This window comes from Nitrospirillum iridis, from assembly GCF_014205765.1.
GTDB classification, from domain to species: domain Bacteria; phylum Pseudomonadota; class Alphaproteobacteria; order Azospirillales; family Azospirillaceae; genus Nitrospirillum; species Nitrospirillum iridis.
In genome coordinates this window covers 1-56,761 of the sequence record NZ_JACIIZ010000011.1, presented here as the reverse complement: position 1 = coordinate 56,761, position 56,761 = coordinate 1, and the positions used below count along the sequence as shown (strand labels likewise).

Genomic DNA, 56,761 nt, shown 5'->3' with positions numbered 1-56,761 from the left:
CCGCCCCGTCATCCTGGGCTCCGTCCCCAATTCAGAGACCACCGCCCCCCTGGGCCTCCCCGCCCAGCAGACCCAGACCACCTTCCGCACCGCCAGCAGCCCCGGCGGCGGTGGCTTCAACCTCTTCACCCTGGAGGACAAGGCAGGCTCAGAGGAGATCGCCTTCCACTCCCAGAAAGACCTCTCCATGGTCGTCCAGAACAACATGTTCGAAAGCGTGGGCAAGAACCTGGTGATCACCGCCGGGGAACTGCTGGTGCTGCAGGTGGGCGGCAGCCACCTGCAACTGACCAAGGACAACATCATCCTGTCCACCAACGGCAGCACCGTGGTGCTGGACAAGGATGGCATCAGCCAGGATGGCCAGAAGATCTGGCTGAACTGTTCCGGCTGACCCCGCCCAGCACCCATCGCAACCGCCATCGTCCTTAATCACGGGAGGGTTCCCGATGACCGTTCTTTCCAGCCTGATCCAGCCCGGCGCCATCGGCAGCAGCCTCGGCATCCAGCCCTATACGCCCCTGTCGCTGTCGTCGGCCCCCGCCGGGCTCGGGTCCGCCGAATTGGGATCCGCCAGCATGGGATCCGCCGGCAATCTGGGCGCGTTAGCCAACGCCGCCGCACCCGCCCTGCCCTCCTCCATCGCCTCTCCCCTGGGCACGGCGGCGCAGGCGTCCCAGCTGCTGGGCGGCAATGGCGGTGGCACAACAAGCGGTGCGCTGGGTCAGTCTCTGGGCTCACCGTCCCTCGGGACATCCGCCTTGGGCAACCCGTCCTTGACGAGCCCCGCCCTTCCCGATGCGTCCAGCCTGCCCACGGCGGCCGGTCTGCAGGGCGCGTCTCTACAGGGCGCGTCCGGCGTGCCCGGCGTCTCAACCGCGCCGGGCCTGTCCAGCGTCGCTTCCGCCGCCGGGATGAACACAGGCCTGCCCTCCGCCGCGTCCATCAGCACACCGTCCGTCGGCGCGCCCTCCTTCTCGTCATCGGCCCTCTCGTCACAGTCCTTGAGCGCCCCTGCCGTAACCGCGCCCTCGGTCGGCACGGCCTCCTGGTCCACCCCGTCCTACTCCGGTGCGCCGCAAACCACCGCCTTGGCCCAGACCGCCGGGCTGGGCCAGACGTCCCCCCTGGGCCAGACCGGCCTGGGCCAACAAACCGCCGCCGGCCTGCCCAGCACCGGCGGCACGGACGCCGACAGCGCCGTGGCCGTCGCCCGCATCCTGGGCCAGATCTGAAGGAACCCGCCATGCCGCAAACCTGCCGCACCGCCGACTTCTCCATCCTGCTACCCGACAGCTGGATCGACCGCTCCATGATCGCCTGGTCGGCGCCGCCGAGCGGCAGCCCGGTGGTGCCCAACATCATGGTGGCCTATGACCGGCCGCAGGCGGAAGAGACGTTGGGCGGCTACGTCAACCGGCAGCTGAAGGACCTGATCGCCCGGGCGCGCAGCTTCCAGCTGATCACCCGGCAGGACGTCATGCTGGCCGGCCGGGCGGCGGTGGAACTGGTGTTCCAGTGGGACGCCGGCGCCGGCCCCATCAAACAGCGGCAGATCTACAGCCTGCTGCCCGATGGCCGCTGCATCACCATCGTCAACACCGCCCGACTGACGGAGTTCGCGGACGCCGACGCGCAGTTCATGCAGATCCTGAACAGCTTCGCCTGGCCGGCCCCCGCCGGCGCCGGCGCCGCCGGGGCCTGACGATGGACGGTGGCGCGCCGCAATACGGGGCTGCCCGGCTGGAGGACCCCATTCAGCACACCAGCGCCCTGGGCGGCTTCCTGGTGGGGGCGGCCATCGGCCTGGGGGCCGCCCTGGCGGTCATCGCCGTGGTGGGCACGGGCGGGGCCGCCCTCGGCGTCATCGCGGCGGTGGGCGGGGCCATGGCCGCCACCGGCGGCGGCGCCCTGCTGGGCGAGGCGCTGGGCAGCACCTTCGCCAGCAAGGCGGGGGAGATCGCGCCCGACTGCTCCGACAACGTGCTGATCAACGACAAGCCCGCCGCCCGCGCCATCCAGGACGCGGCCGCCTGCTCACGCGACGGGCCGCCGCCCCAGCACATCGCCCAGGGCAGCAAGACCGTCTTCATCAACGGCAAGCCCGCCGCCCGCATCGGCGACAAGCTGGAATGCGATGGATCCATCATGGACGGCTCGCACGATGTCTTCATCGGGCGGGACCCCGGCACCTACATGACCATCCATGGCGAGGTGCCGGACTGGGCCAACACCATGGCCGAATACCTGATGATCGGGGGAACGGTGCTGGCGCTGGGCGCCGGCGCCGCCGGCGCCTTCCTGGCGGAGGGCTTGTGCGGCCTGATGGCCTTCGGCGAAAGCACCGTCGCCAGCATGGCGCTGGGGGCCGCCGGCGCCAAGGTGGGCGGCGCCGTCGGGCAGGCCGTGGGCGGGGAGCGCGGCCGCATCATCGGCGAAGCCGTCGGCGGCGCGGTCGGCGGTTATGGTGGCGGAAAGCTGGCCGGCCGCTATACCGCTGGCCACCCGGTGGACGTGGCCACGGGCGAGCTGTTCACCGAGGCCCGGGATTTCGACGTGGCCGGCCCCCTGCCGTTCACCTGGTCGCGCATCTGGATGTCCAGTTCCACCCACAAGGGCGAACTGGGCTCGGGCTGGCATCATCCCCACGACATGGCGCTGTACCGCTGGATCGACGGCGGCGGCTGGGCCGCCCGCCTGGCCGACGGGCGCCTGGCCTTCTTCACCGACCCCGCCCCCGGCCGCCCCAGCCTGAACGTGGTGGAGCGGCTGATCCTGCACACCGACGGCCGGCGCTACTGGCTGGCGACATACACCGGCATCGCCTACGTCTTCGGCGACCGGGACGGTCAGACCGGCCTGCGCCATCTGGTCCAGGTCGTCGACCCCAACGACAACGCCATCGTCCTGCATCGCGGCCCCGGCGGCCGCCTGACCGGCATTCAGGACAGCGCCGGCCGCGCCTTCGCCGTCACCACGGATGAGGTGGGCCGCATCATCGCCGTGGACGGCCCCGACCCCGCCGGCGCCGACCGGCCCCTGCGCCTGGTCAGCTATGTCTATGACGCCGCCGGCGACCTGGTGGAGGCGCGCGACGCGCGCGGCAACGCCTGGCACTACCGCTACGATAACCACCTGCTGGTGGAGGAGACGCGGCGCGGTGGCCTGCGCTTCCAGTTCGTCTGGGACGACGTGGCCAGGGGGCGTGACGCCCGCTGCGTCGACACCTGGGGCGTGCATCTTTCCGGCGAGGCCGGCCTGTACCGCGCCCAGATGGTCTACGACATCCAGGCCCACACCACCGTGGTGACCAACGGCCTGGGCGCCGTTACCCGCTATCGCTGGAACAAGCTGGGCCTGGTGGAGGAGGAGGTGAACCCCCTGGGGGGCGTCACCCGCCATCGCTATGACCCCGCCGGCAACCTGCTGGCCCTGATCGGGCCGGACGGCGGCACCCTGCAACTGACCTATGACGATCTGGGCCGCCTGGTGGAACGGGTGGCGGCGGACGGCGCCATCACCCGCCTGGCCTACGGCGACGACGCCACCCGGCCCGACCTGACACGACCCGGCCTGGGACGTCCCCTCCAGGTGACGCGGCCCGACGGCACGGTGGAGCGCTTCGCCTATGACGCGCGCGGCAACCTGACCACCTATACCGACCCGCTGGGTTGCGCCACGCGATACACCCGTGACAGCCGGGGCATGCCGCTGGCCATCCAGGACCCCCTGGGCCTGGCGGCGCGGTACACCTGGTCGCCCCAGGGCGATTTGCTGGCGGAGGGAACCGCCAAGGCCGACCGTCGCCGCTATGTCCACGACGCGCTGGGCCGGGTGGTGGAGATGCGCCGGGGCGGGGACGCGCCCTTGCGGGTGGACCGCGACGCCAACGGCAACATCACCACCGTCCACCGGCCCGACGGCGGCACGGTCACGCTGGAGTTCGATGCCGAGGACCACGTCACCCTGCACCGTGACCCGCTGGGCCGAGTGACCCGCTGGCGCTATGACGGCCTGCCCTATCCCCTGGAGCGCATCGCCGCCGACGGTAGCGGCTTCCACTACCGTTACGATAGCGAACTGAACTTGGTGAGCCTGTTCAACCAGAAGGGGGAACAGTATCGGCTGGATTACGACCTGGCCGGACGCCTGGTGGGGGAGACGGGCTTCGACGGCCGGCGGCTGGACTATCACCGCGACCCCGGCGGCTTCGTGGCCGCCACGGTGGACCAGGGCCGCATGACGCGCTTCAGCCGCGACCCGGCCGGCCGGCCGTTGGAAACCCTCTATGCCGATGGGCGGAGCCATCGCTTCAGCTATGACATCGCGGGACGGTTGCTGTCGGCGGAGACGCCGGACACGCGGGTCGCCTTCGCCTATGACGCCGCCGGGCGGCCGACGCTGGAGCGGCAGGGCGACCGGGAAATCCGCTTCCAGCGCGACGCGCGCGGCCGGCGGGTGGCCACCGTCCTGCCCGATGGCCGGCGGCTGGAAATCGCCTGGGGCCCGGACAACCTGCCAGTAGCGGTGGGGCTGGACGGCAAGGCCCTGGCGCGCTTCGCCCACGACGCCTCGGGCCGTGAGGTGGAACGCCTGGCCGGCGGCGTCCACCAGATCCAGGCCTTCGATCCCCAGGGCCGCCTGGTGCGCCAGGAAGGCCGGCGGCGGGCCAATGGTGGGGCGGCAGGCGGCGAGGCGATCTACGCCCGCGGCTACGGCTACGACGGCGCCGACACCCTGACGGTCCTTGAGGACGCGCGGCGCGGCGTCAAGCGCTACCGCTACGACGCCTGTGACCGCCTGCTGGCGGTGGAGGGCACCACCCCTGAAAGCTTCGTCACCGACCCCGCCGGCAACATCCTCGCCTCCGGCCCCGACGCCGCCTTCTGGGGCGGCGAGGCGCGCGGCGACCGCCTGCTGGTGCACGGCGACGCCAAGTTCGAGTACGACGCCTGGGGCAACCGGGTGAAGGAATGGCGCGCCGCCGGCGGCGCCGTGACCGTGGATTACCGCTACGACGCCGGCAACCGCCTGCTGGCGGTGGAGGAGACCGGCCGCCGGGGAGCCACCCTCACCCGCTTCGGCTATGATGCTTTCGGCCGCCGGGTGTGGAAGGAAAGCGCCCATACGGCCCCCGTCCCGGCCAACGATGCCGGCACCCCCGCATCCGCTGCCACCCAGCGCACCGCCTTCCTGTGGGATGGCAACGTCCTGCTGGCCGAGAGCCTACCGGTCGAGGTCAAGGCGGATGAGGCCGCACCGGCGCCCGCCGATCCCCTGGCCACCGTCTATGTCTATGAGCCCGGCACCTTCCGCCCCCTGGCCCAGTTGCGCCGGGCGGAGCCGGAACAGCCCGCCCAAGCCTACCACTACCATCTGGACCATCTGGGCACCCCCCAGGAGCTGACCAACGATAATGGCCAGGTGGTGTGGGCCGCCGATTACAAGGCCTGGGGCGCCCTAGCCCGCCAGACCGTCGTCACCATCCCCAACCCCCTGCGTTTCCAGGGCCAGTACCACGACCCCGAAACCGGCCTCCACTACAACCGCCACCGCTACTATGCCCCGGCGGAAGGCTGCTTCATCTCCCAGGATCCCATCCGGCTGAGAGGCGGCAGCAACATCGCCGCCTATGCCCCCAACCCGGTGCAGTGGGTGGACCCGATGGGGTTGGCGTGCAACACCTGGAACGAATTCCAGAAGGCGCAGAGGGGAAATTTCGCCAATTCCACCGAGGCGGCGGCATCCTACAAGAACTTAGTCGCCAACCAGTCGCCATGGCCGGAAGGATACGTGCCGACGGATGCCACGCTGACGCCGGGCACGCGCTTCAACATGGCCATGAGTCCCGGCCAGACCAGCAGCCGGCCTGGCGCCTTCGGCACCTACGACGACATCCCAGACGTGAATTATGTACGCAATGATCTGGCGGTGAAACAGGCGTGGAAGCCGGATGTGGACCGCGTGGTGACGTACGAAGTAACCAAGCCCCTGCCCGTCAAGGTCGGCCCCGTCGGCCCTCAGATCGACGAGGCAACCAGCAGCTATCTACCGGGCGGTGGCTCACAGCTGCAAATGAATGTGCCGCCGGGGGATAGGATGGATTATCTGAGGGTCGTCGGCGAAAATCCAATATTTTGAGGAACACCGGTACTTTAAGGAATCCCTATGAGTGTGACAGCACAAAGCGGCAACGTATCAGTTGTGACCGGACAAGAGGTCACCTGGACGCCCGATGACGGCAAGACGCTTTCCCTCAAAGTGCCTGGCGTGGACAGCGCCATGGCCGCAAAAGGCGTCCTCTATGTTTTGGTGAAAGACGACGGCGCCAAGCTGCCAACGCGGTTGATGCTTATCGCCCGGAATGGATCAATACTGGGGGTTTTAAGCCCAGATCCGGGATTTTCCTTCTACTACCTGACCCCCCATCCAGACGCGGGCGTATCCATCGTCTGCGTTACCGATACCCCCATCAACGGCTGGCAGGACTGGCACTTCGCTTACAGCGGCGGAAAGAAGGCACTGGTCCGCCTGGGACCGGCGTATTGACAGCGACAATAAGAAAATGGGCTCAAGCAGATTGCGCAAAACGATTGCTCCCATTTTAACAAAAGGAAAGCCAATATAACATCGAAGGTGGTGTTGATTGGTGTCGCCATCCTGGCCGGCGGCGTGATCTGTTTTGGATACACCTTCATCAAAAGCAGTCATCCCGATGTCGCCACCTTGCGCAAGAACATGGCTGGCGGGATGACGGAACAGTGCGTCAAGGCGGCACGCGCCGCACCGGGGATCAGCGAGCCCCAGGTCCAGGCCTATTGCGGTTGCACAACCGCCAAGCTGGGCGCCGCCCTGAGCGATGACGAAGTCAAGCATCTGGTGGACCTGGAGGCTCAGGGCCAGACGGGAGTGCCGCCCGAACTCGCCCCCAAGCTCGACCTCATCTCCAACGCCTGTCGCAAAGAGGCGCAGCTCCCAGGCTGACGCCGATAAGCGGCCCCTCCCGGCCAAATGTCCCACCAGCGGCGGTGGGGCTGGACGGCAGGGCCATGGCGCGCTTCGCCCACGACGCCTCGGGCCGCAAGGTGGAACGTCTGGCCAGCGGCGTCCATCAGATCCAGGCCTTCGCCCCCCAGGGCCACCTGGTGCGCGGGAAGGCCGCGCCGGGGCGGCGGCGAAGCGATCTTCGCCCGCACTTATGGATATGACGGCGCTGAAACCCTAACCGTCTGTCCACAGCGTATTCCAAGGTTGACCATGAAATCACGTCATGGTAGTTTCCTAGTCAACAATATGGAGCGCCGATGTCCACCGTCTCTGATCTAACCGCCCATACAGGCTACCTTCTTCGAATGGTGTCGAACGCCGTGTCGCACGAGTTCGCGCGGAATGTGGCTGGGGAGGGCGTTACGGTGGCCGAATGGGTTATGCTGCGCTCGCTTTACGGCGGTGGCGCGATCGCGCCTTCGGCTCTGGCGCGGAAGATGGGCATGACCAAGGGGGCGATTAGCAAGCTCGCCGAGCGCTTGCTCGAAAAGGGTCTGGTCGAACGCACGGAAAATCACGATGACAGGCGTGGCCACAGCCTGTCGCTTTCGGCGGCGGGTTCGCAAAAGGTCCCGATCCTGGCGACCCTTGCTGACGGCAATGACATGGCGTTCTTTTCGGTCCTACCCCCTGAAAAGCATGCGCAACTGCGGGCGCTGCTACAGGCGCTTATCGAAAAGCACGGACTGACGGCCACGCCCGTCGATTGACCTCGACTCTCCCGAAGGTGATCGTTGAAGAAAGGAACTGCGCATGAACGCGGAACGGACCGCCATTGCCGAAAACTGTCTGAAGGCCGCGCATGATGGCAGCCTCAGTTTCCCCGAAATCATTGGACGGCTTCTCGAAGCAGGCTTCGAGGGCTATTCGGTCGATTATCGCCGCAACAGCCAAATCTACTATCATCCGGATGGCGACAATATCGAACTTGCCTTGCCCCATTCCGACGGGCCGGTCGCTGCGGCGTTCGATGGACCGGGAATGGAGACACTGGTTGGCTGGGCGCAAGCCAATGATTCCAGCTACAGTTATGCCGCCTTTTGTGAAAAGGCGAAGGCCGTGGGCTGTGCCGGCTATCTCGTTTCGTTCCCAGGGCGCCGAGTGGTCTATTATGGGCGTACCGCCGAAACCCATGTCGAGTGGTTCCCGCGGTGAACGGGGCGGGCGCCGCGGTGGACACGGATGGCCATGCTGCGAAAGCCATCGGAGCATAGCGGCGCCGGTTGGTACCTTCGGCGTTCAATCTTACGCCCACGCGATCATCGATCGACGGCCGCCTGGCCAGGCCGGCCGGGAACCAGAACTCGCCCCCGGCCGCGCCCATCATTAAAAATGGCCCCTCACGCAGGGTTCCTGCCCACGAAGAAGTCGCGCAGCGGATCCATGCTGGGCGTCAGCCCGGCATCGATCAGGCCCTTGCGCAGCGCGATCATCTGCGGATCGTGGATGCGCTGGGTCGGCATGCGGAGCGGCCCGCCGTTATAGCCCTGCAACCAGCCCTGGAACTTCCAGGCCTGGCGGTTGATGAAGTTGCCACCGTGCATCTGCGCCGCCAACGCGCTCTTGATCTTGCGGGCGGGGTGCATCTGCCAATAGATAGCCGTCGCCTCATCGAACTTGCCCTGCCGCAGCAGGTTGAACACGCGGGGGATCAAGGGGCCGTAGTATTCGTGATCGCTGGTGGCCGACAGCTGGATGGGCATGATCTGGCTGAGCGGGATCAGTTCGCCCTCGATGGGCATGGAAATCACCACCTCCTTGCCGAACAGGCGGTCGCACTCGATCACGCTCTGGATGGAGGGGAAGCCGCCCTCGGCCTTGATGGCGGCGATGTTGGGACAGTCGTCGATCAGGCGCCGGATCAGGCTGGCCGGAATGTCGGACGGGTGGATACGGCTGGAGAAGCCCCAGAGGAACATGGGAAACAGCATGACCGCCAGGTTGGTCGCGTCACACATCGCCTTGGTATAGTCGTAGATGTCCTGCTCGCTCTGCGGATAGAAGTTGGGCGGATAGGACAGCAGCACGAACTCGGCGCCCGCCGCCTCCGCCCCCCGGACGGCCTCGATGTTCTGTTCCAGGTTGTTCCAACTGGCGTGGTGGGTCACCACCAGGCGGTCGCCGGCCTCATCCTTGATGACGCGCAGGAACTCCAGGTACTCCGGCAGGGTGATCGACACCTCCGACACGCCCAGCGTGCCCATGAACCCATGCTCGATGGCCAGGCGGGTGTCGTGGCGGATGGCCGCCTCGTTGAGACGGGTCAGGTCCGAGGTGAAGGAGGGGATGGTGCAGTTGATCACGCCCACCAGGGCTTCACGCGCCCAGTCGCGCGCCTCGTCACGGCGATAGCCGGCCATAGCTTGATTCCTTCTTCTGCGTTGCTGCTCAGACGGCGCCGCGCGCGCCGTCCCAGGCGAGGTATTTCAGTTCAAGGTATTCATCGATGCCGTAGATGGAGCCCTCGCGGCCCAGGCCGGACTGCTTGACCCCGCCGAAGGGGGCGACTTCGTTGGAGATCAAGCCGGTGTTGATGCCGACCATGCCGCTCTCCAGCGCCGCCGCCACCCGCCAGATGCGCTCGGCATCCGAGGCGAACAGATAGGCGGCCAGGCCGAACTCCGTATCATTGGCCAGGTGGATGGCCTCCGCCTCGTCGGTGAAGCGGATCAGGGGGGCCACCGGCCCGAACGTCTCCTCCCGGCAGATGCGCATGTCGGCGGTGACACCGGTCAGCACGGTGGGCTGGAAGAAACGGCCGCCCCGCGCATGGCGCCCGCCGCCCTGCGCCACGGCGGCCCCCCGGGCCACCGCGTCGGCGATATGCGCCTCAACCTTGGCCACGGCGTCATCGTCGATCAGGGGGCCTTGCTGCACCCCCTCCTCAAAGCCGTCGCCCACGCGCAGGCCACCGACGGCTTGGGCCAGCTTGGCGGCGAAGGCGTCATGGATGCCGTCCTGCACGTAGACGCGATTGGCGCTGATGCAGGCCTGGCCGGTGTTGCGGTACTTGGTGGCGATCAATCCCGCCACCGCCTTGTCCTCATCGGCATCGTCGAACACCAGGAAAGGCGCGTTGCCGCCCAATTCCATGGACATCTTCTTGATGGTCGCCGCCGACTGGGCGATCAGGACGCGGCCGACTTCGGTGGAGCCGGTGAAGGTGATCTTGCGCACCAGGGGGTTGCCGGTCAGTTCCGCCCCCACGACACGCGCCGCACCGGTAACGATGTTCAGGACCCCCGCCGGAACCCCCGCCGAGGCGGCCAGCGCCGCCAGGGCGAAAGCGGTCAGCGGCGTCTGTTCCGCCGGTTTGACCACCATGGTGCAGCCGGCCGCCAACGCCGGCGCCGCCTTGCGGGTGATCATGGCCGCCGGGAAGTTCCATGGCGTGATGGCGGCGCAGACGCCCACCGGCTCCTTCAGGGTGACAATGCGGCGGCCTGCCTCGGGGGCGGCCATGACGTCACCCTTAACCCGCTTGGCCTCTTCCGCGAACCACTCGACAAAGGAGGCGGCATAGGCGACTTCACCCTTGGCTTCGGCGAATGGCTTGCCCTCCTCCAGCACGATCAGGCGGGCCAAATCGTCGGCGTGGGTGACCATCAGGTCGAACCAACGCCGCAGGATGACGGAGCGCGCCTTGCCCGACAGTGCCCGCCAGGCCGGCAGGGCGCGGTGGGCGGCATTGATGGCGCCCGCCACCTCCTCCCGGCTGAACTGCGGGATCAGGGCCAGTTGCTCACCGGTCGAGGGGTTGATCAGCGGCCGGACCTGGCCCGACTTGGCCATGACCCAGGCGCCATCGACATAGGCGGCGGATTTCAGAAGAGTGGGGTCATTCAAACGAGCCGAGGTCATTTCTTGCCTTTCCGCACCGGCGTGATGCTGACGGGCAGCACGGCGCCGATGCCCAATCGCCGTGCCCGGCCGGCGCACAAGGCCGCCACGGTCAGATCCTGGATGGCCGCGCCGACCGACTTGTAGAGTAGGATTTGATCGGGAGAGGTCCGCGCCGGATGCCGCCCGCCGACCACGTCGGACAAGGCCACCAACCGGCCGTCCCAGCGGACGCCGGCCTGGGCGGCGGCGATCAGGTCGCCGGTGTCGTGCGCCACCTCCTCCACCATGTCGGCGACGATCAGGTCGGCCCGGCGGATGGCCTCCGGATCCAGCTCACGCTGTTCCGGCAGGGTCGAGCCGATGGAGATGACGGTCATGCCGGGTTCCAGCCACTCGCCCAGGAGGGTCGGGCTTTCATCGCGGGAGCGGGCGGCGCAGATCACCACGTCGGCGCCGTCCAGCGTGACCCGCGCGCTGTCCGCATCGCGCATCGGGATACCCAGGTCGGCCAGTTCCGCGATGAAGCGGGCCCGGCTTTCCGGGTTGGGGCTATAGACCGTCACCTGCTCCAGGGGGCGCAGGGCCGCGAGGGCGCGGACATGGTTCTTGGCCTCGAAGCCCGAGCCGATCACCGCCACCCGCAGGGCCCCGGCCGGGGCCAGCGCGTCCGCCGCCACGGCGGAGGTGGCGGCGGTGCGAAAGCCGGTGATGGAATTGCCGTCCAGCAAGGCCACCAGTTCGGCCGTCTCCTGGTCCAGCAGGGGAATGAGGTAGGAGGCCACGCCCGAGCGGATATTGGCCGAGATGAGCTTGGCACCCATCAGCCCGCCATCCGGGGCGATGCCGGTCAGCGTGCGCAACCACAATCCCTGGCGCCGCGCCATGGTGCGCGGCGGGAACAGCTCGGGCGCCGCCGGCGCCGCGTAAGCCGTCTTCAGCGCGTCCGCCGCCGCCCGCCAATCAAACACCGACCGGACGTCCGCGTCGGTCAGGAAAAGCGGGGGTGCGTGCTGTTGGTCGTTTTGAGACATGAGGTCCCTTTGATCTGAAGGCCGGATGGCGTCCGGGCACCAGGCGGATTAATTCGCCATGTGGGTGACTGGTTAGCTACGCGGCAAAAATCATTCTGTCAATCGATTTGCATCAATGTCGAAATTGATCCGGTTGAGCCCAGCCGAAAAGTCGTTAAGATGCCGCCAGTGGACGAGCGATTGGTGGCGGCCGTGGACGATCTGACGCGCTTGCGGGAATTGATTGAGGCCACGGGCCGGGCGGGCGAACAGCGCCTCCCCCCCGAGCCCAAGCTCGGCGAAGTGCTGGGCGTGTCCCGCGGCAAGCTGCGCACGCTGCTGAAACGGGTTGAAGATGAAGGGCTTATCTGGCGCCACGTTGGCAAAGGCACCTTCATCGGCCCGCGCGACCTTTCGGCGGAGACCTCATCCCCCCTGCCCATCAGCCTGAACGACATCATGGACGCCCGGCTGGTCCTCGAACCCCAATTGGCCGCCCAGGCGGCCCTTCATTCCACCATCGCCGATATACAGGCGATGGAGTCCTGCCTGGCGGAGATGGCCGGCGCCTCATCGCTGGCGATGTGGCGCCGGCTGGACGAACGGCTGCACCGGACCATCGCCGAGTCCAGCCATAACACACTGTTATTGCTGCTCTATGATACGCTGCGCACCCAAAGTCAGGGGGGCCTGGGCATCCGGATAGAGGCGGTGTTCGGCGCGCCCACGGCCGCCCCCACGGAAGCGTCGAATGGCGAGCACCGCCAGTTGGTCGAGGCCATCCGGAACCACGATCCTGAACGCGCCGAACAGTGCATGCGCGACCATATCCGGTCCGTCAGGACCAAGCTGTTCGGCCTGCGCTAAAGCGCTGAAGAACCCAACAAAACTGTCTTTTTGACCGCGATCGCCACCGGGCGCCTATCGCGTGCCGGGGCGCGCGATAAGCGCCCGTCGATCGGTTCAACCGATTTCATCCCAGCCCCCGCGCCCCTCCCCCTCGCGGGCAGCCTCCGGGCCACCCGCACCGACATTATATCGATCAATATCCATTATTGACACGACTCAATGCCACGATTAGAACGGACAAAATTTCAAAACGGGAGGGAGTGATGCGGGCTTGGTTCTTGGTGGTGGCGTCCGCGCTGCCGTTCTTCGCACATGCCGCCAACGCGCAAACAACAGACGGGCAGCGCCCGCCCGCCCAGGAAGGCGGCACGCATACCGGCGCCGCGCCCCAAGGCGCCGTCGAGGCGCTGGACGAAATCATCGTCACGGCGACCAAGCGGTCGGAATCGCTGCAGCGCGTGCCCATGGCCATCAGCGCCCTCGGCGGCGCCGACCTCAGGACGGCTGGCGTCACCGAGGCGCGCGCCCTGCCCCAGATCGCGCCATCGCTGTTCATTTCCACTTCCACATCGGAAAGCACCGGCACCCAGGTGCGCCTGCGCGGCGTCGGCACCTCCAGCCAGAATGTCGGCTTCGAGCCGTCGGTCGGCATCTTCGAGGACGGCGTTTATCTGAACCGTCCGGGCGAGGCGCTGTCCGACCTGATGGATGTGAAGCGGGTGGAGGTGCTGCGCGGCCCTCAAGGCACGCTCTACGGCAAGAACACCACCACCGGCGTCATCAATGTCATCACCAACGAGCCGAGCTTCGAGTGGTCGGGCGATGGGTCCATCACCTACGGCAACTACAACACCGTGCGCCTGGGCAGCGACGTGTCGGGCCCTATCGTCGCCGACAAACTGGCCTTCCGCCTGTCGGGACTGTACAGCCGCCGGGACGGCTACATCCACGACGTCACCGATGGTCGCGACCTGAACGACCGCGACCGTTACCAGTTCCGGGCCCAACTGCTGCTGAAAGCCAGCGAGACCTTCAGCCTGCGGCTTATCGGGGAGATTCAGCACAAGGACGAGGCCTGCTGCGCGGCGCCCTACCTGTCGCTGGGCTCCGGTGCCGCCACCATGGCGGCGGCCGGCGGCACCGTCCTTAATCCCGCGGACGAGGACAACCGCTACAAGGTCGCCCTGAACGGGCCCATGGAATCCAAGGTCAACGCCCACGCGCTCACGGCCATCGCCAATTGGGATCTGGAGGACTTCCAGACCAAGGTGACCTATGGCCACCGCTATTTCGGATCCTCCGACAGCTACGACAGCGACAACAGCTCAGCCAATGTCCTGAACGTCTATGACCAGCAGCTGCGCGACCGCATGGACACGCTGGAGGCGCAGCTGACCACCACCCAAGGCCCGGCCGACCTGCTGTTCGGCGTGTTCGGCTATGACAACACCATAGGCGCCAGCCAAGGCAGCGTCTTCGGCACCGGCGCCGGCCGGTACTACAACCTGCTGTCCGGCGGCGTCGCCCCGGCGTCCTACTATCCGGCCGGGGGCGGCGACACGCTGCAGACCTTCTCCCAGTCCGGGCGCGGGCTGTCGCTGTTCACCCACGACGTGATCGAGATCGCCCCCAAGCTGAAGGCCACGGTGGGCCTGCGCTGGCTGACGGAGGAGAAGACCGGCAGCGGCGAGGTCTACACCGACGGCGTCGCCGACTATTACGGCATGCCCCTGCCGGCCCGCTGCAAGGCGCCGGTGCCCAGCGCCGCGCGCGCCTTCTGCCCCGACAATCCCATCGGCGGCAAGTATTCCGCCAGCCACTGGACCTATGCGCTGGGCCTGTCCTACGAGTTGAACCCGGACAGCCTGGTCTTCGCCAACTACAGCACCGGCTACAAGGGGGGCGGCATCAACGCGGCCAAGGACGCGCGCGGCCCCACCACCGTGAACCCGGCGACGGTCAGCGGCACCTTCGCGGCCGAAACGGTGAAGTCCTACGAACTCGGCCTGAAGACCCATGCCTTCGACCGCATGCTGACCTTCAACGCCACCGCCTTCCTGATGGACTTCGACAACTTCCAGTTCCAGACCCGCGACCAGACCACGCTGTCGACCCAGGTGCAAACGGCGGCCAGCGTGCGGTCCCAGGGCGTGGAGCTGGAGCTGTCGATCAATCCCACCAAGGGGCTGACCCTGGGGGGCAACGCGGCCTTCATCATCGCCCAGTACGGCAAGGACACGGCCGATGCCACCCTGGCCGGCAACCGCCTGGGCAATTCGCCCAAATGGACGCTGCAGCCCTTCGTCACCTATTCGGTGCCGCTGACGTCGGACTGGACGCTGAACAGCACCGTCAACGCGCGCTATGTGACCGAGTACATCGCCAACACCACGCTGCTGGCGGGGAGCCGCCAGCCCGGTTACGCCATCGTGAACACCTCCGTCACCGTCGAGAACGGCGACGATCTGTCGATCTCCGTCTACGCCAACAACCTGTTCGACCGCTATTACGCGACCTTGCGCACGCAGGCGCCGCTGCAGGCCAACACCTTCATCATCTTCCCTGGCGAGCCGCGCACCTTCGGCGTCACGGTGCGGAGGTCCTTCTGATGACCGCTGATCCGCGTTCGGAAAGCCGGTCCGTCCAGGCCGCGCCTGCCGGGGAGTATCCGGCCCCCGGCTACGCCTGGTATGTGGTGCTGGTCCTGTTGATCGTCGGGGTCACCTCATACCTCGACCGCTACCTGATCTCCTTGCTGGTGGAACCCATCAAGGCCGAACTGGCGATCACCGACACGCAGATCAGCCTTCTTCAGGGGACGGCCTTCGCCCTGTTCTATGTCGCGTTCGGCCTGCCCTTCGGCGCGGTGGTCGATCGCGCGAACAGACGCGCCATCCTGGCGGTGGGCATCGCGCTGTGGAGCGTGATGACCTTCGCCTGCGGGCTGGCGACCAGCTACTGGCAGCTGTTCGTCGCCCGCGCCGGCGTGGGCATCGGCGAAGCCTGCCTGGCCCCCGCCGCCTATTCCCTGATCGCCGACTATTTCCCGCCCCAGCGGCGCGGCCGGGCGATGAGCACCTACAACATGTCCAACTACCTGGGTGTCGGCGCCTCGCTGCTGCTGGGCGGTATGGTGCTGCGGTTCCTGGGGGACGCGCCACAGGTGGCCATGCCGGGGCTGGGGCCGACCAGCACCTGGAAGGCCGTCTTTTTCCTGGTCGGCCTGCCGGGCCTGCTGCTGGCCCTGCTGATGGCCACGGTGCGGGAGGAAAGCCGCAAGGGCGCGCAGGGCGAGGCCAAGCCGACCTTCCAGCAGTTCTTCACCCACCTGCGCTCATTCAAGGGCGCCTATACCGCCGTCTACTTCGTCTCCGCGCTGACCGCGTTCGTCGGGCTGACCTTCGCCGCCTGGGGGGCCAGCTTCTTCATCCGCACCTATGGCATGAAGCCGGCCCAGGTGGGGCTGACCCTGGGCCCGGTCAACGCGGTCGCCGGTGTGCTGGGCTGCCTGGCCAGCGGCTATCTCAGCGACCGGCTGGTGGCATCGGGGCGGCCTGGCGGCCGCTTCCTCATCCCGCTGATCTGGTGGCCCATCGCGCTGGTCGGCCTGTTGGCCTTGGCGGTGGCGCCCGGGAAGGAGGCGGCGCTGATGGCGGTGGCCCTCTTGACCTTCGGCAGTGGCCTGGGCCTGGCCAGCGTGCCACCGACCATCCAGGATATCACCCCCAACCGCCTGCGCGGGCGGGCCACCGCCCTGCACTTCATCTTCTCGGGCCTGTTGGGCATGGGCGTGGCCCCGACCCTGATCGCGCTGGTGACTGACCATGTCCTGCGCGACCCCCACGCCCTCAGTGGATCGCTGCTGATCGTCCTGTGTCCGGTGATCGTCGCCGGCTTCATCGCCTGCCTGGCCGGCCAGCGCGTCTATGAGCGCGCCCGTCACCCGCAATAATACCGGGCGGCGGAGGCCCTTGGGGGCCCCACCGCCCTGACACCCGTGGGGCCCCCATGCGCTTCCGCCGTCTGGACCTGAACCTGTTGGTCGCTCTCGATGTGCTGCTGGAGGAACGCAGCGTCTCCCGCGCCGCCCATCGCCTGCACTTGAGCCAATCGGCCACAAGCGGGGCATTGGCCCGCCTACGGGCGTATTTCAATGATGAGATCATGGTGATGGTCGGCCGCACCATGACGCCAACACCCCTGGCCCAGGGCATGATGGAACCCGTGCGGGAGATCCTTGTCCGGGTGCGGAACGCCATCGAGGCGCGGCCGGCTTTCGATCCCGCCACCGCCCAGCGCCCGTTCCGCATCGCCGCGTCCGATTATGTGACCGAGGTGGTGCTGTCCCACGCCATCCGACGCTTGCGACACGACGCGCCAGACATCCGGTTCGACATCAGCGCCACCAGCGACGACATGGGCAACCGGCTGAATTGCGGCGATCTTGATTTGATCATTTCCCCGGAGGCCTACCTCGCCCCGGAGCAGCCAAGGGAAATTCTGTTCAAGGAAACCCATAGCTGTGTCGTCTGGATGGGCAACGGCGACATTCCCGAGCCCCTGACCTTTGAGCGATACCTGGAAATGACCCATGTGACGGTGATGATGGGTGGCAGACGTTCCGGCGCGTTTGAGCAGTGGTTCCTGAACCGCTTCGGGGCGGTCCGGAAAATCGCCGCCGTCGCGCCCGACTTCTCATCCGTCGCCTCCATCATCGTCGGCACGGATCTCATCACCACCATGCACACCCGCCTGGCTCGCCTTTATGCGCAATACATGCCGCTCCGCATCCTCCCCGTCCCCATCGAATTTCCTCCCCTCGTTGAGACGATGCAGTGGCATTCACAGTTGGAGCACGATGCCGGCATCCTGTGGCTCAGGAACTTCCTGAAAGAATGTGTGTCGGCGGAGGAACTCTGAACGGCTGACCGATCCGCGTGATCACCGGCCCCCACGCGCCTGTTGTTGCCAGTCTTGGCGATCTCGCAGTCACGAACCTCTTATCGACGGTTCTTCTTGACGATGGCCGCCGTGGTCGTCTCGACGTTGCGGGGCTTGGGCGTCGGCATCTGCTGGATACGGCGGACGTTGCGGCCGTGGCCCTTGGCCTCCGTGACGAGGGCGCCATCCCGCATGACGAAGCGGCCGCGAACCAGGGTATGCACCGGCGCGCCCTTGGCCGCATGGCCGTGGAAGGGGGTGCTGGAGCCCTTGGACTTCAACTTGGCCGAATCCACCTGGGTTTCCCGCTCCATGTCGATGACCACCAGGTCGGCGTCCGATCCGGGCAGCAGCGCGCCCTTGCGCGGGTAGAGGCCAAAGGCCTTGGCCGGTGCCAGCGAGGTCATGCGCACATAGTCGGTCAGCGCCAGGCGGCCGGCACCCACCTGGGTCAGCATCAGCGGCATCTGCGTCTGCACCCCGGTGAAGCCGCAATCCGTCGTCCAGATGTCGTCCTTGTGCTTTTCCTCATGCGAATGCGGGGCGTGGTCGGTGGCGATCATGTCGATGGTGCCGTCCTGCACGGCGGCCCACAGCTGGTCCTGGTGCGTCTTCTCGCGTACCGGCGGGTTCACGCGGATCAGCGACTTCTTTTCCGTGTAGGCCCGCTCATCCAACAGCAGGTAATGCGGACAGGTCTCCGCCGTGATGTCCACGCCCCGCGCCTTAGCCTCCCGCAGGGGGCGCAGTTCGTCACCGGAGGAGACGTGCAGGATGTGGATGCGGGCCCCGGTCCACTCCGCCAGGATGGCGGCGCGGGACACCGCCTCCGTCGCCACCACCGGCGGACGGGCGTCCAGGTGGGCCAGCGGGTCGCAGCGGCCGGCCTCCTTCAGCTTCTTGGAGCGCCGCGCCATGATGGAGGCGTTCTCGGCATGCAGGGCGATGCGGTAGCCGTGCTTGGCGACGATCTCGAAGCCTTCCAGGATGGCGCCGGTGGGCGGCGACGGCAGGTTGCCGAAAGTGTTGCCCATGAAGCACTTGAACCCGGCGACGCCGCCTTCGATCAGGGCCTCCAGCTCGGTCAGGTTCTCCTCACCCAGCAGGCCGTAGATGCCGAAGTCGACATAGGCTTGCTCGGCGGATTTCAGCTTGAGGTTCAGTGCCTCCACCGTGCCGGTGGGCGGATTGGTGTTGGGCATCTCGAACACGGTGGTGACACCCCCCATGGCGGCGCTGGCCGTCCCCGTCTCCCACGTTTCCTTGTGGGTGTAGCCGGGGTCACGGAAATGCACATGGGCGTCAATGGCACCGGGCAGGATGTACTTGCCCGAGGCGTCCACCACCTCAGTCGCCTCCGGCATTGCGTCGGCCGCGCCGATGGATAGGATCATGCCATCCTTGATGGCGATAGAGGCCTGGAACTGCGCGCTGTCGGTGACCAGCGTGGCGCCGTTGATGACGATGTCTGCCTTCATGATGCTTTTCCCAGGAATGATGCCGTTTGCTCTTACCGCCCTAGGACGCGACCGCGTCCGCCGGATGCCGAGCACCGCAGGGCGGAGCGAGGAAGCCAAGCGGCCGGATGGCCGCGCCCGGCGATTGAGGGGATTTTTAAAAGCTAAAGCGCAGCCCAGCCGCCGTCGACCGGCAGGTCGACACCCGTGATCTGCTTGGAAACGTCTGAGGCCAGGAACAGGCAGGCGGCGGCCACGTCCCGGGCGGTGCTGATGCGGCGCAGCGCGTATTCGGCCGCGTGCTCCGCGATCACCTCCTCCTCCGTCAGGCCGCGCGCCTTGGCCATGGCCGGCATGACCTTGGTGCGGAAGCGCGGGCCGTCCACCATGCCGGGGGCGACGATGTTGACGTTGATGTTGTGGGGCCCGGCCTCGATCGCCGTGGACTTGGTGATGCCGCGCAGGCCCCACTTGGACGCGGAATAGGCCATGCGCCCGGCGCGGCCGCGCAGGCCAAAGGTGCCGCCGACATTGACGATCTTGCCATAGCGGCGCGCGATCATGCCTGGCAGCACGGCGCGCATGGTGTTGAAGCAGCCGGTCATGTTGAGGCGGATGATCTCATCGAAGGCCTCCGGCGTGGTCTCCCAGGCGGTGGTGCCCACCGGGCCGGTACCGCCGGCCACGTTGACCAGAACGTCCACCTGGCCGAACGCCGCCACCGTTGCCGAAACGGCGGCGTCGCATTGCGCGGCGTCCAGCACATCGCACGACAGCACCAGCGCGCGTACGCCCTGCCCTTCTATTTTCGCCGCCAATTCGGTCAGCGGCGCCATGTCCCTGCCCAAAATCGCAATATCCGCCCCCTCTTCCGCAAAAGAAAGACAGATTTCCGGCCCCATGCCTTTGCCGGCCCCCGTGACAAGAATCTTCTTTCCTTTAAGGAACAGATCCATTTCATTCCTCTATATTGCTTCAGGCGGCTATGGATATTTGATCAATTTTAGGTCAATCTGGGAACACAAGATCGGAAGGTCAGTGCCCCACCCCGTTGACATTAAAGATATGCCGTTGCCGCAGTTGTGCTAAAGCTGGGGTGCGGCGTAGCCCAAAAACGAACAGGGACCCGTCATGGCTCTGCGTAATCAGCGAATTTGGCTCTACATCAACGAAGTCGCCCGCATCGGATCGGTGCGCCAGGCGGCGGAACGCCTGAACGTCACGCCGTCCGCCCTGCTGCGGCGCATCCAGGACGTGGAACACGACCTGGGCGCCCCGATCTTCGAGCGGCATTCCTCCGGTGTCCGCCTGACGGCGGCGGGTGAGGTGCTGATCCGCTGGATCCGGTCGCAGTCGGCGGAGCTGCGCCGCGTCTATTCGGAAATCGAGGAGCTGGCCGGGCTGCAGCGCGGCGAAATCCGGCTGGCCTGCAGCCAGGCCGTCGCGCGCGGCTTCGTGCTGCGCCAGGTCGCCGCCTTCCGCAAGAAGCACCCCAACGTGCGCTTCAAGATCACGGTCACGGATCATTCCACGGCCATGCGCCAGCTGACCGCGTTCGAGATCGACCTGGTGCTGATCTTCCGGCCGCTGCGGCATCCGGAACTGCACCCGATCATGTCGATCGGCCAGGGCCTGGTCGCCATCATGAACGCCAACCACCCGCTGGCCGCCAAGGAGGTGGTCCGCCTGCGCGAATGCGCCGAATATGAAACCGCCATGCCGGAATCATCCTTCGGCGGGCGGGAGATCATTGAAAGCCGGCTGGCCGCCAGTTCCGCCAAGCTGTCGATCGGGGTGGAATCCAACAGCTTCGACCTGCTGGGCGACCTTGTCGCGGTGTCCGACCTGATCGCCTTCCAGATCGACATCGGCGCGGATCTGTGGCGCAACGATCCGCGCTACGCGGTGCGCCGGATCAGCGACCTGGACCGCACCTACGGGCCGATGGTGCTGGGCCAGTTGAAGGGGCGGCCCCTGCCCCTGGCCGCCGCGAAGTTCGCCGAGCAGATGGCCCGGGAACTCCACGACTGCCGCTCGCTGCCCACCCTGGGGGACTTTTATCCGGACGACGAGGATAAGGTGTCGTACGACGATCAGGTGGCGCCGCCCCCGTAATCACGGGCGGCGGCTTCGGCCGACACGAAGCCCTCTTCCACATCATGGGCCACCAGGGCGGCCGCGCGCCTGGCCGGCGCGCCCAGGCCGGCACCCCCGGGGATGTCCAGCACCAGCCGGTCCCCGGCGGGGATGGACTGCAGCCCCTTGGCCTGTATCGCCGTGCCGGAGCCCAGACGCACAACCCCGCGCGAGCCGTCGCCGCCGCCATCACGCCCCTGGGCGGGATGGTCCACACGCTCGAACATGGCCAGCACCTCGAAGGCGCTGTCGTCGCGCATGGCGACCTCCACCCGCTGACCCAGGCCGCCCCGCCGTTCACCGACGCCACCGCTGTCGGTCAGCAGTTCCTTGCGCCAGATGACGATGGGGGCGCTGTTCTCCGTGATCTCCACCGGCATGGCGCGCACGCCGCTGGGAAAGGCGGTGCCGGACAGGCCGTCCTGCCGGGGGCGGGCGCCGGAACCGCCGCTGTTGAAGAAGATGGCGTCGAAGCTCTCGCCGGCGCCCGGAGCATCAGCCGGCTGGCGCCCGCGCAGCTGCACGCTCCACAGGCAGGAGCTGCCCTCGGCCGGCACCCGCTCCGGGATGGCCTGGGACAGGCAGCCGAAGACCACGTCGGGCAGCATCTGGCCGATGACATGCCGCGCGGCGACGGGCCAGGGACGCTGGACGTTGAGGATGGACCCCTCCGGCGCCACCACCTCGAACGGCAGCAGCGCGCCATAGTTGTTCGGCACCTCCGGTGAAACCACACAGCGCAGGCCGAAGATGGTGTAGGCGCGGCAGTAGTTGAGCACGACGTTGATGCCGCGCGGCACGCAGGCGTCGGTCCCGTCATAGTCGACCAGGATGCGGTCGCCGGCGATGGTCAGGCGGGCGCGCAGGGTGATGGGGTGGTCATAGCCGTCGATGACCAGGCTGCTGCTCCAGCTGCCTTGCGGCAGCTTGGCGATCTCCGCCCGCGTGGCCGCCAGCGACCGGGCGACGATGTAGTCCGCCACGCCCGCCAAATCCTCCAGGCGGAACTCGGCCAGCATGGCGCTGAGCCGGCGGGAGGCAGCCTCGTTGCTGGAGATGTAGGACAGCACGTCGCCCCGCACCTGCAACGGCGTGCGCACGTTCAGGCAGAGGATGTCCAGCAAATCCTGGTTCAGCACACCCCGGCTGGCCAGTTTCAGCAGGGGGATCTGCAAGCCCTCCTCGAAGACCGAACGGCCGTCCGGCCCCTGCCCCAGACCGCCGATGTCGACCTGGTGGCAGCAGACGCCGAACAGGCCAACAATCCGCCCCCGGTGGAAGGCCGGGGACAGCACGGTCACGTCATGCAGATGGCCGGCGGTCAGCCAGGGATCGTTGGTGATGAAGTGGTCCCCCTCCGCCATCGTCGTCACGGGGAACTTGGCCAGGAAATGCCGCACACCGGCGGCCATGGAGTTGACGTGGCCCGGCGTGCCGGTCACGGCCTCCGCGATCAGCCGCCCGTCCAGATCGAACAAGGCGGCCGACAGGTCGCCGGCGTCGCGCACCGTGGTGGAAAAGGCGGTGCGCATCAGGGTCTGGGCCTGTTCCTCGACGATGGAGATCAGCCGGGTCCAGATCACCTGGGTGCGCAGTTCGTTCAGCGCTGCCGTCATAGCGATACACTTTCCTCACGCCGGGTCAGGACGAGGTAGCCGTTGGCGTCCATCCAGGCATCGAAACGGGGCGAAACCACCGTCGTGGTCTCGCGCTCAGTGATCAGGGCCGGGCCCTTGACCCGGTCGCCCGGCCGCATGGCCTCACGCCGCACCAGGGCGAACGGCAACGCCATCCCGCTATCGGGGTCGACGACGTTCCGCCGCTCCGTGACCTCCAGGTCACGGATGGCCATCACCGCCGGCGTGTCCTTGGGCTTCCACGCGGGCGAGCCGATGGTGACCCGCCAGGTCAGCATCTCGATGGGCAGGTCCAGGGTGACACCGCCGTACTGCGTGCGGTAGGCCGTCTCGAACGCGGCGCGTAGCAAGGTGGCATCATCAGCGCCCAGGCGCCGGGCCGGAATCTCGAACGGGATCTCATAGCCCTGGCCCTTGTAACGGGCGAGGCAGGTGCGCCGCTCCGCCTGGGGGGCGCCGGGCGCGCCGGCCTCCACCAACGCGCGGGCCTCCGCCGCCATGCCATCCAGCAGGGCATTCAGGCGGTCGAAATCCACCTGGTCCAGCAGCATGGTCAGGCTGCGCGCCATCTCATAGGACACAGGCGCCCGCAGGAAACCGATGGCGGAGCCCACGCCGGCGCCGGACGGGATGATGACCTCGCGGATGCCCAGCTTCTCGGCGAAGCGCGCGGCATGCAGGGGTGCTGCGCCACCAAAGGCGATCAGGCTGCGGTCGTCCAGGGTCATGCCCTGTTCCACCGCGTGGACGCGGGCCGCACTGGCCATGGTCTCATCCACGATCTCGCTGACGCCGATGGCCAGCGTCTCCGCCTTGCCGTCCCAGATGCTCAAGGACGCCAGAGCCGTGGCGGACGCGCCCGCGTCCAGCGTGACCTTGCCGCCGGCGAAGCGCGAGGGATCGATGCGTCCCAACGCGATGTCCGCGTCCGTCACCGTGGGCCGGATGCCGCCCCGGCCATAGGCCGCCGGCCCCGGTTCCGAACCGGCGCTGTGCGGGCCCACGGCCAGGCGGCCGGCATTGTCGACCGCGGCGATGGAGCCGCCGCCGGCCCCGATCTCCACCATCTCCACCACCGGGATGCGCAGGGGCAGGCCGCTGCCCTTGCGGAAGCGATGGGCGCGGCCGACCTCGAACACCTGCGACGTCTGCGGCGTGCCGTCATTGATCAGGCAGATCTTGGCGGTGGTGCCGCCCACGTCCAGGGCCACCACCTGGGCCACGCCCCGCTCCGCCGCCACCGAGGCTGCGAAGATGGCGCCGCCAGCGGGACCGCTTTCCACCAGCCGCACGGGATAGCGCGCGGCGGCGTCGACGGTGGTGAGGCCGCCGGACGACAGCATCAGGTACAGCGGGCAGGCGATGCCCATGGCCTTCAGCTTGTCGTCCAACCGGCGCAGATAGGCATCGACCAGGGGCTGGACATAGGCGTTCGCGACCGTGGTCGAGAACCGCTCATACTCCCGCATCTCGGGCGAGACCTCGGAGGACAGCGACAGGCTGACACCCGGCATTTCCGCCGCCAGGATCTCCGCCGCCCGCCGCTCGTGCGCGTCGTTCACATAGCTGTGCAGGAAGGCGACGGCGACGCTGCGGATGCCCTGCGACCGCCACTGGGCGGCGGCGGCGCGCACGGCCCCCTCGTCCAGCGGCACCAGCACCTCGCCCCGCGCGTCCACGCGTTCCGGCACGCCGACACGGCGAGCGCGGGCCACCAGCGGCGCCGGCCGTTCCATGCCGATGTCGTACTGGTCGAAGCGGCTTTCGCTGCCCAGCGCCAGAACGTCGCGGAAACCTTCGGTGGTCAGCAGGGCGGTGGGCACGCCGCGCCGCTCGATCAGGGCGTTGGTCGCCAGGGTGGTGCCGTGCACCACCAGCGACACGTCCTGTGGCGCCACGCCGGCCTCCTCCAGCAACAGCCGCACGCCGTCCAGCAGGGCGCGTTCCGGCGCGTCGTAGGTGGTCAGCAGCTTGGTGGAATGCCGGCGGTCCCCCACCTCCAGCACGATGTCGGTGAAGGTGCCGCCGATGTCGGCGCCAATGCGCGCCTCCTTGGGCACGGACAGGCTGCGCTCAGTTGTAGATGTCATGGGGATTCTTGGACAGCGTGGAATAGAAGCGGGCCAGATGGTCGGCGACACGCACAGGCTTGTACTTCGGCGCGTCGTCGGCCAGCAGCTCAGGCAGTGGCGCCACCACCACGTCGCGGTCGGGATTGGCGAAATACGGCACGGAGAAGCGCCGCGCGCCGCCCCGGTTGCGCACGCGGTGGTAGTTGGACAGGAAGCGTCCGTTGGACCACCACATCATCATGTCACCGACATTGATGGTGAAGGCGCCCGGCACCGGCGGGGCCTGGATCCACACGCCGTCGCGGCGCTTCACTTCCAGTCCGCCAACATCCTGCTGCGCCAGGACGGTGAAGGGCCCCTCATCCGTGTGGGCCACCATGTTGGACACCTCGTCCCGCGCGTCCATGGGCAGCTGGGGGTAATAGTTCAGGCTGAGCTGCGACGCCGGGTGCTGGAAGCAATCATCGAACCGATCCTCCGCCACCCCCAGGCCCAGCGCGAAGGCGCGCAGCAGTTCGCGGGAGAAGGACAGCATGGCGGCGAGATAGGCCTCGGCCGCGTCCTTGAAGGCCGGCAGGTGCTCGGGCCAGCGGTTCAGCTTGTCGAAGATGTCGGCATGCTGCATGTCGCGTGGGTCAGCCGGCCATTCGTGTTGCAGGCGGTACTGCTCGAACATGCGGGTGTTGCGCGACAGGGGCTGGGCCTCCGGGGCCGGGATCCAGCCCCGGTACCATTCCGGCGTGGCCATCGCGGTGCGGCGGCCCGCCTTGTCCAGGGAGAAGAAGGCATCGGCCTGGCTGAAGATGGCGTCAACGGTGGCCTGCGGCACGCCGTGGCCGGACAGGTAGAAGAAGCCGATCTCCTCGCAGGCGTGGGCGATGCGGGCGGCGACCTCGCGGCGCGCCTGGGCATCTCCCGTCAGGAAGGGCGCGAAATCGATCAAGGGTACTTCATCCAGGGAAATGGCGCTGGCGGCGGCGATGTCGTCCGCGCTGCGTTCGCTTCTGCTCATTCCAATCTCCGTGACTCTTATTCCATGTGGCATTTGATCGGGATCGATCAAATGCCCCCTCAATCGTCGGGCGCCCGCGTCCGCGGCCTTGGGCTTCCTCAGTTTCCAGTAGACTGCGTTCTTCCGGAAACTTCCGGTGGACGCGGTCGCGTCCCACAGCGGCAAAAGTCCCATGCCGCTGGTGCGGGCCGGTTCCCTATGATGATTACGGCAACGCCCAGGGCCTAAGCGGTGCTTTTTCCTGATGGCGCCGTGGCCGAATGTTCAGTGTCGCCACATAGGAGCCCGCATGGGTTGTCCTGGCCGGGGCAGCCTTCGCGCCGTTCAATCCTCTGGTGCGATCTCCACCCGCAAACCGTCATGATCGGCCGTCAGGGTGATCTGGCAGGACAGCCGGGAATTGTCCCGCCGGTGCGCGGTGCCCGACAATAAATCGTCCTCCTCCTCCGTGGGCGGGGAGGCCGGCTCGACATAGACATGGCAGGTGGCGCAGGAGCAACAGCCGCCACACATGGCCAGCAGTTCGTCGAAGCCCTGGTCGCGCAGCCCCTCCATCAGGGTCACGCCCGTTTCCATGTCGACGGCGCGGCCCGTGCCGTCCCGGGTGACTACGGTGATGATCGGCATGCTGTCCTTGATCCTTGACGTAGATTACGTGTTCCCTGGGCGCCGGGCGCCAGCATCCGCTGGCTTGGCCTCATCCGGCGGACAACAGCGCCGCGACCTCTTTTAACGGAATGTTGGCATCGGCGAGCAGGGTGGGCTCGCAGCGCACGGCCCCCTCCACCAGGGCGCGACCCTGGGTGTAGTCGCGGGCGGCGTTGACGCAGTCCAGCGCCACCACCCGGCCGGCACGGCAATAGACGACGGAGAAGGACCGCGCCGCCGGATCGCCCCGCAGCACCGCCGCGTCATGGCCGGCCGACAGGCCCACCGTCTGCAGCTTCAGATCATACTGGTTGGACCAGAACCATGGCACGGCCCGGTAGGGCTCCGCCGTGCCGGTCAACCCCTTGGCCACGATGATGGCCATGTCGGTGGCGTTCTGCACGGACTCCAGGCGGATATACCGGCCCTGGGCGTAGGTGCTGGGGTGCAGGGCGCAATCGCCGATGGCGTGGATGTCGGGTAGGGAGGTGTGGCCGTAGGCGTCGACCTTGACGCCGTCGCCCCCCTCCGCCCCCGCCGCCAGCAGCGGGCCGGCCGCCGGCACCAGGCCGATCCCCGCCACCACCATCTGCGCCGGGATCATTTCGCCATCGAAAAGACGTACCGCCGCCACCCGCCGGCCATCGCCGACAATGCCGTCCAGCCGCGCGCCCAGGCGCACGTCAACACCCTGTGCCCTGTGTTCGGCCTCATAGAAGCGGGACAGCGCCTCCCCCGCCACGCGGGCCAGCAGGCGGGTCTGCTGCTCCAGCAAGACGACGCGTTTGCCGGCGGCACGCAGCACGGCGGCGGCCTCCAACCCGACATAGCCGCCGCCGACCACCACGACCTGCTCCACCGCCGGCAGCTCCGCCCGCATGCGGTCGACGTCCGCCCTGGTGCGCACGGTGTGGACACCGGCGAGGTGGGCCCCGACGCAGTCCAGCCGGCGGGCATGGCCGCCCGCCGCCCAGATCAACTGGCCATAGCCGAAGATGGCACCGTCGTCCGTGGTCACGGTATGGGCCGCCGGGTCCACCGCCACCACCCGCCGCCTGGGCAGCAGGGTGATCCCCCGCGCCTCCCAGAAGGCCGGCGGGCGGATGAGCAGGCGCTCGAACGGCTTGGCACCGGACAAATAGTCCTTGGACAAGGGCGGGCGCTCATAGGGCAACTCCGGCTCCTCCCCCATCAGGGCGATGCTTCCGGTGTGGCCGCGCTGGCGCAGGGTGATGGCCGCCTGGGCGCCGCCATGGCCGGCGCCAACGATCAGGACGTCGTGGTGCCTTTCGCCCGCAGGCGGGCGAACGCCTGTGTCGCTCATTCCCAATCTCTCCCGTGATACCCTGTGCGCCGGTCTCAAGTCCCTCAGGCGCTGGGTCCCGTTGATGATTACGGCAACGCAAGAGGCCCAAGCGGTGCTTTTTTCTACCGCCGCCGTGGACAAATGATCACTTTCGGACGGGCCCCGCGCGCATTAGTCATCCAAGGGATAACTGAGCTTTCAGGTCAGGCGCATGGAACAGGCTTTATCAGGCAAGACAGCTTTGGTGACCGGCGGAACCCGGGGCCTGGGCCTGACCCTGGCCCGCACCCTGGCGCAGGCCGGCTGCGCCGTCGCCGTCATCGGGCGCGATGCCCAGGCGGGGGCCGCGGCCGTGGCCAGCCTGACGGCCGGTGGCGACACGGCCCTGGCCATCAGCGCCGATGTGACGGATGAGGCGGCCATGCGCGCCGCCGTGATAGAAGTGGAGATGGCGCTGGGTCCCCTGGACATCGCCGTCTGCGCCGCCGGCGTCAGTTCACCCAAGGCACCGATCTGGCAGATGGGTGCCGCCACGTATCGTCATTGCTTCGACACCAACGTGCTGGGCGTGCTGAACGGCATGACGGCCGCCCTGCCCGGCATGGTCGCGCGCGGCACCGGCCGGGTGGTGGTCATCGGCGGCACCTATGGCCACAAGGGGGTGGCGGGCTTTTCCGTCTACGCCTCGTCCAAATGGGCACTGCGCGGCCTGGTGCGATCCGCCGCCCTGGACGTCGCCCCGCATGGCGTCACCATCAACATGATCTCCCCCGGCGGGGTGGATGGCGAGCGCCTGCGCCGCCTGTTCCGCCAGTCGGCCGAGGCCAATGGCGAGGCGCCCGACGCGCCGCTGAAGCGCTTCACGGCCGGCACCGCCCTGCGCCGGTTGGTGAGCGAAGACGACATCGCCGCCGCCATGCTGCATTTGCTAGGGCCTGGCGGGCGGATGATGACCGGCCAGGACATCGTGGTCGATGCCGGCATGGTGGTTTAAGGAGACTTCTTACATGACCGATTTGACCGGCTTCCGGCGCGAGACGCAGATCCTGCACGCGGGGCGCGACCCCAAGGCCAACCACGGCGTGGTGAACCCGCCCGTCTATCATTGCTCCACCGTGCTGTTCGACAGCGTCGAGGCGTTGCTGGAAACCCGGCGGGACCGCGCGTCCGGCGCGTATGTCGGCTTCACCTACGGCCGTGAGGGGACGGAGACCACGCGCGCCTTCGAGGACGCGGTGACCCTGCTGGAAGGCGGCTACCGCGCCGTCACCACCTCCTGCGGCCTGGGCGCCATCTGCGCGGCGCTGACCGCCTTCCTCTCGGCCGGCGACCATCTGCTGATCGTCGACAGCCTGTACGGGCCGGCCCGCGCCTTCTGCGAGGATTTCCTGCGCAAGTTCGGGGTGGAGATCACCTACTACCGCCCCACCGTGAGTGCGGGCATCGAGGCGTTGTTCCAGCCCAACACCAAGGTGGTCTACCTGGAATCCCCCGGTTCCCTGACGTTCGAGATGACGGACGTGCCGGCCATCACCACGCTGTGCCGGGCGCGGGGCATCAAGACCATCATGGACAACACCTGGGCCTCGCCCGTGTGCTTCCGCCCACTGGAACATGGCGTGGACGTTTCCATCAACGCCGCCACCAAGTACATCTCCGGCCATTCCGACCTGATGCTGGGCATCGCCGTCTGCACGGAAGAAGCCTTCATCCCCGTGAAGAAGACGGCGTCGGGCTCCGGCTATTGCGGCGGGCCGGACGATGTCTACATGGCCTTGCGCGGCCTGCGTACCCTGGGCCTGCGCATGAAGCGGCACCAGGAGTCAGCGCTGCGCGTCGCCCAGTGGCTGCAACAGCGGCCCGAGGTGGCGCGGGTGATGTACCCGGCCTTGCCCGACGATCCCGGCCACGCCATCTGGAAGCGCGACTACGATGGCGCCTCCGGCCTGTTCGGCGTGGTGCTGAACGCCTGCACCGACACGCAGTTCGCCGCCATGCTGGACCATATGGACCTGTTCAAGCTGGGCTACAGCTGGGGCGGCTATGAAAGCCTGGTGGTGCCGACATATCCGTCGGACCTACGCTCCGCCGTGACGTGGGAGGCGCCGGGCCCCTCCCTGCGCCTGCATGTCGGACTGGAAGATCCCGACGACCTGATCGCCGACCTGGAACGCGGCTTCAATCGCCTGGCCGCCGCGACCTGATACGAGGAAGAATCCCATGAGCCTTATCGACATCAGCGCCGGCGAGTTCCGCTTCGTCGCCAAACTTGAGGAACAACTGGCGCCCGTCACCTGCGCCCGGTTCCGCACCATGCTGCCCTATGCGGAAAAGCTGATCCACGTGCGCTGGAGTGGCGAGGGCTGCTGGATTCCCATGGGCGACAACCCCTATGACCTGCCGTGGGAGAACGCGACCCGCCACCCCGCGCCCGGGCAGTTCATCTTCTATCCCGGCGGCTACAGCGAGACGGAAATCCTGCTAGCCTATGGCGGCGTCGCCTTCGCCAGCAAGCTGGGCCCCCTGGCCGGCAACCACTTCCTGACCGTTGTCGAGGGTACCGAGCAGCTGCCCCTGCTGGGCCGCAAGGTCCTGTGGGAGGGCGCCCAACCCATCACCTTCACGGCCCGCTGATGACGACCCATCCCTTCCTGGACGGTAAGTCCAAGGCCCTGTTCATCGGCGGCCGCTGGCAAGATGCCGTCGCTGGCGCCACGTTCGAGACGCGCAACCCCGCCAACGGCCAGTTGCTGACCACCATCGCACGCGGTGGTGCGACCGACGTGGACGCCGCCGTGACAGCGGCACGCGCGGCGTTCGAGACCGGGGCATGGCCGCGTTTCTCCCCATCCGAGCGGCAAGGCCTGCTGCTGCGCCTGGCCGGCCTGCTGGAACGGGACGCGGAGGATTTCGCCCGCATCGATACGCTGGAGATGGGATCGCCCATCCGCCACACCCGTGGCAGCGTGGCCCTGCTGGTCGACCTGTTGCGCTACTACGCCGGCATGGCGCGGGGGATAGAGGGGGTGACGGCCCAGACCGCCGACCCCGCCATGTTCGCCTGCACGCTGAGGGAACCGGTGGGCGTCTGCGGCGCCATCATCCCGTGGAACGGCCCGCTGTGGGCATCCGTCCTGAAGCTGGGCCCCGTACTGGCCACCGGCTGCACCCTGGTGCTGAAGCCGGCGGAGGACGCCTCCCTGGCGCCGCTGATGCTGGCGCGTCTGGCGGAGGAGGCCGGCGTGCCGCCGGGCGTGTTCAACGTCGTCACCGGCTTTGGAACGGAAGCGGGGGCTGCGCTGGCGGCCCATCCTGGCCTCGACAAGCTGGCCTTCACCGGGTCCGACGCCACCGGGCGGGCCATCGCCGCCATCGCGGGCGCCAACCTGACCCGGCTGTCGCTGGAGCTGGGCGGCAAGTCGCCCAACATCGTCTTCGCCGACGCCGACCTTGAGGCGGCCGCCCGCACCGCCGTCATCGCCGCCTTCGCCAATTCCGGCCAGGTGTGCAGCGCCGGCACCCGCCTGTTCGTGGAACAGTCCGTCCACCGCGAATTCGCGGAACAGGTGGCACGCGTCGCGGCCACCTTGCGCATCGGCGACGGCATGGACCCCGCGACCGACCTGGGCCCCCTGGTCAGCGCCCGGCAGTTGGATCGCGTCGACCGGCACATGGACGATGCCCGCGCGGCCGGCGCCACCGCCATCAGCGGCGGCGCCCGCCTGACCGGCGCGGGCTATGACCAGGGCTTCTTCTTCCCGCCCACCGTCCTGGTGGACGCCCAAGACGACATGCGCGCGGTGCGGGAGGAGATATTCGGCCCCATCCTGGCCACCCTGCCCTTCACCAGCGAGGACGAGGTGATCACCCGCGCCAACGCCACGCCCTTCGGCCTGGGTGCCGGCATCTGGACCCGCGACGTGGGCCGTGCCCACCGCCTGGGCCGGCGGCTGCGGGCAGGGTCCGTCTGGGTCAATTGCTACAACGCCATCGACCCGGCCATGCCCTCGGGCGGCATGAAGGCCAGCGGTTACGGCCGTGAATACGGCCGAGCGCATCTGGACGAGCATCTGGAGAATAAATCTCTTTGGATATCCACGCGCTGAGCGCGTGGATATCTCGGGTTCCCTCAAACGCCGGGCGCGACCATCCGGTCGCTTGGCTTGTCCTCGATTTCCAGTCCGCTTTCGGCTCCCCAGAAATCTCCGGCGCCCGCAGTCGCGGGCTACAGCGGCATGAGGTTTCTCATGCCGCTGGTTTGAGGTAACCGGCTTACAGCCACTTGGCGACGGTGGGCTTCTGGAAGACTAGCAGCTGGTCGATCAGGCCGTCGGCGTCGGGCGCCAAAGCAATACCGGCGCGGTGTTCGGCCGGCAGAAAGCGTTGGGCGATCATGGTGTCGACGAAGGCCATGAAGGCGTCGAAATAGCCGCCGACATTCAGCAGGCCCACCGGCTTGTCCACGTCGCCCAGCTGGTTCAGGGTCCAGGCCTCCATGAACTCCTCGGTCGTGCCGATGCCGCCCGGCAGGGCGATGCAGGCGTCGGCCAAGGTCAGCATCCGCTCCTTGCGCGCCCGCATGCCGTCCACAATCTCATGCAGGCTGAGCGTCGGGTGCAAATGGTCCTTTTCAAACAGGCGGCGGGTGATGACGCCATGCACATGCCCGCCCTTCGCCAGCGCGGCGTCGGCCAGGATGCCCATCAGCCCCTTGTGGGTGCCGCCATAGACGATGCCGATGCCCCGGCGCGCCAACGTGGCCCCCAAATGGGCGGCGGCATCCTTGAACGCGTCCCCCAGCCCAGTGTTCGAGCCGCAGAAAATCGCGATCTTCTTGACCATGCGCGGTGCCGCGGCTGAAGTGTCTGAAATCATGACAGAAAATGTCCCATTTAGGCCCAATCCGCTGAAGAATAGTCCATGGCCGCGGGGATGTACAACGTGGCGGCTTGTTTGTTTTGGCACCGCCGTGGCGCCGTTTAGGCAACGGCCCCGCCGGGGGCTGCGGTGCATACTTATAGAAAATCACGCGGGCGCTTGACGCCACGCGGTTATTGGCACGGGTCCCGCTAAGTCCACATTCCCCCAACAAGCCGCCGCGCGCGATGACGACCGCGCGGCGGTCAAGGCCGCCTTGCGCACAAGGAAGAACAGGAGCAACCGCATGACTCCCGAACAGAACGCGCTGATCACCCGGTCAGGCCCCGACACGCCGCTGGGCAAACTGCTGCGCCGTTATTGGCAGCCGGTGGCCCTGATCGAAGAGCTGCAAAGCCCCCGCCCCGCCAAGGCGGTGCGCGCGCTGGGGCAAGACCTGGTGCTGTTCCGGGATGAGGCCGGGCGCCTGGGCCTGCTGGACCGCGACTGCCCCCACCGCAACGCCGACCTGGCCTTCGGCCGGCTGGAGGGCGGCGGCCTGCGCTGCCTGTTCCATGGCTGGCTGTTCGACGTCAACGGCAACTGCCTTGAAACACCGGGGGAGCCCACGGGCAGCAAGCTGTGCACCCGCATCCATCAGCGGGCCTACCCGGTGGTGGAGAAGAGCGGCATGATCTTCGGCTATCTGGGCGAGGGCGAGGCGCCGGCCTTCCCGGACCTGGACTGCTTCATCGCCCCGGACAGCCATGTCTTCGCCTTCAAGGGCTTCCTGGACTGTAACTGGCTGCAGGCGCTGGAGGTGGGCATCGACCCCGCCCACGCCAGCTTCCTGCACCGCTTCTTTGAGGATGAGGACGCGGCCACCAGCTACGGCCGGCAATTCCGCGCCCAGTCCGCCGATAGCGACATGACCATGACGCAGGTCCTGCGGGAATATGAGAACCCGGACATCAGCGTGGAGAAGACCGACATCGGCCTGCGCCTGACCTCCTTGCGCACGCTGAACACCGGCGACACCCATGTCCGCGTCACCAACCTGATGTTCCCCCAGGCCTTCGTCATCCCCCTGTCCGAGACGATGACCATCACCCAGTGGCATGTGCCTATCGACGATGTCAGCTGCTATTGGTACGCCGCCTTCACCGGCTTCGCCGAGGCGGTGGACAAGGAGGAGATGCGCCGGCAGCGGCTGCAACTCTACACCTTGCCCGACTACAAGCCGCGTCTGGGCCGCCACAACGACTATGGCTATGACGTGGTGGAGCAGTGCCGCCGCACCTACACCGGCATGGGCGAGGACATCAACGTCCATGACCAGTGGGCGGTGGAAAGCCAAGGCCGCATCCAGGACCGCACGCGGGAACATCTGGGCACCACAGACAAGGCCATCGTCGCCTACCGCATGCTGCTGATGAGCCAAATCCGCAAGGTGGAACAGGGCGAGGCCCCGCTGCTGGCGCTGGATGCCGCCGCTGCGGCCGGTGTCACCGGGCCCGCCACCGTCGACGGTGTGGCCAAGGCGGGTGAGGACATCCAGGCCTATTGGCACCGCACAGACGCCCGCCGCCGGGCATCGGCGCCCTGGGCGGCGATGAAGGCGACGGCGTGATGCCCGCCTTCATCGAACGCCACGGCCTATGGAATGACGACCAGCGGCGACAGGCGGCGGAGGTGCTGGCGCGTATCACGGCCGAGAACGTGCACCAGCTGCGCCTGTCCTTCCCGGACCTGCACGGCCTGCTGCGCGGCAAGACGCTGCTGCCCGGCGCCGTGCCGGGCGCGATGCGCGACGGCTGCGCCATCACCTCCACCCTGCTGCTGAAGGACACGGCCCACCGCACGGTGGTGCCGGTGTTCACGGCTGGGGCCGGCATCGGCAACGCCGACCTGCAGGGCGGCGGCGACGTGGTCATGGTGCCCGACCCCGCCACCTTTCGCCACCTGCCCTGGGCGCCCGGCACCGCCTGGATGATGTGCGACCTCTACCACGCCGATGGCCGGCCGGTGGCCCTGTCCACCCGGCGGATCGCGCAGGCGGCGGCGGCGCGGCTGGCCGACCGCGGCTTCGACTATGTCAGCGGGCTGGAGGTGGAATTCCACCTGACCCGGCTGGTCGACCCCAAGCTGGCACCCGCCGATTCCGGCCAGCCTGGCACACCGCCGGAGGTCACCCTGCTGCACCAGGGCTACGCCTATCTGACCGAACAGCGCTTCGACCAGATCGAGCCGGTGCTGGACATCCTGCGGCGCGACTGCCTGGCCCTGGGCCTGCCCCTGCATTCGCTGGAGCTGGAGTTCGGGCCCAGCCAGTGCGAGTTCGTGTTCAGCCCCGGCAACGGCATCCAGCCGGCCGACGACATGATCCTGTTCCGCAACGCGGTGAAGCAGATCGCCCGGCGCCACGGCTACCACGCCAGCTTCATGTGCCGGCCGCAGCTGCCCAACGCCATGTCCAGCGGCTGGCATCTGCACCAGTCGCTGCGCGATCGGGCCACCGGCGCCAACGCCTTCGCTGATACCGAGGGTCGGCCCGCCCTGTCCCGGACCGGCCGCCAGTTCCTGGCCGGCCTGCTGCGGGGGGCCGCCGCCGCCACGCCCTTCAGCACCCCCACCATCAACGGCTACAAGCGGTATCGCGCCAACAGCCTGGCGCCTGACCGGGTGGCCTGGGGGGAGGACAACCGCGGCGCCCTGCTGCGCGTGCTGGCCCGGGGGGAGCCGGGGGCCACCCGCATCGAGAACCGCATCGGGGAGCCGGCGGCCAACCCCTACCTCTACCTGGCGTCCCAGATGCTGACCGGCCTCGCCGGCATCGAGGCCGGGGAAGAACCGCCGCCCGCCGTCGACAGCCCCTACATGGCCGAGGCCGAGGCCCTACCCACCAGCCTGGAAACCGCCCTGGGCCTCTTGGACGGCAGCGCCTTGCTGCGCCAAGGCTTCGGCGATGATTTCGTCGATCACTTCCTGATGATCAAACGCGCGGAGGTCGCCCGCTACAACAGCACGGTGACCGACTGGGAACACCGCGAATACTTCGATCTGTTCTGAAGTTCCCATCCATTCCGGAAGGAAGCGCCCCGGCCGGCTGGTCGGGGCGTTTTCTTTGCTGGCGCCGGCTGCCCGCGAGCGGACTCACGGCGGTCGGGACCGCTTGCGTTTCCTGTGAGCAGGCCATACACTGAACCAAATGGTTCAGTATTTAGATCTTCCCCTCGACCTCTCGTTCGCGGCGCTGTCCGATGCCACCCGCCGTGGGATCATCGAACGGCTTGGGCGCGGGGCCGCGTCGATCACCAGTCTGGCCGATCAGTTCCAGATGACACTGACCGGCATGAAGAAGCACATCCAGGTTCTCGAGCGGGCGGGGCTGGTGGTCACGTGGAAGGTCGGACGGGTGAGGACCTGCACGCTGGGCAACCGTGGCCTCTCGGCGGAGGCCGCGTGGATCGAGACGCATCGCAAGCTCTTCGAGGCCCGCTTCGACGCGTTGGACGACATCATCAGCGAAATGAAACAGGAGGGCGGCGATGACTCAGCACGTTGAGGGCGCCGGTGGCGCGCGGAACCCTACCTCGGTCGAGCGCAGGGGTGATCGCGAACTGGTCGTGACCCGGATATTCGATGCGCCGCCGAGCACGGTTTACAAGGCGTGGAGCCAACCGGCGCTGTTCCAGCGCTGGTGGGTGCCTAAATCGGTACCCGGCATCTCGCTGGTTGCGTGCGATATGGACGTCCGCACCGGGGGGAAGTATCGGCTGGAATTCGCCGCGGGCGGTACGGACACCATGGCCTTCTATGGCAAGTATCTTGAGGTGGTGCCGAACGAACGCATCGTCTGGACCAACGACGAAGGCGAAGAGGGCGCGATCACGACCGTGACCTTCGAGGATCTGGGCGGCAGGACGCTGCTGACTTTCCACGAAGCCTATCCGTCCAAGGAGGCGCTTGAGGAAGCGCTCCAGGGCTCGGCGGCGGCATTGCCGGAGCAACTGGAGCAGCTCGGCGACGTGCTTACCGGCATGGGCGGGTAAGATACACCCGTTGGACAAGCGCGATACCAGCGGCACGAGATTTGACCCGTGCCGCTGTGGCTCGCGACCGCAGGCGCCGGAGCATACCAGGGGGCATCAGCGGACTGGAATGCGAGGATAGCCAAGGGGCCGATGCCCCACCGGCGCCTGAGACCGTTATAAAGTCGCCCCGCCGTCGATGACCAGTTCCTGGCCGGTGATGTTGCGCCCGCCGGGCCCCACCAGGTACAGGACCATGGCGACGATGTCGGAGGGCTCGCTGGGCCGACCGAGCGGAATGCCCATGTTGGCGACGTAGCGGGTCAGCGCCTCATCCTCGCTGACGCCATCCTGCTCCGCCCGGGCCCGCCAGGCGGCCTTCATGCGGGGCACGGCGACGGGACCGGGGGCGATGTAGTTCACCGTGACGCCGTCGGGCCCAGCCTCCAGCGCGGCGCTGCGCGACAGGCCGCGCAGGCCCCATTTGGAGGCGCTGTAGCTGGACCGGCCGGCGCGGCCGCGCATGCCGTGGTTGCCGCCGATGTTGACGACGCGCCCGCCCTTGGCCGCCCGCATGATGGGAAGCAGGCGCGACAGCACGATAAAGGGTGCCCGCAGGTTGGTGGCGATGACGTTGTCGAAGTCCGCCACGCTGAATTCACCGATAGGTGGCGACAAGGGGCCGGTGGTGCCGGCGGCGTTCACCACCACGTCCACCCGGCCGCCCGACCATTCCAGGAACCGGGTCATCGCCTGGTCCAGCGCCGTCGCGTCGCGCACGTCCACGGTCAGGACCAATGCGTCAGCCCCCTGCCCCCGCAGTTGACCGGCCAGTTCCTCCAGCGCTTCCGTCCGGCGGCCGGTGATGGCCACGTCATGGCCGGCGGCACCCAGCGCCAGGGCGATCTCACTGCCGGTGCCCGCACTGGCGCCCGTGACCAGGGCGATGGGCCGTTCACGCATCGTCCCGTGGGCGCCCACTTACATCGCCTCCGCGAAATAGCGGCGGTTGGATTCCGCCTGGATCTTGTAGATCGAGCTGCCGGCGCGCGACGGGAACGGCAGCTTCACGTAATTCTGCTCGAACCGCACCTCGCTGGTCGAGGGGCCGGCGACGATGCGGCTCTCATACTCATCCCAGTCCAGCTTGTAGAACAGGGGGAAGGCGTCGCTGGCGGCGTATTCGTAGAAGAGAATGCGGCGCGACTGACCGGAGCGATTGACGCTGGAGCCGTGCAAGGTCATGGGGTGGTGGAAGCTGACGGTGCCCGGCGGGCCGGCCAGCAGGGCCGCCTTGTCCAGCGCGACCTGGCCGACATCGACGGCGCCGGCGAAATAGCCTTCCTCGTCATGGTGGTCCAGCAAGGGACCCTTGTGGCTGCCGGGAATGACCTGCATGGCGCCGTTCTCGGCCCAGGCGCCGTCCAGCATGATGGAGGCCACACAGGTGGACATGTTGGTGTGGGGCGCGAAGGCCCAGTCCTGATGCCATTCCAGCGCGGCGCCGCCGTTGGCCGCCTTCATGTTCATCTTGGTGTGGTTCAGGCGGATGTTGGGGCCGATCAGCCGGTTCAGGACGTCCACGATCTTGGGGTGGCCCGCCAGGCGCGCATAGAAGGGATCGATGCGGTTGGGCTTCTTGATGCGCTGGATGGTGCGCTTGCCGTTAGCGTCCTGGTCGAAGTCGAACCAGGAATCGTCGGCGACGCTGTCGGCGGCGCGCGCCTCGATCCGCGCGGTCAGCTCCAGCAACTCATCCAGGACCGGACCGGCCAGCAATCCCGGCATAACGGCATAGCCGTGGGTTTCATAGTGGGAGACGACTTCGTCGACGTTCATCCTCAATCTTCCTTTGGCAAAGGCAGGTCGGTGACGACCATGTGCGCCTTGTAGTGCGTGATGCAGAGCGGCAGGCGGGCGGCGCGGGCGGCGATCTGCCCGGTGGCGCCGCAGGCCCAGAAAACGGGAACCTCGTCAGGGTTGAGCCGGGTCAGCCCGTGGCCGCCGTAGCTTCGCCCCAAATCCTCAATGCCCAGGTCGCCGGGCAAGCCCAGCGACACCGGCGCGCCATGGAAGGCGGGATGACGGGCCGACAGGAGTGTGGCCTTGATGGCGTCCGCCGGGCGCAAAGCCCGCATCGACACCACCAGCTTGCCCCCGAAGGGCCCAACCGGCACCGTGTCGCGGTCGGTCACGTACATGGCCGACACATCGCCCTCGTCCAGGTGGCGCAGGCGCACGCCATGGCGCTGCAACAGCGCCTCGAAAGAAAAGGAACAGCCCAGGACGAAGGCCACCAAGTCGTCGCGCCAGGCGGCGCTGGCATCGGCCGGCGTGTCCACCAGCTCCCCGTCGCGGAAGACCATGTAGCCGCCGGTATCGCGGGCGATGTCCATGTCCTGGGCCAGCGCCGGTATGGTCCGTTCACCCGGCGCGCTGCGGCCCAGGATGGGCAGCGCCTGGGCGTTGGCGTGGCAGTAGGCCTCGAACGCGTCGGCATATTCCGCCGGGACGGCGACCAGGTTGCCCTGCACCACGGTACGCGCGACCAGGTTGGTGAAGCCGGTGAACCGGCCCTCCCGTATGGCCCGGCGCACGGACACCGGATCGTCGGGATCGAAAGGACCGGGCACACCGGCCGTCGCGTCAGGATGTGGCATCACGTTCATGGCGCGATCATATCCAGGGTGGGCGTTGCCGGGAGTTGCTATTTTTTGCCCCGGCCGTTGCCGAAGCGGCCCTGTGCCTGGCCCCGCGCGCGGGTGTGTGGTGGAGCCGGCATCGAACAACGGGGGAAAGCGGACCATGGCGCGCATCTTGATCATCGGCGGTTCGGCCGGCCTGGGACGGACGGTGGCGCAGGCCTGCAAGGCCGACGGCGACTGGGTCGCCATGGCGGATGGCGCGGCCGATACATCCGGCCCCTGGGACCTGTACATCCCCATCAACCCCGCCGATCCCGAGGCGGGCGCCCTGGCGGTCGATGCCGTGCGCGCCGACCGGCCGGCCCTGGACGCGGTGGTCGTGGCGGCATCCCTGGTGCAGGCGGCCCCGGTGGGCCAATGGACGGCGGCGATGTGGGATGAGGCGGCGGCGGTCAACCTGCGCCTGCCCTTCCTGGCGGCGCAGGCGGCGCTGGAGCCGCTGAGCGCCTCCCCCCAAGCCAGTATCGTCTTCGTCTCCTCCACCGCCACGCTGCGGGGGCAACCGCATACCCACGCCTATCAGGCCACCAAAGCCGGCCTGACCAGCCTGGTCCGCAGCCTGGCGGCGGAATTGGGCCCCCGGGGCATCCGGGTGAACGTGGCGCTGGTCGGATGGGTGGACACGCCGCAGACTCGGGCGTTCTGGTCGGCGCAAGACCATGCGGACACCATGCGCCGGGCCGTGGATGACCGCATCCCCCTGCGCCGCCATGGCCGGGCCGAGGAAGCGTCCGCCCTGATCCGCTACCTGCTCTCCCCCGCCGCGTCCTATATCACCGGCGCCATGATCCCGGTGGACGGTGGCGATACGGCGGTTTAAGCGCTCAAGGGGCGGGAACCGCCGGCACCACCCGGCGACGCGCCCCCACGATGCCGGGCAACGCGACCAAGGCCACGGCCAAGCCGGCGAGGGCTATGGCCACGTAGCCGCCCCAGGCCGATGACGCGAAGTAAATGGTGGGCGTGAGGAAAGAGGCCAGGGAGACGAACTGGTTGACCGTGCCCGCCACCGTGCCGCCGCCCAGCGCCGGCCCCGCGACCAGCGGCATGGCGGCCATACAGACGCCCGACAGGGCGCCGAAGGTGAACAGCCAGCCCATCAGCCCCGCCACCGCCAACGGCAACGGGCTGCCGGGGAAGAACAGCAGGAACTGCGCCACCATCCCCACCCCCACCATGAGGGTGAACAGGATTCGAGGCGGGAAGTCGCGGGCCAGCAGGGTGCCGGTGATGGTTCCCCCCAGCAGGACGGCCGCGATCTTGGCCACCGCCACGATGCTGGCGGACGCGGCCAGGGACACGCCATGCACCTTGGCCAGGTATGTCGCGGCCACCAGGCTGGTGCCGTAGGAGATCATGCTGGGCATGGCGGCGCTGACCGCCAGTTGCAGGACATCACGCCGGCGCAGGGCGCCGAACAACCGGGCGACCTGTTGCCGGACGGGCAGGCCATCGGCCTTGCGCGGCGGCACCTGCGGCAGGAACACGGTGCCCACACAGCACAGCAGCATGAAGGCGCCGTGCAGCGCCGGCGCCAGGCGCCAGTCGGCCGCCGTGGTGAACGGCGCCGCCACCAGCAGGCCCAGGGAGAAGCCGACCGGCGCATAGGTCGACCACAAGGCCATGGCCTTGGTGCGGGTGGCGCCGTCCAGACCGCCCATCAGCATCGCCGCCCCGCCGTTCAGCACGCCCACGTAGCCCATACCGGCCAGCAGCACGCCGACATCCAGCAGCCAGAGGTCGCGCGCCAGGAAGACGACGGTGTCGGCGACCGCCAGGACGGGGGCGGCCAGCCCCAGCGCCCGGCGCGGCCCGATGCGATCGACGATGCCGCCGCCCACCATGGCCATGATCGCGGCGGGCAGGGAAAACAGCGCGATGGTCAGGCCGATGGCGGCCGCCGGAGCCTGAAGGTCGGCGGTGATGCGCAAGGTCAAGGGCGAGAGGATACCCACCAGCGACATGCTGCCCAGGCCGATGCCGTACACCACCAGGACCGTCAGGCGCTTCCACCCGCCCTCTTTCACCGCTGTCCCCATGATCACGCCGCTCTCCCGCTTGGCTTCAAGGGCTTAAGACTGGGCCGCCGACGCCGTGTAGGCAAGACGGGTGCGGGATTAGCACCGGGCCGTTCACAAAAGTAAGCGGTCCCGGGCGTTGTCGATTGGGCAACGGCCCATTGTAAAAATCGACGCAGGTAAATGGAATCGACCGCCATAGGCTGTAGACTTTCCATGATGGCGACAAAAGATCGGACATCGCATGTTCAGAATTTCCAAGCGCGCGCTTCTGTACTTTTCCTTGGTCCTGATGTCCGGCACGGCCCTGGCATCGGGCGCGAAAGACGGCGGGCCGGATATCGACGGCGACGGTGGCGTCTCAGCCTTCTACCGCTGGGATTCCGCCATGGGGCAGCCAGGCCTGCCCCTGCGGGAAGAAGCACTTCCGCCGGCACTGTCACGGCCTAAATCGGCAACGGCGTCACGCTTCCTTTACACCGCGACCAGCGGCGTCGGGCGGGGTGTGGTGCCGGTCTCCGGCATCGTCTACATCCCCGCCGGGCCGCCGCCCCAGGGTGGCTGGCCCGTCCTCGCCTGGGCCCATGGCACGACCGGCTTCGCCGATGTCTGCGCCCCCTCCTGGCGGGGCCAGCCGGCGCGCGACGTGGCCTATCTGCAGCGATGGATGGAGGCGGGATTCGCCGTCGTGGCCACCGATTATGAAGGGCTGGGAACGAAGGGCGTTCATCCCTATCTGCTGTGGAAATCAGAGGGCTATTCCGTCCTGGACGCCGTGCGCGCGGCACTGAAGTCCAAGCCGGGCCTGTTGCGCAACCAGGTGGTCATCGCCGGCCAGTCCCAGGGCTCCGGCGCGGCGCTGGGGGCCACCTATCTGGCGCCCAGCTACGCGCCGGATCTGCACGTGCTGGGCACCGTCGCCACCGGGCTGGTCGTCACCTTCGCCGGTCCCCAGGGCGACGGCTTCGTCAAGAAGCCGGAGCAGTACACGGACCCGAGGCAGATGGACCCCGGCTTCGCCATGCTGCGCATCGGCGGCATCGACCGCGCCCTGCACCCCGAGTTAGATCCCGCCGATTTCGTGACGCCCAAGGGCCGCGCCCTGCTGGACGCCGCCCGGACATCCTGCCTGCACGACCTGTTCGCCTTGTCGAAAAAGCAGGGAGTGAGCGGCGCGGATGCCTTCGTCAGTGACCTGGCGCCGCTGGATGGCGACATGGAGGCCAACTTCGTCCTGCCGGTCGCCAGGATGACCGTGCCCATCTTCGCCGGCACCGGCCTGGCCGACGGCATGGCGGGCACCGCCGGGCAATACAACGCCGTGAAGGCCATGTGCGACGCCGGGACCAATGTGCAATGGCACACCTATCCGGGCCTCAGTCACAATGGCGCCGTCAACGGGTCGCTGAGCGACAGCCTGCCCTTCGTCCAGTCCCTGATGAAGGGGGAAACGCCCAAGGGCGATTGCGCCAGCATCACTGCCCCGGGTCCGGTGCAGACGGCGACACCGGGCGTGCCCTTCAACGACTGACGGCCAACAGCGCGGGGCCCCAAACACAAGGGGCGGTGGCACCCATGAGATGCCACCGCCCCTTTTTTCGCACTGTTGAGAGGCTTAGTATCGGTACTGCGCCGTCAGGCCGAAGGTGCGGGGCCGATAGCTCTGGTCGTAGTAAAGCGTGCCGCCGACACCGTCGTGGTTGCGCGACAGCACGTCGTTGGAATTGGTGACATTGTCGATGAACAGCGACAGATCCAGGCCGGAGAACCGGGCACCGGCCCGCAAGGACAGGTAGTTGGTGGCCCCCAGGGCATAGAGGCCGGAGTCATAACCGTACGTCCCCTGGGTGGCCTGCTGGATGTTCTTGCTGGCGAAGCTGTAATCGGCGCGCAGATAGCCGGTGATGGCCTCGGTCACGGGAATCTCCCCTTCCCCGTAGACATGGCCGGACCACAGCGGCCCACCGATGCGCTGACCTTCCGCGCGCAGCAGCAGGTTGTTGCCGCCATAGATGTTTTCATCATAGGTGATGTGGGTGTAGCCGATCTCGGTGCCGAAGGTCAGGCCGTGCAGCGGCCGGACGGCGGCGGACAATTCCAAGCCCTTGCCCGTGGCGGCACCCAGGTTGGAAATGTAGGAGAAGCTGCAGGTCGGCAGGCGGATGGATTGCTGGATGTTTTTCCATTTCAGCAGATAGCCGCTGGCATCCAGGCTCACCATGCCGCCGAACAGCTTGTTCTTGCTGCCGCCTTCATAGGACCAGAGGTGATCGGACTCATAGCCGGTGGGGCTGGAGGTCAGGCCCAGGGTCTTGAGGTCGCCGGCGCAGAACTCGCTGGCGACCGCAGCCTGGGCGCCGCCGGGCCGAAAGCCTTCGGTGGCCGAGGCGTACAGCATGTGATCCGGGTCCAGCTGATAGGAGACACCGACCTTCGGCGTCCAACTGCCCTCCGTTGCCCCCACGGTCTTGACGGTGCGGACGCCGGCGTTGGTCGGGCCGTCCTTCGTGTCGGTGAAGGTGAACTCATCCAGGGTATAGCGGGCCGCCAGGGTGATCTTCAGGTCCTCGATCGGCTTGATGTCGACGCTGCCATAGCCGGCGTACTGGTGGTCGTTCGCCGCGACCAGGTTCACGTAGCTGTAGCGGCTTTCATATTGCGGATAGCCGCTGACCAGCACGCCCGGTATCCGGCCCGAACCCGTGTAGTTGGTGAAATACTGGCGGGTGCGGGAATAGTAAGCACCCGCCGTCCAGTCGAGATACTTGTTGTCATACGACTGGGCGCGCAGCTCCTGCGTCAGGTTCCGCTGGTTCAGCGTCAGGTAGTCGTTGGTGTTGGAAATGTCCTTGTTGGAATAAGTGCCGAAGGGGTTGCCGGTCCGCAGGAAGGAGAAATACGTCGCGTAATTCAGCGTCTGATCCTGCTGACGCTGGAAGTATGAGGTGTTGGAGATGATCTCGATATTGTCTTCCAACTCATACTTCACGGCCAGGGCCGGCATGGTGAAGCGATCCTTGCTCGGCTCCAGCATGGCCACACCGCTCTTGTAGTCGCCATTGCTGGCATTGCCATAGCCTTCCCAGTAGTCGTTGCGCGCCCGGGACTTTTCCTCCTGGTAGTAAATGCTGGGCGTCACCGTCAAACCTTCGATCGGCTTCCAGGCGGCCGACAGGCGCGCCTCGCGCGTGTCGGAGGAATTGATGTCCTTGTTGATGACGGTGTTGGTTCCCGGCTTGACCTGATCGATGTAGCCGCCGCTGTGCTGGTACCAGGCGCTGGCGCGCACGGCCAGGGTGTTGGAAATCGGCCCGCCCACGGCGGACCCGACCTCATAGCTGGCGGCACCATTCTCGGTGGAGGCCACCTCGGCGCGGGAATAGATTTCCAGCTTGTCGAAGCTGGGCTGCGGCGTGATGAAGCGCACCGCACCGCCCTCCGCGCTGGCGCCGAACAGCGTGCCCTGGGGGCCGCGCAGTACCTCCACCCGTTCCAGGTCAAACACCTTGGGATAGGGGTTGCCGCCGTAATAGCCGACGTTGCGGATCTGGATGGGCGTGTCGTCGATGTAGATGGCGGTGGTGGCGGAGCCGACGTCGGACGACAGGCCACGGATGTAGATGTTGCTGCCGTTGTTCGACGTGACGCCGGATGCCGGCACGAAGCGCAGGGCCGGTGTCACCCGCGCGATGTCGTCGATCTTGCGGATGCCTTGCTGGTCCATCTGTTGCTGGCTGAGGGAGGCGACCGACAGCGGCACCTTGCTGATGCTTTCGCCGCGCCGCTGGGCGGTCACGATGATCTCCGTCAGGCCATCCGCATCCGCCGCCGGCTGGGACTGGGCCCAGGCCGTCGCGGAGCCAACGACGAGGGCGCCGGGGGCACACGACAGGATGAGAAAGGCGAGGCCGGCGCGCTGGACCAGCGACGGGTTGGTACGCGGATGACATTCAGACATGAAGAGTCCCCCTGACCTGAAACATTAATGCCCCCTTTATTTAAATTTTCTCGCCCTTGACCCATGCGCCTCACGGCACCGGGCCTTGGATGCGTTTGCGGTTATTCGAACCCGCGGTTATTCGAACCCTACGGCGGGACCACGGCTGTCACCGAACTCCACTGTCGGCGGACGGTGGTTGGCGTTGCACGTCCCGACGCCTTCATCGTCCGGGGAAAACGCGGCCAAGGCCATTGCAAGAACGGAACAGTCCTGTTGCTAAATCCGTGCGACCCCTCAACCGTTGCCAGGGGTGCACACCGGCGCTGCGCAACTGGCAACCGACCGGGCCGGCGTTTCCGATACGCTCGATCCCCCGCTGCCCTATCATGCGGGGAGGCCAGTCGCAAACCGCCGGAGCAAGCATGTCAGATGAGACCGCCCTGATCGTGCGGGCCGGGCACCTTATCCCATCCGCCGCCCAGGCCCCCGCCGGCCCCCATGAGGTCGTCATCGCCCACGGCAGGATCACTAGCGTGCGACCGGTGGACCCCACGTTATTGACGCCGGAGGAGTCCCGCCTGCTGCTGATGCCGGCCCTGGCAAACGCCCATGATCATGGGCGTGGGCTGGGCACCCTGGCGTTCGGCGCGGCCGACCAGCCCCTGGAAACATGGCTGCCCGACCTGGCCCGCCAACCGCCGCTGGACTTCCACCAGTGCGCCGCCATCGCCTTTTCGCGCATGGCGGCATCCGGCATCGGCGTCGTCAATCACTGCCACAACACCCAAAGCAGTCAGACCCTGCTGGCCGAGGCCGAGGCCGTGTCGCGGGCGGCGCGGGACGTTGGCGTCCGGGTGGCCTTCTGCTGGCCCTTCTTCGATGCCAACCCCGTGGTCTATGGGGATATGGCGCCGCTGGCGGCCCATGTGTCCCCGCAGGAATATGAGGAACTGCGGGGGCGTGAAGCCGGAATGCGCGACTGCGCCACCAACCTGGCCCTGATGGACCAGGCCCGGGCGTTCGAGCACGCGCTTTTCACGCTGCAATACCACCCCGTCGGGCCGCAGTGGGTTCAACCCGCCACGTTGGAGAAGATCGCCCGCGCCGCACGCGACGATGGCCGGCGCGTGCACATGCACCTGCTGGAGACGCGCCGCCAGCGGGCCTGGGCGGACCAACGCTATCCCGATGGCATCCTCCGCCATTTCGATACCATCGGCCTGCTTACCCCCCGTCTCACGGTGGCGCACGGCGTCTGGCTGCGGCCCGACGAATGCGCCCTGCTGGCGGACCGGGGCGTCACGGTGGTGGTCAACACCTCCTCCAACCTGCGCCTGCGGTCGGGCCTGCCGCCCATGCGGCGGTTGACGCAAGCCGGCACACCCCTGGCCTTCGGACTGGACGGAATGAGCCTGGACGATGACGAGGATATGCTGAGAGAACTGCGCCTCGTCTATCATCTCGGCAACGCGGCGTCCGACGACGGTGAAATACTATCGCCGGCGGACATTCTGAAGGGCGCCTGGGAGACGGGACGCAAAACCATCGTCGGCGACGATGGCGGCGGAAGAATTGTGGAGGGCGCCCCTGCCGATATCATGGGCGTCGACTTCGCCGCCCTTGCCCACGACGCCATGACATCCCGGTCCGACGTCCTTTCCCTGCTGATCGGCCGTGCGCAAAAGCACCACGTTCGGCTGCTTTTTGTCGGCGGCCATGCTGTTCTTAACCGGATGGACGTTTTGACGTCCTCTCAAGACGCATCCTTTCCCCGCCCCGGCATATCACTTTTCGCTGAGCAGGCGCTCCCAGAAGAAAAAATCAGGAAGATAAATGAGACCAAGAATCTCATGAAGTTCTATTACAGTATATAATGCAGCCATAGACACCATCCGAATCCATATCTTCGACGCCAAAATACTCTCATTCACTCCAGGGGAAAGCCCTGGGGCGCGGTCAGAAGGTTAAAATTTATAAATCAAATATACGGATCGCCAGATTGACGACTTCATCCGCCAATTCCGATGGCGTCGGCTCATGCCCGGGTGTGCGGATCATCGCGCGGTTTGACTGGAGCGCAAATCCGAAAATGGCACTCCACATGGTATTGCAAGCATGCCGGGTGGAAGCTGTCATTCCACCCGACGGTGGCCGGCACAGCGGCCCTTGTGACCGCACTCAGCCAGGCACTGGGCCGCGTGGCGGATCGCGTGGCCAATACCCTCTCCCCCACCTCTTCCTCCCCTCGGTCTCTGCGGAGAATTGAATGTCGGGGTTGACAATGGCCCAACGCGAAGACCATCGGCTGCGGCTTCACTACCAATCCCTCAGCCAAGGCCGGCGTTGAGAGGAGCTCCAAGGTGAGTTGGGGCCCATTGGCTGGACCTTCTTCCGGTCAGGATTAGCTTACCATCCTGTTCGATTTTCCGGGGCCACCTCTGCGGTCTGGCCGGGGGGCGCTGGATGCCGCAGCGGAATGGCCGCCGTTTCGACCTCGCTGTCCACCGTCACCGATCGCGTCCCCGCCAGGTATTCCTCCCGGTACTGGATGGTCAGTTCCTGCAATCGCATCCTGGTGCCGGATTCATAGTTGGTTTCTGGATGGGTGGTCAGTGAGCTGGCATGCGTGCGCCGCAGGTAGAGGAAATCCTCCAGGACCATCGTGCGGAAGCCGGCCGCCTCGGCGCGGATCACGAATTCCGTATCAGCGCCGCACGGCCAGGCGCGGAACCCGCCCAGCCGTTCCCAGATGTGCCGCTTGGCGACGAACTGCCCGTCCGTTCCCTTGCGCCGGCAGCCGTTCTCGGGCCGATAGTCCGGCAGGGCGGGCACGACGGATGTGGGCCGCAGGTTTTCGTCCGTGTACACGCTCCAGGACATGGTGAGGTCGGCCCCCCCCTCCAGCGCCCCGATGTGCGCCCGCAGATAGTCGGCCAACATCACGTCATCGGCGTCGAAGCGGGCGATCAGGTCGCCATCGGCGTACTGCATCAAGGTGTTGAAGGTGACGTAGGTGCCGCGGTTGCGCCCCAGGTACACGCCCTGCAGGGCGGGATAGGGCACCGTTCCGATGTAGTCCAGCGTATCGTCGCACCCGTCGACGCCCACCAGCACCTGAAGGCGCCAGCCGGCCGGCAAGGATTGCGCATAGACGGCGTCCAGGCAGTCGCCGAGCCAGCGGCGCGCGCGGAAGGCGGCGATCAGGACGGATATGGTCTTCATCAGACGGCCCCCACCAGGATCGGCGGCGCCAAAAGCTCCTGAAGGCCGCGCCGCAGGAACCCGAACCAGTCCGCCGTCGGCGGCTGAGCGGCATAGAAGGGTGTCAGGTTCAGATCGATGATGGTGTGCCGCGTGGCGTCATGGATGACGTCCAGGCAGAAATAATCGAATGGGTAGTGGGCGACGAAGCCGGCCAACTGCCGCCACATGTCCCTGGGAAAACCGCCATGATCATCGGCCACGGCGGCCAGGCGGCGGCGATCGATGCAGACCCAGCGGTCGCCCGCCCGCTCCATCTCCTTCTTGATCAGGTCGGGGCTATGGGCGCGGATGCAGACCATGGCGTCGCCGCAGCCATAAATGCGATAGATCGTGTCGTCATGGGCGATGAAGTTCTCAATGACCAGGTGGGGATTGTCCCACCAGGTGAAGTTGACTTCGTCGCGGCGCAGCAGCCGATAGTCGTCCCAACCGCGGATCGGGCAGTCGGCCGGTGCGGAGAACAATCCCTGCAGATCGGCGGGCAAGGCCCGTTCCGCCTCGCCGCCATAGTTCAGGTCCGTCTTCACGAACAGGAATTGATCGGCCGGCCCCTCGCGCGCGGCGCGGGCGCTTCGCAGGCCGGCATTCTCCAGCATGGCATGCAGGGTGCGCTTGCGCATGTCCGCCAGGCCGGCGTTGAGCACCTTGATCCCCCGTTGCGCCAGTTTCCGCTCGAACACCGGGCGTTGGCGCGGGAACAAGGCGGCGTTCGACAGTCGGTGATGGAACAGGACCGCCTGGATATCCGGGCCGCACGCCGCGTCCAGCACCTCCCATTCATCGTCCCATTGCGCCGGGCAATGGGCGCCGGCGAGGTGGCTGATCAGGTACCCGCGCCATGTGTCCCACTCATAGACCAGAAGATTGCTTAGTTTTTCCATGGGGCCCTCCCCGGGGCTTCAACGGCGCCGGTCGACAAGCGTCGCCGTCTTGCCGGTGGTGGGGTCGAGATGAAGGTCGGCGAAGGTCACGGCCCGCACATGGGTCGTGCCGCTGCCCTCATCCTGTTTCATGTGCCGGCGCAGGCGCTCGGCGACGGCGGGCAGGATCGCCGGATCGTCGCACACCACATGCAGGCCCAGCCGGTCGCAACCGTCGGCCTCGAGATCCAGCACCGCCTGCCAGGCGGTACAGCCCTCGGCCACCGCGGCGAAGCCGCCATCGTCATGGGTGATCTCGTAAAAGCGGAAGGTGCGCGGGCGTCGGCCCCGAACCTCCAGCATGCGTTCCCCCTCGCGACGCACGATGCGGCCGATATCGCCCTGGCTGTAGCGGAACAGGGGGAAGCGCTCCCGCCACGTGTTGGTCACCACGATCTCGCCGAAGCCTTCCTTGTCCGGCGCAGCGATTTCCACCACCATGCGCGGCAGGATGCTGAACAGCCCCGGGGTGGCGGTGGCGTCGCAGACCGCCCAGATGCCGGTTTCCGCCGCGCCGTACAGGGACCAGATCTGGCGGACGCCGAAGGTGCGGCACAGCCGCTCGCGCACACTGTCCCGCATCAGCTCGCCCGCATACAGCAGCTGCGGAATGCGAGGCAAAGCCTGGCCGGACTCCTCGCACCAGTTGGCGAACAACGTCAGGACGGATGGCGTGCCCGCCAGATGGGTCGGCTGGAACAGCGCCGCCGCCGCCCGCATGTCGGCATACGGGGACTGCGCGCTCATGGGCAAGGTGGTGGCGTAGCACCGCTCCAGCAGGTCATCCACGATGGCCGCCGTGCGGTAAAGGCCGGTGTAGGCGAAGAGGTTCAGCACCACCGAACGGGGCGCGAACACCCCGCAGGCCAGCATATGCTCGGCCAGCGCCTGCCGCTGGGCATGGTTCTCCGCGATATCCACAGGGAAGATCAGGGGGCCGCCGCCGGCGCTGCCGCCAGAACGGACAAGGTATACCCCCCGGTCCTCGCCAGCGGGGGAAAAGCCGTCCAACGCCGCCAGCAGGTCGCTTTTCTGGCACACGGGCGCGTCACGCCAATTGCCACAATCCCGGTAGAGGTGGCGCCAGAAAGGATGGCGGCGCGCCCTCTCGAAGGCATGGGCCATCATCTCGTCCCCGGCGCGGCTCTCGCCGCTCACCGTCCCGGTCCAACCTGAATCCGGGCTCATGCCGCCCTCCATAGCAATGGCAGGTCGATATCGAAATGCCTCAGCAAGACGCCGTGGGCATCGCAGAACGCGGCGCGCTGGGCATCGTCCGGCAGGCTGTCCAAGGCGAAGGTCAGCCAACGCCGCCCCAGGGTGCGGCACAGCCGGCGGTCCTCGCCGTCACCGCTGTCGCGGAAGCGCTCCAGGCTGGGCGGAACTTGCAGCCGGCGCCAATCATCACATCGCCGATGGGACAGGCTATCCGGCAGGATCCGATAGCGGATCACCGGTTCGGCCAGCAACCCCACCGGGGCCGGGGCGCCGCCGCGTTTGACGATGCCCTTGGCGACGCGGTACCAGAAATCGATGTTCTCATTCACATGACTGCCTTCCGCGAAGCGCTCATTCCCGATGACGCCGCGGCGCACGGCGACGTTGCTGGCCCGCCCCATGAAAAAGTCAGGATGGCTGGCGCTGGCCGTCACGCGGGGCAGACGAAACAGTGTCCCCTCCAGCGGCACGACTTCGCCCCGCAGCGCGGCCATGTCCGGGAAATAATCGCCTGGGTCCGAGGTATCGAACCCCAGTACCATCAGGTCCAGGGCGTGACCCTGCATGCAGCGCAGGATTTCGCTGCAACAGTCCTCGCGCCAACAATCGTCGGCATCCAGGAACGCCAGCACCGTCCCGCCAGCACGCTCCAGGCCGCGATTACGCGCCGCGCTGGGGCCACCATTGGCCGGCAGCCGCAGCAATTCGGTCCGGCTGACCCCCAGCGCGGCCAGGCGGTCCAGGCCCGCCTGGGCCAATCGCGCGCCATCGTCGGTCGAGGCGTCATCCACCACGATCACTTCGTCGGGCGGATGCGTCTGCGCCGCGAGGGACGTCAAGGTCTCCTCGACGTAGTCTTCCCCATTATAGAGCGGAATGACGACCGACAGGCTCACGGCGCCACCTCACACCGGTAGAGCTTGCCCCGCTGCTGATGCAGATTGATCACCGCGTCATTCGACCCGCGGAACATGCCATTGCCGTAGCAAACGGCATCGCGGCACAGCAGCATGCCGACCATATGGATGGGGCCGGGGAAATCCGGGTCAATGAATTCGAGCTGTTCCAGATAGGGCTGGAACATGAGGTGCGGCCAGTCGCGCCTCACCCGGTCGGCCCATTCCGCCTCGCCGCAGGCCGAACGAACCAGGGTGCCAATGCCGCGTCCCCCGCTGCTGGGCTTGGCGATCCAATCCCCGTCGTAACGCAGCAGCCGTTCGGCTTCCAGCGCCGAGCGGGCGCAGACGGAGGTGATAAGGTGCGGACGCAACTGCGCGTACAGCTCCGCCGGCATGGCGTCACGCATGATGGCGGCGTCGGAGAGGACCGCCAGTACGCGCTTGTCATGCACCAGGATCACGGTCCGGACATCGTTGAAATAGGCGCCGCGGGTAACAGTGTGGGCCAGGACCCCAGGCTCCAGGGCCGGCAACTCGTTGCGGTCCAACTGCAGGATCAGATGATCCAGCGGCAGCCCCTGGGCATAGGGGCGCCCGTCGCGCAGGCTGAGGTCGCCCGGCCGCGCCGCGATGAAGCCAACGCCCGTCCGCCGCAGGTGATCGGACAGATAGTCGACCTCGCCGCTGGGTTCCCGGCCATGGACCAACGCCACGGTTTGCCCCGGCTTGTAGGGCGCGCACAGATCATCCCAGAAATCCGCCTGACCGTGCGACCAGGCGCGGCTGACCATCCAGCCGTTCAACGGATAGCGCGCCCCAATCTCACAGATGCGCGCCGTGCCATCCCGGTCCAGGATGAAATCGGGCCTGTACCACCCCACGCGATAGGGTGTGGGCGCGGCCAACCGCAGGATGCTCTCCAGGTCCGGCGGCAGGGAATAGATGGCCCGGATACGGGCATCGAGGAAATACCGCCCCACCACCGCCCGCAGGGCCATGTCGAGCAAGCCGGCCAACGCGCGCATCTGGCCGCGATAGGCGGCCGGTAGGGCGACGGCACGGTCGGAACACACCTCGCCATGGCGCAATCCGCCGACCATGGGAAGCGGCACCCCCATCCCGGCGCCGCCCGTTTCGACCAGGATGGGGTACAGGCCGTCATTCATGTTCATAAGACATGCTCAAGGCGGGGAAACAGCGCCTGCAGGACGATGGCCTTCCTTTTCAAATACTGGCCCGCGATCCCCGCCAGATCATAGGCCTCCCAGTCGACATCGAACGCCTGCGCGTAATGGGTCAGGGTGTTCACCGCATGGAAGAAGTGGTTCCTCTCCGTACCGCCGCAATGCACGCTGATCCAGCGCAGCGGGCGGGCGGTGTCTTCGTCCGTGTAATGGAAGTGCTCGACGAGCCACTGCCGGAACAGCGGCAGGATGAACTCGACCTCCCCATGCGTGTAAATCTCATGCGCCAGCGTGGTCAGCAGGCCCAGCGCGATATCGGGCTCGCGCAAGGACATGTTGTCCTTCCACGTCTTGAAGTCGGCGGCGCTGCGGTCGATGTAGCGGGTCTGGAGCCAGGCGTCGTCACCGACGATGTCGGTGGCCATGGTGTGGAACATCTTCGAATGCAGGATCTTGTGCGTCACCGCCAAGTCTTCGTCGATGATGCGATGCAGGGAAACCAGGGCCTGCAGCAGGGCCTGAGGGTCCCGCACCGGCTCACCCCGGTGCAGCTTCAGGGTCAGCCGGTTGCTGATGCCGGCCACCGTCATGGCGCTGTTATTGGTCTGGCTCCAGCTTGCGAAGAAGCGGCGCAGGGTTTCGCCATCGTGCCGCCGTGACGTCAGGTCACGGAAGCCATTCTCGATGGTGAGGAATTCCGCTGCGTGATTGGCAAAGCCCCTCAGCAGAGGTGCGCGGAACGGCCCGTCAGGCATGGTCCGCAACACGGGCAGAATGTGGCTACTTAAGTTTTCCATGCCGAATCCCCCAGCTCATAGACATTCCGAAATAAGTCGAGCGAATATTATTATTCGCCCGTTCGCATTTGTTCCGCGAATTTATACCCGGAATAATAGGTGGGATCGGCGTTTTATAAATACTACTGAGTGCGTACTTACGCACCCTATGGTGTGTTGTGCTGTAACCAAGAGATGTATCATAGGGAAAGACCTGCATGGCGTTGATGTAGCCATCGCGGAAGGGCAAGACCCAGGCGTCCGCTTTTGTTAATCGGCGCGACCAAATGACCCTATCGATTTCAACAGAATCAAACGGATCCCGCGGCGGTCGGCGTCGAATCTGCGTGCCGATGAACAATCAGCGACCTTCCCCGACGCCTGTCCCGGGCAGGCGCGCCGGCGAGCGTGGCGGGCGACATCACCTATTGCGCGCCGTGGGGGAACTTGGCTCTTTTCTACCGGAAGGGCCCCCATGCCGCCGGGCTTGTCCGACTTGGCGCCATCACATCAGGGGTGGAACACCTGCAACGTCCGGGATCGCTCACGGTGACGCTCTCCATCGACCGGAACGAGGATGTCCGCATGCGGCCGACCGGGTCGTTCTTGAAGTCGGCGACCTCGGCCGGCACGAAGCTGAAGACCCGCCCTTCGGGTCCCACGATCCCGGAGAATAGTCGCGTCCAGTCGCCATCGCCCGGGTACACGTCGATGACAGTCGAGCCCAGCTCAACTTGGGCGAAGCGGATCAGTTCGGATAGCTTGGATTGGTCGTACATCGGGATCTCCTCGATGGTTGAACATTCGATGGGCGCGCGACGACGATCCACGGCGCGTTCGCCGTCGACCCTGGACCCGATCACCGCAGACGGCGAGCGCTACGCCGGCCCGGACGCGTCCACCTGCGCGGCCCGCGCCAGGGCTTGCGTGTCGACATATTCCCGGATGTTGGTCAGTCTGCCGTCCCGGACCGTGATGGCGAAGATCCAGTCGTCCTCGAACGTCTTGTTCGTCGCCTTGATCTTTCCCCTCGCGAAGCCGACGACGAGGACCCGGTCTCCCTGCGCCACGAATTCCCGGGGTTCCGTGGACGTTTCCATCGATTTGGATGCCGTCTCGAGCAGATCCGCCAGCCCGGCGTGTCCGTGGCGCGTTCCGGCCAGCGGCCAGTCCTCCCCCGGAATGATCCACTCGATGTCTTCGGCGACCAGCGCCAGCACGGCTTCCCTGTCGCCGCGGCCGATCGCGGCGAAGAAATCCTTCACGGTTTGGATGTTCGTCTCGAGGCTCATGGGAATTTCTCCATTTCGCACGGATCGGATCGCGCTCGATCCGATCCGTGCATCGTGTCCGTGCGGGCGAGGGACACCACGTTCATCAGTCGAACTTGACCAGGTCCTTGAAGACCAGCCGACCCCAGCTGTTCCCGCGTGCCAGGACCAGCAACCCACCTTCCGACAGCCCGCCGAGTTTGATCGGCGCGAAACCGAGATTTTCCGCAAGCGCGCCGATCTCGTCTGCGGCACCGTCGTCGTCGCTCGCCAGGAACACGACTCTCCTGCCACCGTTTACGGCCGGGTCTTGGTCGAGGACGGCAGCGACCAGATGGTTGAAGCCCTTGACCAGTCTTGCGCCGGTGAAGGCCTGCGCGACGACCTCGGAGGAAGGCCGGCCCCCCAGTTGCTCAGGGGGTACGCCATAGGCGTTGGTCACATCGACGATGATCTTCCCCTGCCAGCTGGGCAGCGCCTTCGCGACATCCGGGTGCGATTGGAAACGGACAGCCAGGAAGATGATGTCGGCCTTGACGGCTTCCGCGAGCGTTTTGGGCGTGACCCCGGGTCCGATCGCGGCCGCAGCGGATGCAAAGCTCTCCGGGTCGCGGGTGGTTGCGACGGATACGTCGATCCCGCTTCGGGCAAATGCCCTGGCCAGGGCCTGGCCGATCTTGCCGAAGCCGATGATTGCGTAGGTCATGATGTTTCTCCGATCGTGTGTGATGTCGGGGGTCAGACCTGCGCCAGCCCTCCGTCGACGGCGAGATCCACGCCGGTAACGTAAGAACTTTCATCAGAGGCGAGGAACGTGACGGCCGCGGCGACTTCCTCTGGCTGGCCCCTGCGACCCATGGGGACCTGCGAGGCAAATTGGGCGGCCGCCTGCTCGGCTTGCTCAGGGGTAAGGCCCGTCGTTGTCGCCAGAGCGGGGGTCTCGATCGGTCCCGGGCTCATCGTGTTCACCCGGATCTTGCGATCCTTCAGCTCCAGCGTCCACGCGCGCGCAAAACTGCGCACAGCCGCCTTGCTCGCGGCGTAAGCGCTGAACCCGGGCAGCCCCATCACGTTCGAGACCGAAGAGGTCAGGATAATCGAACCGCCGTCCCGGAAGAGGGGAAGGGCCTTCTGCACTGTAAAGAACAGCCCCTTCACGTTCACGTCGAAGGTCTGATCGAAATGAGCCTCCGTCGCCGCCGCGAGCGGGGCGATTGTCCCAGCGCCCGCGTTCGCGAAGAGTGGACTTGCCCTGGAAAAGTGGAGAGCCATCACCCTAAAATTTGGGTCTGATGGAGGTTAATGATGGTTCGTGTGAAGCAGGCGAAGATCACGGCGGCCTTCAAGCAGGAAGCGCTACGGATCTTATCGACAAGCGGTCGGACGGTCGCGGAAGTGGCCGGGGACCTGGGCATAGGGAAATCGACGTTGCAGCGTTGGAAGACGCAAGCGACGGAGAGTGAGCTTCTTTCGGGTCCACATCCGGATGTTGAGAAGGAACTGGCGCGGCTTCGGCAAGAGAACAAGATTCTGCGCCAAGAACGGGATCTGTTAAAAAACGCTGCAGCCTTCTTCGCCCGGGAGACAAGTCGATGATTTACCGGCTCATCGACGCGAAGAAGGCGGAAATACCGGTTAACCGTAGCTGCGGCTTATTGGGCGTGAGCGGCAGCGGTTATTATGCGTGGAAGCGGCGGAAGGCCAGTGTTCGGCAACAGGC

51 protein-coding genes and 2 pseudogenes (1 of these 53 cut by a window edge) are annotated in these 56,761 nt (G+C 66.9%); 27 read left to right on the top strand and 26 right to left on the bottom strand.

Features of this window, described 5'->3' with window-relative positions:
• From FHS74_RS18780 to FHS74_RS18740, 9 genes are all read left to right on the top strand, one after another.
• On the top strand, positions 1–394 hold the 3' end of the coding sequence (locus FHS74_RS18780) for a type VI secretion system Vgr family protein (RefSeq protein ID WP_184803427.1). The gene continues 1,325 nt to the left of window position 1, outside the view; 394 of the gene's 1,719 nt are visible here — the last part of the coding sequence; its start codon lies beyond the left edge, outside the window; it ends in the stop codon at positions 392–394.
• A 55-nt stretch (positions 395–449) separates the two neighbouring features.
• Positions 450–1,235 carry a hypothetical protein gene (locus tag FHS74_RS18775; RefSeq protein WP_184803425.1) on the top strand — a complete coding sequence of 262 codons (786 nt, stop codon included), beginning with the start codon at positions 450–452 and terminating at the stop codon, positions 1,233–1,235.
• Positions 1,236–1,246: 11 nt separating this feature from the next.
• Positions 1,247–1,705, top strand: coding sequence for a DcrB-related protein (locus tag FHS74_RS18770; protein ID WP_184803423.1), 459 nt, complete (start codon positions 1,247–1,249; stop codon positions 1,703–1,705).
• A 2-nt stretch (positions 1,706–1,707) separates the two neighbouring features.
• Positions 1,708–6,141 (top strand): RHS repeat-associated core domain-containing protein, encoded by a 4,434-nt coding sequence (locus FHS74_RS18765; RefSeq protein WP_184803422.1) that lies wholly within the window; start codon positions 1,708–1,710, stop codon positions 6,139–6,141.
• 27 nt (positions 6,142–6,168) lie between these two features.
• The gene (locus FHS74_RS18760) at positions 6,169–6,549 is read left to right on the top strand and encodes a hypothetical protein (protein WP_184803419.1); all 381 of its coding nucleotides are present in this window, start codon (positions 6,169–6,171) and stop codon (positions 6,547–6,549) included.
• Positions 6,550–6,642: 93 nt separating this feature from the next.
• The gene (locus tag FHS74_RS18755) at positions 6,643–6,984 is read left to right on the top strand and encodes a hypothetical protein (RefSeq protein WP_184803417.1); all 342 of its coding nucleotides are present in this window, start codon (positions 6,643–6,645) and stop codon (positions 6,982–6,984) included.
• A 65-nt stretch (positions 6,985–7,049) separates the two neighbouring features.
• Positions 7,050–7,208 (top strand): hypothetical protein, encoded by a 159-nt coding sequence (locus FHS74_RS18750; RefSeq protein ID WP_184803415.1) that lies wholly within the window; start codon positions 7,050–7,052, stop codon positions 7,206–7,208.
• A gap of 96 nt (positions 7,209–7,304) precedes the next feature.
• Positions 7,305–7,757, top strand: coding sequence for a MarR family winged helix-turn-helix transcriptional regulator (locus FHS74_RS18745; protein WP_184803412.1), 453 nt, complete (start codon positions 7,305–7,307; stop codon positions 7,755–7,757).
• A 43-nt stretch (positions 7,758–7,800) separates the two neighbouring features.
• On the top strand, positions 7,801–8,202 hold the full coding sequence (locus tag FHS74_RS18740) for a DUF1398 domain-containing protein (protein WP_184803410.1): 402 nt from the start codon (positions 7,801–7,803) through the stop codon (positions 8,200–8,202).
• Between the two features lie 185 nt (positions 8,203–8,387).
• Here FHS74_RS18740 and FHS74_RS18735 read toward each other — a convergent pair whose 3' ends face one another.
• From FHS74_RS18735 to FHS74_RS18725, 3 genes are read right to left on the bottom strand one after another with little or no spacing between them, the layout of a single operon-like run.
• A complete protein-coding gene (locus tag FHS74_RS18735) occupies positions 8,388–9,407 on the bottom strand; it encodes a dihydrodipicolinate synthase family protein (RefSeq protein WP_184803408.1) in 1,020 nt (339 codons plus the stop codon).
• Between the two features lie 28 nt (positions 9,408–9,435).
• Positions 9,436–10,908 (bottom strand): NAD-dependent succinate-semialdehyde dehydrogenase, encoded by a 1,473-nt coding sequence (locus tag FHS74_RS18730; RefSeq protein WP_184803406.1) that lies wholly within the window; start codon positions 10,906–10,908, stop codon positions 9,436–9,438.
• Positions 10,905–11,921 (bottom strand): ornithine cyclodeaminase family protein, encoded by a 1,017-nt coding sequence (locus tag FHS74_RS18725; RefSeq protein ID WP_184803404.1) that lies wholly within the window; start codon positions 11,919–11,921, stop codon positions 10,905–10,907. The genes FHS74_RS18730 and FHS74_RS18725 overlap by 4 nt, the downstream gene beginning before the upstream one ends.
• Before the next feature lie 168 nt (positions 11,922–12,089).
• Between FHS74_RS18725 and FHS74_RS18720 the strand changes: the two genes are divergently transcribed.
• The 4 genes from FHS74_RS18720 to FHS74_RS18705 all read left to right on the top strand — a co-directional run bounded on the left by FHS74_RS18720 (position 12,090) and on the right by FHS74_RS18705 (position 17,669).
• Positions 12,090–12,767, top strand: a complete 678-nt coding sequence (locus tag FHS74_RS18720; RefSeq protein WP_343066950.1) for a FadR/GntR family transcriptional regulator — start codon at positions 12,090–12,092, stop codon at positions 12,765–12,767.
• Between the two features lie 245 nt (positions 12,768–13,012).
• Complete coding sequence (locus tag FHS74_RS18715; protein WP_184803400.1) at positions 13,013–15,358, top strand: TonB-dependent receptor; 2,346 nt, start codon at positions 13,013–13,015, stop codon at positions 15,356–15,358.
• Positions 15,358–16,701, top strand: coding sequence for a spinster family MFS transporter (locus tag FHS74_RS18710; protein WP_184803398.1), 1,344 nt, complete (start codon positions 15,358–15,360; stop codon positions 16,699–16,701). The genes FHS74_RS18715 and FHS74_RS18710 overlap by 1 nt, the downstream gene beginning before the upstream one ends.
• Positions 16,702–16,757: 56 nt before the next feature.
• Complete coding sequence (locus FHS74_RS18705; RefSeq protein ID WP_184803396.1) at positions 16,758–17,669, top strand: LysR family transcriptional regulator; 912 nt, start codon at positions 16,758–16,760, stop codon at positions 17,667–17,669.
• 80 nt (positions 17,670–17,749) lie between these two features.
• Here FHS74_RS18705 and allB read toward each other — a convergent pair whose 3' ends face one another.
• Positions 17,750–19,168 carry an allantoinase AllB gene (gene allB, locus FHS74_RS18700; RefSeq protein WP_184803394.1) on the bottom strand — a complete coding sequence of 473 codons (1,419 nt, stop codon included), beginning with the start codon at positions 19,166–19,168 and terminating at the stop codon, positions 17,750–17,752.
• 143 nt (positions 19,169–19,311) lie between these two features.
• A complete protein-coding gene (locus FHS74_RS18695) occupies positions 19,312–20,103 on the bottom strand; it encodes an SDR family NAD(P)-dependent oxidoreductase (RefSeq protein ID WP_184803392.1) in 792 nt (263 codons plus the stop codon).
• Between the two features lie 175 nt (positions 20,104–20,278).
• On the opposite strand from FHS74_RS18695, the gene FHS74_RS18690 reads away from it, so the two are divergent.
• Positions 20,279–21,262 (top strand): LysR family transcriptional regulator, encoded by a 984-nt coding sequence (locus FHS74_RS18690; RefSeq protein WP_184803390.1) that lies wholly within the window; start codon positions 20,279–20,281, stop codon positions 21,260–21,262.
• Here FHS74_RS18690 and FHS74_RS18685 read toward each other — a convergent pair.
• The 5 genes from FHS74_RS18685 to FHS74_RS18665 all read right to left on the bottom strand — a co-directional run bounded on the left by FHS74_RS18685 (position 21,241) and on the right by FHS74_RS18665 (position 27,976).
• A complete protein-coding gene (locus tag FHS74_RS18685) occupies positions 21,241–22,899 on the bottom strand; it encodes a hydantoinase B/oxoprolinase family protein (protein WP_184803388.1) in 1,659 nt (552 codons plus the stop codon). The genes FHS74_RS18690 and FHS74_RS18685 overlap by 22 nt on opposite strands.
• On the bottom strand, positions 22,896–25,010 hold the full coding sequence (locus tag FHS74_RS18680) for a hydantoinase/oxoprolinase family protein (protein ID WP_184803387.1): 2,115 nt from the start codon (positions 25,008–25,010) through the stop codon (positions 22,896–22,898). Before FHS74_RS18680 ends, FHS74_RS18685 begins: the two co-directional genes overlap by 4 nt.
• Positions 24,994–26,004: an isopenicillin N synthase family dioxygenase gene (locus FHS74_RS18675; RefSeq protein WP_184803385.1), complete on the bottom strand. Its 1,011-nt coding sequence runs from the start codon at positions 26,002–26,004 to the stop codon at positions 24,994–24,996. The genes FHS74_RS18680 and FHS74_RS18675 overlap by 17 nt, the downstream gene beginning before the upstream one ends.
• Before the next feature lie 324 nt (positions 26,005–26,328).
• Positions 26,329–26,631 (bottom strand): 2Fe-2S iron-sulfur cluster-binding protein, encoded by a 303-nt coding sequence (locus FHS74_RS18670; RefSeq protein ID WP_184803383.1) that lies wholly within the window; start codon positions 26,629–26,631, stop codon positions 26,329–26,331.
• A 70-nt stretch (positions 26,632–26,701) separates the two neighbouring features.
• A complete protein-coding gene (locus tag FHS74_RS18665; RefSeq protein WP_184803381.1) occupies positions 26,702–27,976 on the bottom strand; it encodes an NAD(P)/FAD-dependent oxidoreductase in 1,275 nt (424 codons plus the stop codon).
• Between the two features lie 193 nt (positions 27,977–28,169).
• Between FHS74_RS18665 and FHS74_RS18660 the strand changes: the two genes are divergently transcribed.
• Genes FHS74_RS18660 through FHS74_RS18645 form a run of 4 tightly spaced genes read left to right on the top strand, consistent with a single transcriptional unit; the run spans position 28,170 to position 32,064 of the window.
• Positions 28,170–28,952: an SDR family NAD(P)-dependent oxidoreductase gene (locus FHS74_RS18660; protein WP_184803379.1), complete on the top strand. Its 783-nt coding sequence runs from the start codon at positions 28,170–28,172 to the stop codon at positions 28,950–28,952.
• Between the two features lie 13 nt (positions 28,953–28,965).
• On the top strand, positions 28,966–30,162 hold the full coding sequence (gene metC / locus FHS74_RS18655) for a cystathionine beta-lyase (RefSeq protein WP_184803377.1): 1,197 nt from the start codon (positions 28,966–28,968) through the stop codon (positions 30,160–30,162).
• 16 nt (positions 30,163–30,178) lie between these two features.
• Positions 30,179–30,592 carry a DUF3830 family protein gene (locus FHS74_RS18650; protein ID WP_184803375.1) on the top strand — a complete coding sequence of 138 codons (414 nt, stop codon included), beginning with the start codon at positions 30,179–30,181 and terminating at the stop codon, positions 30,590–30,592.
• The gene (locus FHS74_RS18645) at positions 30,592–32,064 is read left to right on the top strand and encodes an aldehyde dehydrogenase family protein (RefSeq protein WP_184803373.1); all 1,473 of its coding nucleotides are present in this window, start codon (positions 30,592–30,594) and stop codon (positions 32,062–32,064) included. The genes FHS74_RS18650 and FHS74_RS18645 overlap by 1 nt, the downstream gene beginning before the upstream one ends.
• A gap of 166 nt (positions 32,065–32,230) precedes the next feature.
• Here FHS74_RS18645 and FHS74_RS18640 read toward each other — a convergent pair whose 3' ends face one another.
• Positions 32,231–32,800, bottom strand: a complete 570-nt coding sequence (locus tag FHS74_RS18640) for an LOG family protein (protein ID WP_211106402.1) — start codon at positions 32,798–32,800, stop codon at positions 32,231–32,233.
• A 322-nt stretch (positions 32,801–33,122) separates the two neighbouring features.
• On the opposite strand from FHS74_RS18640, the gene FHS74_RS18635 reads away from it, so the two are divergent.
• From FHS74_RS18635 to FHS74_RS18620, 4 genes are all read left to right on the top strand, one after another.
• Positions 33,123–34,445 (top strand): aromatic ring-hydroxylating dioxygenase subunit alpha, encoded by a 1,323-nt coding sequence (locus tag FHS74_RS18635; RefSeq protein ID WP_184803369.1) that lies wholly within the window; start codon positions 33,123–33,125, stop codon positions 34,443–34,445.
• Positions 34,379–35,884, top strand: a complete 1,506-nt coding sequence (locus FHS74_RS18630) for a glutamine synthetase family protein (RefSeq protein WP_211106401.1) — start codon at positions 34,379–34,381, stop codon at positions 35,882–35,884. The genes FHS74_RS18635 and FHS74_RS18630 overlap by 67 nt, the downstream gene beginning before the upstream one ends.
• Positions 35,885–36,023: 139 nt before the next feature.
• Complete coding sequence (locus FHS74_RS18625; protein WP_184803367.1) at positions 36,024–36,380, top strand: ArsR/SmtB family transcription factor; 357 nt, start codon at positions 36,024–36,026, stop codon at positions 36,378–36,380.
• Positions 36,364–36,867, top strand: coding sequence for an SRPBCC family protein (locus FHS74_RS18620; RefSeq protein ID WP_184803365.1), 504 nt, complete (start codon positions 36,364–36,366; stop codon positions 36,865–36,867). Before FHS74_RS18625 ends, FHS74_RS18620 begins: the two co-directional genes overlap by 17 nt.
• Before the next feature lie 156 nt (positions 36,868–37,023).
• Here the strand turns inward: FHS74_RS18620 and FHS74_RS18615 are convergent, their stop codons facing one another.
• From FHS74_RS18615 to FHS74_RS18605, 3 genes are read right to left on the bottom strand one after another with little or no spacing between them, the layout of a single operon-like run.
• The gene (locus FHS74_RS18615) at positions 37,024–37,809 is read right to left on the bottom strand and encodes an SDR family NAD(P)-dependent oxidoreductase (RefSeq protein ID WP_211106400.1); all 786 of its coding nucleotides are present in this window, start codon (positions 37,807–37,809) and stop codon (positions 37,024–37,026) included.
• An 18-nt stretch (positions 37,810–37,827) separates the two neighbouring features.
• On the bottom strand, positions 37,828–38,685 hold the full coding sequence (locus FHS74_RS18610) for a phytanoyl-CoA dioxygenase family protein (protein WP_184803361.1): 858 nt from the start codon (positions 38,683–38,685) through the stop codon (positions 37,828–37,830).
• A 2-nt stretch (positions 38,686–38,687) separates the two neighbouring features.
• On the bottom strand, positions 38,688–39,515 hold the full coding sequence (locus FHS74_RS18605; RefSeq protein WP_211106399.1) for a D-glutamate cyclase family protein: 828 nt from the start codon (positions 39,513–39,515) through the stop codon (positions 38,688–38,690).
• A 136-nt stretch (positions 39,516–39,651) separates the two neighbouring features.
• Between FHS74_RS18605 and FHS74_RS18600 the strand changes: the two genes are divergently transcribed.
• Entirely contained in the window at positions 39,652–40,371 is a 720-nt protein-coding gene (locus tag FHS74_RS18600; protein WP_184803359.1) for an SDR family NAD(P)-dependent oxidoreductase, read from the top strand.
• Positions 40,372–40,375: 4 nt separating this feature from the next.
• On the opposite strand, the gene FHS74_RS18595 is transcribed toward FHS74_RS18600, so the two are convergent.
• Positions 40,376–41,590, bottom strand: coding sequence for an MFS transporter (locus tag FHS74_RS18595; RefSeq protein WP_246463237.1), 1,215 nt, complete (start codon positions 41,588–41,590; stop codon positions 40,376–40,378).
• Between the two features lie 223 nt (positions 41,591–41,813).
• On the opposite strand from FHS74_RS18595, the gene FHS74_RS18590 reads away from it, so the two are divergent.
• On the top strand, positions 41,814–43,100 hold the full coding sequence (locus FHS74_RS18590; RefSeq protein ID WP_246463231.1) for a lipase family protein: 1,287 nt from the start codon (positions 41,814–41,816) through the stop codon (positions 43,098–43,100).
• Between the two features lie 84 nt (positions 43,101–43,184).
• Here FHS74_RS18590 and FHS74_RS18585 read toward each other — a convergent pair whose 3' ends face one another.
• Positions 43,185–45,527: a TonB-dependent receptor gene (locus tag FHS74_RS18585; protein ID WP_184803354.1), complete on the bottom strand. Its 2,343-nt coding sequence runs from the start codon at positions 45,525–45,527 to the stop codon at positions 43,185–43,187.
• Positions 45,528–45,931: 404 nt separating this feature from the next.
• Here FHS74_RS18585 and FHS74_RS18580 point away from each other — a divergent pair, with 404 nt between their 5' ends.
• Complete coding sequence (locus FHS74_RS18580) at positions 45,932–47,383, top strand: amidohydrolase family protein (protein ID WP_184803352.1); 1,452 nt, start codon at positions 45,932–45,934, stop codon at positions 47,381–47,383.
• A gap of 532 nt (positions 47,384–47,915) precedes the next feature.
• Here FHS74_RS18580 and FHS74_RS18575 read toward each other — a convergent pair.
• Genes FHS74_RS18575 through FHS74_RS18550 form a run of 6 tightly spaced genes read right to left on the bottom strand, consistent with a single transcriptional unit; the run spans position 47,916 to position 53,791 of the window.
• The gene (locus tag FHS74_RS18575; protein ID WP_184803350.1) at positions 47,916–48,731 is read right to left on the bottom strand and encodes a glycosyltransferase family 2 protein; all 816 of its coding nucleotides are present in this window, start codon (positions 48,729–48,731) and stop codon (positions 47,916–47,918) included.
• A complete protein-coding gene (locus FHS74_RS18570) occupies positions 48,731–49,654 on the bottom strand; it encodes a hypothetical protein (RefSeq protein ID WP_184803348.1) in 924 nt (307 codons plus the stop codon). Before FHS74_RS18570 ends, FHS74_RS18575 begins: the two co-directional genes overlap by 1 nt.
• Before the next feature lie 18 nt (positions 49,655–49,672).
• Entirely contained in the window at positions 49,673–50,881 is a 1,209-nt protein-coding gene (locus FHS74_RS18565; RefSeq protein WP_184803346.1) for a phenylacetate--CoA ligase family protein, read from the bottom strand.
• Positions 50,878–51,807 carry a glycosyltransferase gene (locus FHS74_RS18560; RefSeq protein WP_184803344.1) on the bottom strand — a complete coding sequence of 310 codons (930 nt, stop codon included), beginning with the start codon at positions 51,805–51,807 and terminating at the stop codon, positions 50,878–50,880. The genes FHS74_RS18565 and FHS74_RS18560 overlap by 4 nt, the downstream gene beginning before the upstream one ends.
• Positions 51,804–52,982: a hypothetical protein gene (locus tag FHS74_RS18555; protein WP_184803342.1), complete on the bottom strand. Its 1,179-nt coding sequence runs from the start codon at positions 52,980–52,982 to the stop codon at positions 51,804–51,806. Before FHS74_RS18555 ends, FHS74_RS18560 begins: the two co-directional genes overlap by 4 nt.
• Positions 52,979–53,791 carry a hypothetical protein gene (locus tag FHS74_RS18550; protein WP_184803340.1) on the bottom strand — a complete coding sequence of 271 codons (813 nt, stop codon included), beginning with the start codon at positions 53,789–53,791 and terminating at the stop codon, positions 52,979–52,981. The genes FHS74_RS18555 and FHS74_RS18550 overlap by 4 nt, the downstream gene beginning before the upstream one ends.
• A gap of 387 nt (positions 53,792–54,178) precedes the next feature.
• Here FHS74_RS18550 and FHS74_RS31325 point away from each other — a divergent pair.
• Positions 54,179–54,268: pseudogene (locus FHS74_RS31325) on the top strand (cyclophilin-like fold protein); the annotation flags it as partial.
• Here FHS74_RS31325 and FHS74_RS30535 read toward each other — a convergent pair.
• From FHS74_RS30535 to FHS74_RS18525, 4 genes are all read right to left on the bottom strand, one after another.
• A complete protein-coding gene (locus FHS74_RS30535; RefSeq protein ID WP_246463230.1) occupies positions 54,229–54,549 on the bottom strand; it encodes a hypothetical protein in 321 nt (106 codons plus the stop codon). The pseudogene FHS74_RS31325 and the gene FHS74_RS30535 overlap by 40 nt on opposite strands.
• A gap of 99 nt (positions 54,550–54,648) precedes the next feature.
• Complete coding sequence (locus FHS74_RS18535; protein WP_184803338.1) at positions 54,649–55,062, bottom strand: nuclear transport factor 2 family protein; 414 nt, start codon at positions 55,060–55,062, stop codon at positions 54,649–54,651.
• Positions 55,063–55,147: 85 nt separating this feature from the next.
• The gene (locus FHS74_RS18530) at positions 55,148–55,747 is read right to left on the bottom strand and encodes an NADPH-dependent F420 reductase (protein ID WP_184803336.1); all 600 of its coding nucleotides are present in this window, start codon (positions 55,745–55,747) and stop codon (positions 55,148–55,150) included.
• Between the two features lie 32 nt (positions 55,748–55,779).
• The gene (locus FHS74_RS18525) at positions 55,780–56,313 is read right to left on the bottom strand and encodes an SDR family oxidoreductase (RefSeq protein WP_211106398.1); all 534 of its coding nucleotides are present in this window, start codon (positions 56,311–56,313) and stop codon (positions 55,780–55,782) included.
• A 33-nt stretch (positions 56,314–56,346) separates the two neighbouring features.
• On the opposite strand from FHS74_RS18525, the pseudogene FHS74_RS18520 reads away from it, so the two are divergent.
• A pseudogene (locus FHS74_RS18520) lies at positions 56,347–56,761 on the top strand (transposase); the annotation flags it as partial.

Coding starts and splice junctions, on each gene's coding strand:
- FHS74_RS18775 (WP_184803425.1), top strand. CDS start 450: ATGACCGTTCTTTCCAGCCTGATCCAGCCCGGCGCCATCGGCAGCAGC.
- FHS74_RS18770 (WP_184803423.1), top strand. CDS start 1,247: ATGCCGCAAACCTGCCGCACCGCCGACTTCTCCATCCTGCTACCCGAC.
- FHS74_RS18765 (WP_184803422.1), top strand. CDS start 1,708: ATGGACGGTGGCGCGCCGCAATACGGGGCTGCCCGGCTGGAGGACCCC.
- FHS74_RS18760 (WP_184803419.1), top strand. CDS start 6,169: ATGAGTGTGACAGCACAAAGCGGCAACGTATCAGTTGTGACCGGACAA.
- FHS74_RS18750 (WP_184803415.1), top strand. CDS start 7,050: ATGGCGCGCTTCGCCCACGACGCCTCGGGCCGCAAGGTGGAACGTCTG.
- FHS74_RS18745 (WP_184803412.1), top strand. CDS start 7,305: ATGTCCACCGTCTCTGATCTAACCGCCCATACAGGCTACCTTCTTCGA.
- FHS74_RS18740 (WP_184803410.1), top strand. CDS start 7,801: ATGAACGCGGAACGGACCGCCATTGCCGAAAACTGTCTGAAGGCCGCG.
- FHS74_RS18735 (WP_184803408.1), bottom strand. CDS start 9,407: ATGGCCGGCTATCGCCGTGACGAGGCGCGCGACTGGGCGCGTGAAGCC.
- FHS74_RS18730 (WP_184803406.1), bottom strand. CDS start 10,908: ATGACCTCGGCTCGTTTGAATGACCCCACTCTTCTGAAATCCGCCGCC.
- FHS74_RS18725 (WP_184803404.1), bottom strand. CDS start 11,921: ATGTCTCAAAACGACCAACAGCACGCACCCCCGCTTTTCCTGACCGAC.
- FHS74_RS18715 (WP_184803400.1), top strand. CDS start 13,013: ATGCGGGCTTGGTTCTTGGTGGTGGCGTCCGCGCTGCCGTTCTTCGCA.
- FHS74_RS18710 (WP_184803398.1), top strand. CDS start 15,358: ATGACCGCTGATCCGCGTTCGGAAAGCCGGTCCGTCCAGGCCGCGCCT.
- FHS74_RS18705 (WP_184803396.1), top strand. CDS start 16,758: ATGCGCTTCCGCCGTCTGGACCTGAACCTGTTGGTCGCTCTCGATGTG.
- allB (WP_184803394.1), bottom strand. CDS start 19,168: ATGAAGGCAGACATCGTCATCAACGGCGCCACGCTGGTCACCGACAGC.
- FHS74_RS18695 (WP_184803392.1), bottom strand. CDS start 20,103: ATGGATCTGTTCCTTAAAGGAAAGAAGATTCTTGTCACGGGGGCCGGC.
- FHS74_RS18690 (WP_184803390.1), top strand. CDS start 20,279: ATGGCTCTGCGTAATCAGCGAATTTGGCTCTACATCAACGAAGTCGCC.
- FHS74_RS18685 (WP_184803388.1), bottom strand. CDS start 22,899: ATGACGGCAGCGCTGAACGAACTGCGCACCCAGGTGATCTGGACCCGG.
- FHS74_RS18680 (WP_184803387.1), bottom strand. CDS start 25,010: ATGACATCTACAACTGAGCGCAGCCTGTCCGTGCCCAAGGAGGCGCGC.
- FHS74_RS18675 (WP_184803385.1), bottom strand. CDS start 26,004: ATGAGCAGAAGCGAACGCAGCGCGGACGACATCGCCGCCGCCAGCGCC.
- FHS74_RS18670 (WP_184803383.1), bottom strand. CDS start 26,631: ATGCCGATCATCACCGTAGTCACCCGGGACGGCACGGGCCGCGCCGTC.
- FHS74_RS18665 (WP_184803381.1), bottom strand. CDS start 27,976: ATGAGCGACACAGGCGTTCGCCCGCCTGCGGGCGAAAGGCACCACGAC.
- FHS74_RS18660 (WP_184803379.1), top strand. CDS start 28,170: ATGGAACAGGCTTTATCAGGCAAGACAGCTTTGGTGACCGGCGGAACC.
- metC (WP_184803377.1), top strand. CDS start 28,966: ATGACCGATTTGACCGGCTTCCGGCGCGAGACGCAGATCCTGCACGCG.
- FHS74_RS18650 (WP_184803375.1), top strand. CDS start 30,179: ATGAGCCTTATCGACATCAGCGCCGGCGAGTTCCGCTTCGTCGCCAAA.
- FHS74_RS18645 (WP_184803373.1), top strand. CDS start 30,592: ATGACGACCCATCCCTTCCTGGACGGTAAGTCCAAGGCCCTGTTCATC.
- FHS74_RS18640 (WP_211106402.1), bottom strand. CDS start 32,800: ATGGTCAAGAAGATCGCGATTTTCTGCGGCTCGAACACTGGGCTGGGG.
- FHS74_RS18635 (WP_184803369.1), top strand. CDS start 33,123: ATGACTCCCGAACAGAACGCGCTGATCACCCGGTCAGGCCCCGACACG.
- FHS74_RS18625 (WP_184803367.1), top strand. CDS start 36,024: ATGGTTCAGTATTTAGATCTTCCCCTCGACCTCTCGTTCGCGGCGCTG.
- FHS74_RS18620 (WP_184803365.1), top strand. CDS start 36,364: ATGACTCAGCACGTTGAGGGCGCCGGTGGCGCGCGGAACCCTACCTCG.
- FHS74_RS18615 (WP_211106400.1), bottom strand. CDS start 37,809: ATGCGTGAACGGCCCATCGCCCTGGTCACGGGCGCCAGTGCGGGCACC.
- FHS74_RS18610 (WP_184803361.1), bottom strand. CDS start 38,685: ATGAACGTCGACGAAGTCGTCTCCCACTATGAAACCCACGGCTATGCC.
- FHS74_RS18605 (WP_211106399.1), bottom strand. CDS start 39,515: ATGAACGTGATGCCACATCCTGACGCGACGGCCGGTGTGCCCGGTCCT.
- FHS74_RS18600 (WP_184803359.1), top strand. CDS start 39,652: ATGGCGCGCATCTTGATCATCGGCGGTTCGGCCGGCCTGGGACGGACG.
- FHS74_RS18595 (WP_246463237.1), bottom strand. CDS start 41,590: ATGGGGACAGCGGTGAAAGAGGGCGGGTGGAAGCGCCTGACGGTCCTG.
- FHS74_RS18590 (WP_246463231.1), top strand. CDS start 41,814: ATGTTCAGAATTTCCAAGCGCGCGCTTCTGTACTTTTCCTTGGTCCTG.
- FHS74_RS18585 (WP_184803354.1), bottom strand. CDS start 45,527: ATGTCTGAATGTCATCCGCGTACCAACCCGTCGCTGGTCCAGCGCGCC.
- FHS74_RS18580 (WP_184803352.1), top strand. CDS start 45,932: ATGTCAGATGAGACCGCCCTGATCGTGCGGGCCGGGCACCTTATCCCA.
- FHS74_RS18575 (WP_184803350.1), bottom strand. CDS start 48,731: ATGAAGACCATATCCGTCCTGATCGCCGCCTTCCGCGCGCGCCGCTGG.
- FHS74_RS18570 (WP_184803348.1), bottom strand. CDS start 49,654: ATGGAAAAACTAAGCAATCTTCTGGTCTATGAGTGGGACACATGGCGC.
- FHS74_RS18565 (WP_184803346.1), bottom strand. CDS start 50,881: ATGAGCCCGGATTCAGGTTGGACCGGGACGGTGAGCGGCGAGAGCCGC.
- FHS74_RS18555 (WP_184803342.1), bottom strand. CDS start 52,982: ATGAACATGAATGACGGCCTGTACCCCATCCTGGTCGAAACGGGCGGC.
- FHS74_RS18550 (WP_184803340.1), bottom strand. CDS start 53,791: ATGGAAAACTTAAGTAGCCACATTCTGCCCGTGTTGCGGACCATGCCT.
- FHS74_RS30535 (WP_246463230.1), bottom strand. CDS start 54,549: ATGTACGACCAATCCAAGCTATCCGAACTGATCCGCTTCGCCCAAGTT.
- FHS74_RS18535 (WP_184803338.1), bottom strand. CDS start 55,062: ATGAGCCTCGAGACGAACATCCAAACCGTGAAGGATTTCTTCGCCGCG.
- FHS74_RS18530 (WP_184803336.1), bottom strand. CDS start 55,747: ATGACCTACGCAATCATCGGCTTCGGCAAGATCGGCCAGGCCCTGGCC.
- FHS74_RS18525 (WP_211106398.1), bottom strand. CDS start 56,313: ATGGCTCTCCACTTTTCCAGGGCAAGTCCACTCTTCGCGAACGCGGGC.